This is a genomic window from Pseudomonas sp. CCC4.1, assembly GCF_035019225.1.
Lineage (GTDB): Bacteria > Pseudomonadota > Gammaproteobacteria > Pseudomonadales > Pseudomonadaceae > Aquipseudomonas > Aquipseudomonas bubulae.
Genome location: NZ_JASJWL010000004.1, coordinates 57,672 through 114,875, shown reverse-complemented (window position 1 = coordinate 114,875; position 57,204 = coordinate 57,672). Strand labels below are relative to the sequence as shown.

51 protein-coding genes and 1 pseudogene (2 of these 52 running past the window's edge) are annotated in these 57,204 nt (G+C 58.3%); 36 read left to right on the top strand and 16 right to left on the bottom strand.

The genetic code is table 11. The annotated features are described in order from the left end of the window. From trmD to QN377_RS03170, 3 genes are all read left to right on the top strand, one after another. Positions 1-628, top strand: the 3' portion of a protein-coding gene (trmD, locus tag QN377_RS03180; RefSeq protein WP_003440270.1) for a tRNA (guanosine(37)-N1)-methyltransferase TrmD. It extends 125 nt beyond the left edge of the window; the window shows 628 of its 753 coding nt (coding positions 126-753); its start codon lies beyond the left edge, outside the window; the stop codon is at positions 626-628. A 45-nt stretch (positions 629-673) separates the two neighbouring features. Next, positions 674-1,024 carry a 50S ribosomal protein L19 gene (rplS, locus tag QN377_RS03175; protein WP_003440273.1) on the top strand — a complete coding sequence of 117 codons (351 nt, stop codon included), beginning with the start codon at positions 674-676 and terminating at the stop codon, positions 1,022-1,024. A gap of 97 nt (positions 1,025-1,121) precedes the next feature. After that, entirely contained in the window at positions 1,122-1,535 is a 414-nt protein-coding gene (locus tag QN377_RS03170; RefSeq protein WP_095001252.1) for an acyl-CoA thioesterase, read from the top strand. A gap of 6 nt (positions 1,536-1,541) precedes the next feature. Here QN377_RS03170 and QN377_RS03165 read toward each other — a convergent pair whose 3' ends face one another. Next, positions 1,542-3,338 (bottom strand): cation:proton antiporter, encoded by a 1,797-nt coding sequence (locus tag QN377_RS03165; RefSeq protein WP_095001253.1) that lies wholly within the window; start codon positions 3,336-3,338, stop codon positions 1,542-1,544. Between the two features lie 120 nt (positions 3,339-3,458). Between QN377_RS03165 and xerD the strand changes: the two genes are divergently transcribed. The 6 genes from xerD (at position 3,459) to QN377_RS03135 (ending at position 10,933) form a co-directional block, all read left to right on the top strand. Continuing rightward, on the top strand, positions 3,459-4,355 hold the full coding sequence (gene xerD, locus QN377_RS03160; RefSeq protein ID WP_322212447.1) for a site-specific tyrosine recombinase XerD: 897 nt from the start codon (positions 3,459-3,461) through the stop codon (positions 4,353-4,355). 122 nt (positions 4,356-4,477) lie between these two features. Continuing rightward, a complete protein-coding gene (locus QN377_RS03155) occupies positions 4,478-5,209 on the top strand; it encodes a DsbC family protein (RefSeq protein ID WP_095001255.1) in 732 nt (243 codons plus the stop codon). A gap of 136 nt (positions 5,210-5,345) precedes the next feature. Continuing rightward, positions 5,346-6,650, top strand: a complete 1,305-nt coding sequence (locus QN377_RS03150) for a homoserine dehydrogenase (protein WP_095018199.1) — start codon at positions 5,346-5,348, stop codon at positions 6,648-6,650. 105 nt (positions 6,651-6,755) lie between these two features. After that, the gene (thrC, locus tag QN377_RS03145) at positions 6,756-8,165 is read left to right on the top strand and encodes a threonine synthase (RefSeq protein WP_095001256.1); all 1,410 of its coding nucleotides are present in this window, start codon (positions 6,756-6,758) and stop codon (positions 8,163-8,165) included. A 120-nt stretch (positions 8,166-8,285) separates the two neighbouring features. Next, positions 8,286-10,382 carry a transporter substrate-binding domain-containing protein gene (locus QN377_RS03140; RefSeq protein ID WP_095001257.1) on the top strand — a complete coding sequence of 699 codons (2,097 nt, stop codon included), beginning with the start codon at positions 8,286-8,288 and terminating at the stop codon, positions 10,380-10,382. A gap of 131 nt (positions 10,383-10,513) precedes the next feature. After that, positions 10,514-10,933, top strand: coding sequence for a response regulator (locus tag QN377_RS03135; protein WP_095001258.1), 420 nt, complete (start codon positions 10,514-10,516; stop codon positions 10,931-10,933). A 164-nt stretch (positions 10,934-11,097) separates the two neighbouring features. Here QN377_RS03135 and QN377_RS03130 read toward each other — a convergent pair whose 3' ends face one another. Together QN377_RS03130 and QN377_RS03125 are read right to left on the bottom strand one after the other, a co-directional pair. Beyond that, positions 11,098-11,910 carry a TIGR02285 family protein gene (locus QN377_RS03130; protein ID WP_095018198.1) on the bottom strand — a complete coding sequence of 271 codons (813 nt, stop codon included), beginning with the start codon at positions 11,908-11,910 and terminating at the stop codon, positions 11,098-11,100. Between the two features lie 43 nt (positions 11,911-11,953). Beyond that, positions 11,954-13,153: a CaiB/BaiF CoA transferase family protein gene (locus tag QN377_RS03125; protein WP_095018197.1), complete on the bottom strand. Its 1,200-nt coding sequence runs from the start codon at positions 13,151-13,153 to the stop codon at positions 11,954-11,956. Between the two features lie 134 nt (positions 13,154-13,287). Between QN377_RS03125 and QN377_RS03120 the strand changes: the two genes are divergently transcribed. From QN377_RS03120 to QN377_RS03065, 12 genes are all read left to right on the top strand, one after another. Continuing rightward, positions 13,288-13,830: a YaeQ family protein gene (locus tag QN377_RS03120; protein WP_016781928.1), complete on the top strand. Its 543-nt coding sequence runs from the start codon at positions 13,288-13,290 to the stop codon at positions 13,828-13,830. Between the two features lie 41 nt (positions 13,831-13,871). Continuing rightward, positions 13,872-15,581: a single-stranded-DNA-specific exonuclease RecJ gene (recJ, locus tag QN377_RS03115; protein ID WP_095018196.1), complete on the top strand. Its 1,710-nt coding sequence runs from the start codon at positions 13,872-13,874 to the stop codon at positions 15,579-15,581. 205 nt (positions 15,582-15,786) lie between these two features. After that, positions 15,787-16,893 carry an NADH:flavin oxidoreductase/NADH oxidase gene (locus QN377_RS03110; RefSeq protein ID WP_095018195.1) on the top strand — a complete coding sequence of 369 codons (1,107 nt, stop codon included), beginning with the start codon at positions 15,787-15,789 and terminating at the stop codon, positions 16,891-16,893. 78 nt (positions 16,894-16,971) lie between these two features. Further along, the gene (locus QN377_RS03105) at positions 16,972-17,679 is read left to right on the top strand and encodes a tellurite resistance TerB family protein (protein ID WP_138738573.1); all 708 of its coding nucleotides are present in this window, start codon (positions 16,972-16,974) and stop codon (positions 17,677-17,679) included. A gap of 191 nt (positions 17,680-17,870) precedes the next feature. Further along, positions 17,871-19,547 carry an acid phosphatase gene (locus tag QN377_RS03100; protein ID WP_095020556.1) on the top strand — a complete coding sequence of 559 codons (1,677 nt, stop codon included), beginning with the start codon at positions 17,871-17,873 and terminating at the stop codon, positions 19,545-19,547. 140 nt (positions 19,548-19,687) lie between these two features. Continuing rightward, positions 19,688-21,310: a methyl-accepting chemotaxis protein gene (locus tag QN377_RS03095; protein WP_095001265.1), complete on the top strand. Its 1,623-nt coding sequence runs from the start codon at positions 19,688-19,690 to the stop codon at positions 21,308-21,310. Then, on the top strand, positions 21,310-21,825 hold the full coding sequence (locus QN377_RS03090) for a chemotaxis protein CheW (protein WP_095020557.1): 516 nt from the start codon (positions 21,310-21,312) through the stop codon (positions 21,823-21,825). The genes QN377_RS03095 and QN377_RS03090 overlap by 1 nt, the downstream gene beginning before the upstream one ends. Continuing rightward, positions 21,822-23,096 carry a CheR family methyltransferase gene (locus tag QN377_RS03085; RefSeq protein WP_095018191.1) on the top strand — a complete coding sequence of 425 codons (1,275 nt, stop codon included), beginning with the start codon at positions 21,822-21,824 and terminating at the stop codon, positions 23,094-23,096. Before QN377_RS03090 ends, QN377_RS03085 begins: the two co-directional genes overlap by 4 nt. After that, complete coding sequence (locus QN377_RS03080) at positions 23,093-23,779, top strand: chemotaxis protein CheW (RefSeq protein WP_095001268.1); 687 nt, start codon at positions 23,093-23,095, stop codon at positions 23,777-23,779. The genes QN377_RS03085 and QN377_RS03080 overlap by 4 nt, the downstream gene beginning before the upstream one ends. After that, entirely contained in the window at positions 23,776-26,085 is a 2,310-nt protein-coding gene (locus QN377_RS03075) for a hybrid sensor histidine kinase/response regulator (RefSeq protein ID WP_095018190.1), read from the top strand. The genes QN377_RS03080 and QN377_RS03075 overlap by 4 nt, the downstream gene beginning before the upstream one ends. Next, positions 26,082-27,092, top strand: coding sequence for a chemotaxis response regulator protein-glutamate methylesterase (locus tag QN377_RS03070; RefSeq protein WP_095001270.1), 1,011 nt, complete (start codon positions 26,082-26,084; stop codon positions 27,090-27,092). The genes QN377_RS03075 and QN377_RS03070 overlap by 4 nt, the downstream gene beginning before the upstream one ends. A 52-nt stretch (positions 27,093-27,144) precedes the next feature. Then, positions 27,145-28,146 (top strand): diguanylate cyclase, encoded by a 1,002-nt coding sequence (locus QN377_RS03065; RefSeq protein WP_095001271.1) that lies wholly within the window; start codon positions 27,145-27,147, stop codon positions 28,144-28,146. A 144-nt stretch (positions 28,147-28,290) separates the two neighbouring features. On the opposite strand, the gene QN377_RS03060 is transcribed toward QN377_RS03065, so the two are convergent. Genes QN377_RS03060 through QN377_RS03035 form a run of 6 tightly spaced genes read right to left on the bottom strand, consistent with a single transcriptional unit; the run spans position 28,291 to position 34,101 of the window. Then, a complete protein-coding gene (locus QN377_RS03060) occupies positions 28,291-28,917 on the bottom strand; it encodes a riboflavin synthase subunit alpha (protein ID WP_095018188.1) in 627 nt (208 codons plus the stop codon). Next, positions 28,917-29,705: a class I SAM-dependent methyltransferase gene (locus QN377_RS03055; protein WP_322212455.1), complete on the bottom strand. Its 789-nt coding sequence runs from the start codon at positions 29,703-29,705 to the stop codon at positions 28,917-28,919. The genes QN377_RS03060 and QN377_RS03055 overlap by 1 nt, the downstream gene beginning before the upstream one ends. Positions 29,706-29,721: 16 nt before the next feature. Further along, positions 29,722-30,594, bottom strand: coding sequence for a 3-keto-5-aminohexanoate cleavage protein (locus tag QN377_RS03050; protein ID WP_095001395.1), 873 nt, complete (start codon positions 30,592-30,594; stop codon positions 29,722-29,724). 5 nt (positions 30,595-30,599) lie between these two features. Next, positions 30,600-31,244: a GTP cyclohydrolase II RibA gene (ribA, locus tag QN377_RS03045; protein WP_232527636.1), complete on the bottom strand. Its 645-nt coding sequence runs from the start codon at positions 31,242-31,244 to the stop codon at positions 30,600-30,602. Between the two features lie 14 nt (positions 31,245-31,258). Continuing rightward, on the bottom strand, positions 31,259-32,656 hold the full coding sequence (locus tag QN377_RS03040; RefSeq protein ID WP_322212459.1) for an MFS transporter: 1,398 nt from the start codon (positions 32,654-32,656) through the stop codon (positions 31,259-31,261). Then, on the bottom strand, positions 32,653-34,101 hold the full coding sequence (locus QN377_RS03035) for a gamma-glutamyltransferase (protein WP_322212460.1): 1,449 nt from the start codon (positions 34,099-34,101) through the stop codon (positions 32,653-32,655). The genes QN377_RS03040 and QN377_RS03035 overlap by 4 nt, the downstream gene beginning before the upstream one ends. 422 nt (positions 34,102-34,523) lie before the next feature. On the opposite strand from QN377_RS03035, the gene prfB reads away from it, so the two are divergent. From prfB to QN377_RS03000, 7 genes are all read left to right on the top strand, one after another. Next, positions 34,524-35,619 (top strand): peptide chain release factor 2 gene (gene prfB / locus QN377_RS03030; protein ID WP_322212461.1). Its coding sequence is split into 2 segments (ribosomal slippage): positions 34,524-34,595 and positions 34,597-35,619, totalling 1,095 coding nucleotides; the frame shifts between segments, so codons are not numbered across the junction. A 112-nt stretch (positions 35,620-35,731) separates the two neighbouring features. Further along, on the top strand, positions 35,732-37,234 hold the full coding sequence (gene lysS, locus QN377_RS03025) for a lysine--tRNA ligase (RefSeq protein ID WP_322212462.1): 1,503 nt from the start codon (positions 35,732-35,734) through the stop codon (positions 37,232-37,234). 170 nt (positions 37,235-37,404) lie between these two features. After that, complete coding sequence (locus tag QN377_RS03020) at positions 37,405-38,109, top strand: TetR/AcrR family transcriptional regulator (RefSeq protein WP_095001278.1); 705 nt, start codon at positions 37,405-37,407, stop codon at positions 38,107-38,109. A 12-nt stretch (positions 38,110-38,121) separates the two neighbouring features. Then, the gene (locus QN377_RS03015; protein ID WP_095001279.1) at positions 38,122-38,670 is read left to right on the top strand and encodes a hypothetical protein; all 549 of its coding nucleotides are present in this window, start codon (positions 38,122-38,124) and stop codon (positions 38,668-38,670) included. 25 nt (positions 38,671-38,695) lie between these two features. Next, positions 38,696-39,973, top strand: coding sequence for a flavohemoglobin expression-modulating QEGLA motif protein (locus QN377_RS03010; protein WP_095001280.1), 1,278 nt, complete (start codon positions 38,696-38,698; stop codon positions 39,971-39,973). Positions 39,974-40,090: 117 nt separating this feature from the next. Further along, positions 40,091-41,002: an alpha/beta hydrolase gene (locus QN377_RS03005; RefSeq protein ID WP_095024890.1), complete on the top strand. Its 912-nt coding sequence runs from the start codon at positions 40,091-40,093 to the stop codon at positions 41,000-41,002. Then, on the top strand, positions 40,999-41,325 hold the full coding sequence (locus tag QN377_RS03000; protein WP_029611547.1) for a hypothetical protein: 327 nt from the start codon (positions 40,999-41,001) through the stop codon (positions 41,323-41,325). The genes QN377_RS03005 and QN377_RS03000 overlap by 4 nt, the downstream gene beginning before the upstream one ends. A 160-nt stretch (positions 41,326-41,485) precedes the next feature. Here the strand turns inward: QN377_RS03000 and QN377_RS02995 are convergent, their stop codons facing one another. Both QN377_RS02995 and QN377_RS02990 read right to left on the bottom strand, forming a co-directional pair. After that, the gene (locus QN377_RS02995) at positions 41,486-42,265 is read right to left on the bottom strand and encodes an OmpA family protein (protein ID WP_095001282.1); all 780 of its coding nucleotides are present in this window, start codon (positions 42,263-42,265) and stop codon (positions 41,486-41,488) included. Positions 42,266-42,331: 66 nt separating this feature from the next. Continuing rightward, complete coding sequence (locus QN377_RS02990) at positions 42,332-42,745, bottom strand: DUF4398 domain-containing protein (protein WP_019822131.1); 414 nt, start codon at positions 42,743-42,745, stop codon at positions 42,332-42,334. Positions 42,746-43,015: 270 nt separating this feature from the next. Between QN377_RS02990 and ppc the strand changes: the two genes are divergently transcribed. From ppc to QN377_RS02965, 5 genes and pseudogenes are all read left to right on the top strand, one after another. Further along, the gene (gene ppc / locus QN377_RS02985) at positions 43,016-45,646 is read left to right on the top strand and encodes a phosphoenolpyruvate carboxylase (RefSeq protein WP_095018183.1); all 2,631 of its coding nucleotides are present in this window, start codon (positions 43,016-43,018) and stop codon (positions 45,644-45,646) included. 286 nt (positions 45,647-45,932) lie between these two features. Beyond that, complete coding sequence (gene adk / locus QN377_RS02980) at positions 45,933-46,580, top strand: adenylate kinase (protein WP_095001284.1); 648 nt, start codon at positions 45,933-45,935, stop codon at positions 46,578-46,580. Positions 46,581-46,675: 95 nt separating this feature from the next. After that, entirely contained in the window at positions 46,676-47,359 is a 684-nt protein-coding gene (gene tsaB / locus QN377_RS02975; protein WP_322212470.1) for a tRNA (adenosine(37)-N6)-threonylcarbamoyltransferase complex dimerization subunit type 1 TsaB, read from the top strand. Positions 47,360-47,475: 116 nt separating this feature from the next. Beyond that, complete coding sequence (locus tag QN377_RS02970; RefSeq protein ID WP_095018181.1) at positions 47,476-47,763, top strand: hypothetical protein; 288 nt, start codon at positions 47,476-47,478, stop codon at positions 47,761-47,763. Between the two features lie 4 nt (positions 47,764-47,767). Further along, positions 47,768-48,630 (top strand): annotated as a pseudogene (locus tag QN377_RS02965) (DUF72 domain-containing protein). Here the strand turns inward: QN377_RS02965 and QN377_RS02960 are convergent. Continuing rightward, the gene (locus QN377_RS02960) at positions 48,627-49,247 is read right to left on the bottom strand and encodes an energy transducer TonB (RefSeq protein WP_095026623.1); all 621 of its coding nucleotides are present in this window, start codon (positions 49,245-49,247) and stop codon (positions 48,627-48,629) included. The pseudogene QN377_RS02965 and the gene QN377_RS02960 overlap by 4 nt on opposite strands. A gap of 93 nt (positions 49,248-49,340) precedes the next feature. On the opposite strand from QN377_RS02960, the gene QN377_RS02955 reads away from it, so the two are divergent. Then, the gene (locus QN377_RS02955; RefSeq protein ID WP_095001289.1) at positions 49,341-50,123 is read left to right on the top strand and encodes a class I SAM-dependent methyltransferase; all 783 of its coding nucleotides are present in this window, start codon (positions 49,341-49,343) and stop codon (positions 50,121-50,123) included. A 118-nt stretch (positions 50,124-50,241) separates the two neighbouring features. Here the strand turns inward: QN377_RS02955 and QN377_RS02950 are convergent, their stop codons facing one another. Beyond that, complete coding sequence (locus tag QN377_RS02950; RefSeq protein ID WP_095001290.1) at positions 50,242-50,883, bottom strand: TetR/AcrR family transcriptional regulator; 642 nt, start codon at positions 50,881-50,883, stop codon at positions 50,242-50,244. Positions 50,884-50,972: 89 nt separating this feature from the next. On the opposite strand from QN377_RS02950, the gene QN377_RS02945 reads away from it, so the two are divergent. Both QN377_RS02945 and QN377_RS02940 read left to right on the top strand, forming a co-directional pair. Beyond that, positions 50,973-52,073: an efflux RND transporter periplasmic adaptor subunit gene (locus QN377_RS02945; RefSeq protein ID WP_322212473.1), complete on the top strand. Its 1,101-nt coding sequence runs from the start codon at positions 50,973-50,975 to the stop codon at positions 52,071-52,073. 5 nt (positions 52,074-52,078) lie between these two features. Next, entirely contained in the window at positions 52,079-55,144 is a 3,066-nt protein-coding gene (locus QN377_RS02940; RefSeq protein WP_095001292.1) for an efflux RND transporter permease subunit, read from the top strand. Positions 55,145-55,307: 163 nt separating this feature from the next. On the opposite strand, the gene QN377_RS02935 is transcribed toward QN377_RS02940, so the two are convergent. The 3 genes from QN377_RS02935 to plsB form a co-directional block, all read right to left on the bottom strand. Then, on the bottom strand, positions 55,308-55,706 hold the full coding sequence (locus QN377_RS02935; protein ID WP_095001293.1) for a YbaY family lipoprotein: 399 nt from the start codon (positions 55,704-55,706) through the stop codon (positions 55,308-55,310). A gap of 124 nt (positions 55,707-55,830) precedes the next feature. Continuing rightward, positions 55,831-56,007 carry a hypothetical protein gene (locus QN377_RS02930; RefSeq protein WP_153328079.1) on the bottom strand — a complete coding sequence of 59 codons (177 nt, stop codon included), beginning with the start codon at positions 56,005-56,007 and terminating at the stop codon, positions 55,831-55,833. A gap of 123 nt (positions 56,008-56,130) precedes the next feature. After that, positions 56,131-57,204, bottom strand: partial view of a glycerol-3-phosphate 1-O-acyltransferase PlsB gene (gene plsB, locus QN377_RS02925; protein WP_095001294.1) — the 3' end only. Its footprint extends 1,425 nt past the window's final position; the window shows 1,074 of its 2,499 coding nt (coding positions 1,426-2,499); its start codon lies off the right edge, out of view — the gene reads right to left on this strand; its stop codon occupies positions 56,131-56,133.

Sequence of the window (57,204 nt, the reverse complement as noted above, 5' to 3'; positions counted from 1 at the left end):
AGACTACACAACGGATCGGCATCACACTGTGGATGATCGCCCATTTGGCGGTGGTCCGGGCATGGTGATGAAGATCAAGCCTCTGGAAGATGCACTGGTTCAGGCCAGAGAAGCAGCCGGAGAGGCGGCGAAGGTGATTTACCTGTCGCCCCAAGGCCGTCAACTGAATCAGTCGGCGGTACGCGAGCTGGCGAATGAGGAAGCATTAATCCTTATTGCAGGTCGTTATGAAGGCATTGACGAGCGTTTTATAGACGCTTATGTCGATGAAGAGTGGTCAATTGGTGACTATGTACTCTCTGGTGGCGAGCTGCCGGCGATGGTTCTGATTGATGCGGTTACACGACTGCTGCCTGGAGCTTTAGGGCATGCGGACTCCGCGGAGGAAGATTCCTTCACGGATGGTCTGCTGGATTGCCCGCACTACACCCGACCGGAGGTGTATGCGGATCAGCGTGTTCCCGACGTATTGCTTAGTGGCAATCATGCACACATCCGGCGTTGGCGTTTACAGCAGTCCCTTGGGCGGACCTTTGAACGACGCGCCGATCTTCTGGAAAGCCGCTCGCTTTCTGGAGAAGAGAAGAAGCTGCTCGAGGAATACATCCGCGAGCGGGACGATAGTTAACAACGTATCGATGGTAGATCAGTTGATCTACCTTAGGAGCACAGCATGACTAACAAAATCATCCTTGCACTCGAAGCAGAGCAGATGACTAAAGAGATCCCTCCTTTTGCCCCGGGCGACACCATTGTCGTTCAGGTGAAAGTGAAGGAAGGCGATCGTTCGCGTCTGCAAGCTTTCGAAGGTGTAGTGATTGCCAAGCGTAACCGTGGCGTGAACAGTGCTTTCACTGTTCGTAAAATCTCCAACGGTGTTGGCGTAGAGCGTACTTTCCAGACCTACAGCCCGCAAATCGACAGCATGGCTGTTAAGCGTCGCGGTGACGTGCGTAAAGCCAAGCTGTACTACCTGCGCGACCTGTCGGGTAAAGCAGCTCGCATCAAGGAAAAACTGGCTTAAGTCCAGCTTCCCGATGCAGAAAAAAGCAGCCTTCGGGCTGCTTTTTTGTTGCCTGAGATTTGTCAGACCTTTGTCCAGTTGTAGGTAGTAAGAAAGCATGACTTCGCGTGAGCAAGAGATTCAACGCCGTACCGACCTCTCCGTTACCCGTATTACCAAAGCGGTATTCCCCTCTACCACCAATCACCACAACACCCTGTTTGGCGGCACCGCGCTGGCGTGGATGGACGAAGTTTCGTTTATTGCCGCAACGCGTTTTTGTCGTCTGCCGTTGGTGACTGTGTCCACGGACCGTATTGATTTCAACCATCCGATCGCGGCTGGCTCCATCGTTGAGCTGGTGGGGCGTGTGGTTAAAGTTGGCAACACCAGCCTCAAGGTTGAGGTCGAGGTGTATGTCGAAAGCATGAGCTGCGATGGTCGCGAACTGGCGATCCAGGGCTTGTTCAGCTTTGTCGCCATCGATGATGACAAGCGCCCGGTACCGGTGTTGCCAGGGTTTGCCTCGTAACAGCTGCTACGGGTGCCTGATCAACGCCAGCAGCGTCCACCCGGAGCCTGGTTTCAATTCACTGTCAGGTGTCACTACATGCACCCAGCCAGTGTTGTCGCGGGCGAAGAGCAGGGTGACGCGCTTGCCATGCAGGGCCAGGTAGTCCGCCCAGGTGAAGTTGTCGGTCAGTGTGGTGCTGTACAGCTCGGCTCCCTGGCTCAACTCACTGGCGAGCTGGCCGTAGGTCAGCGCCGGGTTGCCCAGGGCTTGACCGCGGTACTCGTGGCTGGCGCGATGCTTGTCAGTGCGACGAATTTCCTGGCCATTGGTCAGTGTAAACAAGCGCTGTAGCCCGAACTCGTGATGAAAGCGTGCCGCTGCCAGGGTATTCAACTCGCCAGAGGGTGACAGTGCGAGCAAATGCCCCAGCCCCACCAGATCCAGGTGACTCTCGGCATGCTCTGAAGCCGGATTGCCAAAGTAAGTGGGCAAGTTGTCCATGCGCGCGGCGCGAATGTGTTCCCAGTTGGAATCGGTTAGCAGTACGCGGCTGCCCAGTTGCTGCAATGCCTTGCCAATAACCCGGGCCGGGCCATTGGCGCCAACGATCAAAAAGCCGCTGGGGGCCGGCTCCGCCACTTTGAGCAGGCGGGCCAGGGGCCGTGCCGTCGCGCTTTGCAGCACCACCGTACCGATGATCACTGCAAAGGTCAGGGGCACCAGTAGCAGCGCGCCGTCATGGCCTGCTTCGTCCAGGCGGATCGCAAAAATTGCTGAAACGGCTGCCGCGACGATCCCGCGTGGGGCGATCCAGGCGAGCAAGGCGCGTTCGCGCCAGTTCAGTTTTGAGCCAAAGGTCGAAATCACCACGTTCAGCGGCCGGGCGATAAATTGAATAATCAGCAGCAACACCAGCACCACAGGCCCCAGGCCGATCATGGCGTTCAAGTCCAGGCGCGCCGCCAGCAGGATAAACAGCCCCGAGATCAGGAAGATGCTCAGGTTTTCCTTGAAGTGCAGGATGTTGCGTACATCCACCCCCTTCATATTGGCCATCCACATGCCCATCAAGGTGACCGCCAGCAGTCCGGACTCATGCATCACCGTATTGGCGCCAATAAATACGCCCAGCACTGCTGCCAGCGTGGCCAGGCTGTGCAGGTACTCCGGCAGCCATTGGCGGCGTACGATCTGCCCCATGATCCAGCCACCTACAATGCCGAACAAGCTGCCGCATACAATCACCCCGGCAAAGGTCAGCAGGCTGTGGCTCAGGCCCTCGCCCGTGGCGCTGGCGATGATAAAGCTGTAGACCACCACCGCCAGCAGCGCGCCAATCGGGTCGATGACAATGCCTTCCCAGCGCAGGATATTGGCAATCGATGCCTTGGGCCGTACTACGCGCAGCATCGGCACAATCACCGTAGGCCCGGTGACCAGTGTCAGCGTGCCGAACAGCAAGGCCAGAAGCCAGTCAAAGCCCAGTAGCCAATGGGTCGCCAGGGTGATCACGGCCCAGGTCGAGAGCGCACCGATAGTTACCAGCCGATGGACCACAGTGCCGATTTCGCGCCACTCGGACAAATGCAGGGTCAGGCTGCCTTCAAACAGAATCAGCGCCACCGCCAGTGAGACCAGCGGCATCAGCAGCGGGCCGAACAATTCTTGCGGGTCCAGCCAGCCCAATACCGGGCCGACCAGGATCCCGCTCAACAGCAGAAACAGGATGGCCGGCAGCTTCAGTCGCCAGGCCAGCCACTGTGAGCCCAGGGCAGCGATGCCGATGCCGCCGAAAGACAGCAAAATCTGTTGTTCGGTCATAAGGTCATCCTGTGAAAACTTGGGGTTTATGGCATCCGCCAGCCATGAAAGACTAGCGCTCACTTTTGCAGTTCACTTTATATTTGTGCGCAGCCTCCGGCCTGTGCGTTTCGAGAGCCAATGCCCGCTATAGACGACCCACTTATCGACCGTTTTCTGGATGCCCTGTGGCTGGAAAAAGGCCTGTCGGACAACACCCGCGGTGCTTATCGCAGTGACCTGGCCTTATTCAATGGCTGGTTGCAGGAGCGCGGTATCGGTGTGGCCAGCGCCGGGCGCGAGTTGATCCTCGATCATCTCGCCTGGCGCCTGGAGCAGGGCTACAAGCCTCGCTCGACTGCGCGCTTGCTCTCAGGTTTGCGTGGCTTCTATCGTTATTTGCTGCGAGAAAACCTGATTGCCGTCGACCCTACCTTGCAGGTCGATATGCCCCAGTTGGGCAGGCCATTACCCAAGTCCCTGTCAGAGGCAGACGTAGAAGCGCTGCTCGCCGCCCCTGATCTGAGTGAGGCCATCGGCCAGCGTGATCGGGCCATGCTTGAAGTACTGTATGCCTGTGGCCTGCGCGTAACCGAATTGATCAGCCTGACTCTGGAGCAGGTCAACCTGCGCCAGGGCGTTTTGCGCGTGATGGGCAAGGGCAGCAAGGAACGCCTGGTGCCGATGGGGGAGGAGGCCATCGTCCGGGTCGAGCGCTACATGCGCGATGCCCGGCATGAGCTGCTGGGCGGTCGCCCCAGTGATGTGCTATTTCCCAGTCAGCGCGGTGAACAGATGACCCGCCAGACCTTCTGGCATCGCATCAAGCATCAGGCCAGGGTGGCCGGGATCGACAAGTCGCTGTCGCCACATACCTTGCGCCATGCCTTCGCCACCCATTTGCTCAATCACGGCGCCGATTTGCGTGTGGTGCAAATGCTGCTGGGGCACAGCGACCTCTCGACGACGCAGATTTACACCCATGTTGCCCGTGCCCGACTGCAGGACCTGCATGCCCTCCATCACCCGCGTGGCTAGTCGGAGTCGGTCATGCAGGCCATCTGTGGTAGGCTTTGCCGGTTTAGAAAGCGCGCCGCCCAAACCCGTTGTTTCAGGACGGGTATCGGGGTTGGCAGCTTTGCCCGTCTTCAGGAGTTCCCATGCGTGTGATCCAGATTTTCGCCGCCGCAGCCATTGCGTTGGTCAGCACCTTCTCGTTCGCCGATACCGGCGCCGAACAAGCAATCCGCAAGAGCCTCGAAACCCTGCAACTGGATGTGCCGGTCGAGAGCATCAGTGCCAGTCCCATGGCCGGCCTGTATGAAGTCAAGCTCAAGGGCAGCCGCGTGCTGTATGCCAGTGCCGATGGCCAGTTCATCGTTCAGGGCTACATGTTCCAGCTCAAGGACGGCAAGCCGGTGAACCTGACCGAGCAGGCCGAACGTGTTGGCGTGGCCAAGTTGATTAATGGCATTCCGGTGGCAGAGACCGTCGTTTACCCTGCCATCGGCGAAACCAAGTCGCATATCACGGTATTTACCGACACCACTTGCCCGTACTGCCACAAATTGCATGCCGAAGTCCCGCAACTGAACAAGATGGGGATTGAAGTGCGCTATGTTGCGTTCCCGCGTCAGGGCCTCGGCTCACCGGGTGACCAGCAGCTGCAGGCAGTGTGGTGTTCCAAGGACAAAAAAACGGCGATGGACAAGATGACTGATGGTAAAACCGTCGAGGCGCCAAAATGCGCCAATCCGGTTGCCAAGCAGTTCGCCATGGGCCAGTCCATCGGCGTCAATGGCACGCCAGCCATCGTTTTGGCTGACGGTCAGGTGATTCCGGGTTATCAGCCTGCTGCGCAGGTTGGCAAGCTGGCACTCAGTGTTAAATAATCCAGTGTCGTCACGATAAGCCTGTGACGATCATGGCGGGGCAGTTCAGTTGCCCGGCCATTAATAGAGAACCGTGGCAATCCACGGTTGTTTTTCACGGCCGACCTTGAGTCGGCTGTTTTATGGGGAGTTCAGCGTGAATCCGGTCAAAGTAGGTATCTGTGGGCTCGGGACCGTCGGTGGCGGCACCTTCAACGTACTAAAGCGTAACGCCGAGGAGATTGCCCGCCGTGCCGGGCGTGGTATCCAGGTTGCGCAAATTGCAATGCGTACGCCAAACCCTCAGTGCGACATTACCGGTACCCCCATTACCAACGATGTATTCGCTGTTGCGACCAACCCTGAAATCGACATTGTTATCGAGCTGATTGGTGGTTACACCATCGCCCGTGAACTGGTGCTCAAGGCCATCGAAAACGGCAAGCATGTCGTGACCGCGAACAAGGCGCTGATTGCCGTTCACGGTAATGAAATCTTCGCCAAAGCCCAGGAAAAGGGCGTGATCGTGGCGTTCGAAGCGGCCGTTGCAGGCGGTATCCCGGTGATCAAGGCGATCCGTGAAGGTCTCTCGGCCAATCGTATCAACTGGGTGGCGGGCATCATCAACGGTACCGGTAACTTCATCCTCACCGAAATGCGCGAAAAAGGCCGTACGTTCGAAGACGTGCTGGCTGAAGCACAAGCGCTGGGTTATGCCGAGGCAGACCCGACGTTTGACGTTGAAGGTATCGATGCGGCGCACAAACTGACCATTCTGGCGTCGATTGCTTTCGGTATCCCGTTGCAGTTCGACAAGGCCTACACCGAAGGCATCACCAAGCTGACAACCGCTGATGTGAGTTACGCAGAGGCGCTGGGTTATCGCATCAAGCATCTGGGTGTTGCACGCAGCACGGCCAACGGCATCGAGTTGCGGGTTCACCCGACGCTGATTCCGGCTGACCGCCTGATCGCCAACGTCAACGGTGTAATGAACGCAGTCATGGTCAACGGTGACGCTGCCGGTTCGACCCTGTTCTATGGTGCTGGCGCCGGTATGGAACCAACGGCTTCGTCCGTGGTTGCCGACCTGGTAGACGTGGTGCGTGCCATGACCAGCGACCCGGAAAACCGCGTACCGCACCTGGCCTTCCAGCCGGATCTGCTCTCCGACCATCCGATCCTGCCGATCGAAGCGTGCGAAAGCGCCTACTACCTGCGCATCCAGGCCAAAGATCACCCGGGCGTATTGGCCCAGGTGGCGAGCATCTTGTCCGAGCGCGGCATCAATATCGAATCGATCATGCAGAAAGAAGTCGAAGAGCATGACGGCCTGGTGCCAATGATCCTGTTGACCCATCGGGTAATTGAACAGCACATCAACGATGCCATTGCCGCGCTTGAAGCATTGCAGGGCGTTGTGGGTCCGGTCGTTCGCATCCGCGTTGAGCATCTTAATTAATTAAGAGCGGCAAGCGGCAGCGGCAAGCGGCAAGCAAGAGCACATCGGCTTTTACTTGTTGCCTGGCGCTAAACCGCTTGGCGCTCAAACCGAAGGTTTGAACCCATGCGCTATATCAGTACCCGTGGCCAGGCACCGGCCCTGAATTTTGAAGATGTGTTGCTGGCCGGTCTGGCCAGTGATGGCGGTTTGTATGTACCGGAAAACCTGCCGCGCTTTACCCAGGAAGAAATCGCTTCCTGGGCCGGTTTGCCTTACCACGAACTGGCCTTTCGGGTTATGCGCCCGTTCGTGACCGGCAGCATTCCGGACGCAGACTTCAAAAAGATTCTCGAAGAAACCTACGGCGCGTTTTCCCACGCAGCTGTAGCGCCACTGCGTCAGCTAAATGGCAATGAATGGGTACTTGAGCTGTTCCACGGTCCGACCCTGGCGTTCAAGGACTTTGCCCTGCAACTGCTCGGCCGCTTGCTCGACTACGTGCTGGCCAAGCGTGGCGAGCGTGTGGTGATTGTCGGCGCGACTTCCGGGGATACCGGTTCGGCGGCGATCGAAGGCTGCAAGCATTGCGAAAACGTCGACATCTTTATCCTGCACCCCAACAACCGGGTATCGGAAGTCCAGCGTCGGCAGATGACCACGCTGTTCGGTGACAACATTCATAACATCGCCATCGAAGGCAACTTCGATGACTGCCAGGAAATGGTCAAGGCCAGCTTCGCCGACCAGGGTTTCCTCAAGGGTACACGCCTGGTCGCCGTAAACTCGATCAACTGGGCGCGGATCATGGCCCAGATCGTTTACTACTTCCATGCCTCCCTGCAACTGGGCGGGCCACACCGTTCCGTGTCGTTCTCGGTGCCTACCGGCAACTTCGGCGACATCTTTGCGGGCTACCTGGCACGCAACATGGGCCTGCCGATCAACCAGCTGATCGTTGCCACCAACCGCAACGACATCCTGCACCGCTTCATGAGCGGCAATCAGTACGCCAAGGACACCTTGCACGCGACTCTGTCGCCGTCGATGGACATCATGGTGTCGTCGAACTTCGAGCGCTTGCTATTCGACCTTCATGGTCGCAATGGCGCAGCCGTTGCCGGTCTGATGGATACCTTCAAGCAAACCGGCAATTTCAGCGTTGATGAAGATCGCTGGACCGAAGCGCGTCGTCTGTTTGATTCGCTGGCGGTTGATGATGAGCAAACCTGCGAAACCATCGCTCAGGTATTTGTCGAAAGCGGCGAAGTGCTCGATCCGCACACCGCTATCGGTGTGCGTGCGGCCCGTGAATGCCGTCGCAGTCTGGATATCCCGATGGTCATTCTGGGCACGGCACATCCGGTCAAGTTCCCTGAAGCGGTTGAAAAAGCCGGCATAGGAAAAGCGCTCGAACTGCCGTCTCACCTTTCTGACTTGTTTGAGCGAGAGGAGCGTTACACCGTACTGGCTAATGACCTCAAGGCTGTCCAGGGCTTTGTCAGCCAGCATGGCAACCGTGGCAAGCCGCTTTAACGGCATTCGTCTTACGTAATTTGAAGCCCGTCATCTGACGGGCTTTTTTATTGGTGCATGGCAAACTTGCCAGGTCTTCGCCCCTTCTGTGCTGGCGAATACCCGGTCAAGGATGCTGTCATGTCACGTATTCACCAGACATTTGAATCATGGATGCGCATAGTGCTGGGCATGGCCTTGTTGAGCCTGGCCCTGCCGGTGATGGGCGCTTCCGGAACGCCTTTCAGGCTCGCAACACGCTTTGTGGATATCCAGCCTCTGCAACTGGATGCCCCGGAGCGGCAATGGCTGGCCAATCATGGAACGCTACGGGTTGGTATCGCCATCGGTGATTACGAACCGGTCGACATCACCGACGACCGCAATAACTATCAGGGCATCAGCGCAGATTACCTGAGCATCGTTCGAGACACGTTGGGCGTGCCTGTTGAAGTCCTGGGCTACAGGCGTCGTGATCAGGCCGTTGCAGAGCTGCTGGCCGGCAATATCGATATTCTGGCCAGCGCCAGCGGGTTTGAGCGAGGGATTGAAGGTGTAGCTTTTTCCCGGGAGTACATGACTGATCGACTGGTTATCGTTTGTCGCTCATGTGAGGAAGAGCCGGTCAAAAACTGGGTCGGGAAAAAAATCGGTTTTATGGAGGGCTACGTCGATATTCATACCGCCCAGGCGTTTTACCCTGACAGTGAAATCACCACCATCAGTGACCTGCATAATGCAATGGACGCGCTGGTTGAGGGGGATATCGACGGGTTTATCGGCAATGAACTTATCGTGCAGTCATTCAAAAGTGTCCGGCCTCATTCGGGGGTGCGCATTATCGGTGATAGCGCCTTGCCATCCTCCGGTTTTGCATTTGCTACACGCCTCTCTGACCCCGAACTTGGGTTGCTGATCAACCGCGCGCTGGGCAGTCTTGATGACAATACATCGCGCATGGTGCTTTCACGCTGGATCATCGGGCTTGAAGGGCACGCTGTTCAATCGCATATCAACCTGCTGCCTGGCGAGCTTGAGTGGATCCAGCGCAATCCGGTTGTAGCCCTGGCGACCCAGCAGTTCCCCTTGTACGCATTCAAGACCGGGGACGGTCGTTGGGTAGGGCTGAGTGTGGATATTCTGGCGCGAATTTCTCGCATGACCGGGCTGCAGTTTGTACATAAAGAAGCGTTTTCAACGGTACAAATCCTCGACATGCTCAAAAGTGGCGAGGCACTGATGAACTCAAGCCTCTCCAGAAGTCGTGAGCGCAAAGCTTTTTTGAACTTCACCTATTCCTACGGTGGGGCACCCTGGGTGTTTGTTGTGCGAGTCAATGATTCCCGGCTGGGTTCATTGGACGAACTGGCCGGCAAGGTTCTGGCGCTTCCAGCCAGGCATGCCCTCGAAGACTTGATTCGACGTGAATACCCCGCAATCACCCTGCATCTGGTTGATACCTACGCCCAGGCACGTCACGCGGTCGCCAATGGCGAGGCAGATGCGACGATACAAACAGAGACACAGGCTCATCTTTACCCACCGGGGCGCCTCAAGGTCGGACGCAGTGTTGACGGGCAATGGGCTGCCGCCAGCTTTTCGGTCCCTGTTCTATACCCGGAGCTTTTCAGCATCATGAACAAGGCGTTGGAAGCCATGCCCATGGCCGAGATTCGGGCGCTGAGAACCAAGTGGCTGGGGGGGGTGGGCAAACCGCTGATCATCGAGAGTGGCCTGTATCACTCAGCCCGTCTTTATTGGGCGATAGCGGTCTTGATTGCGGCCGGGCTTATGTTGTTTGTGTACAACTGGTTTCTGCGCAGGCAACTGATTATTGCGCGTCAATCCGAGAAAACCCTGAATGAGCAGTTGGGGCTCAGTCACCGCTTTCTGGATGGCATTCCCAGCCCGATTTTCGTGGTTGGCCTGGAGGGAGAGCTGATTACCTGCAATCAAAGCTATGAGCAGCGTTTATCTGTCCAGTTGGGACGGATTCGCGGGTTGAAGGTGACTGATGTTGATTTGTTTTCGAAGGAGCTGGCCGAGAAGCTCCAGCGGGAAATAATGCGCATGATTCAAAGCCGCAAACCCTGTTACCAAAAACGTTGGGTGGAGTTTAAGTCCGGAGGCATGGAAATCTATCAGTGGGTTGTTCCGTTTTATTCAGAGACTGGGCGTCTGGAGGGGCTGGTAGGAGGATGGTTCGACAAATCTGAAGCTAAAAAGTGGGATCAGTAAGCTGGTTTGATCCAGTAAATGAAAGGCGTTGTGGATTCCTATGGTATTTACAGATATGTCCTATGTGTATTGAGTGTTGAGCCCACTAAGGTTTACCTCCTCTGTAGCGCTAGGTTTATGCCTGAAGGCCCATGATGCGATCTTTGAAAGTATTGATTCTTGAAGACAACCCGTTTCAATTAATGGTGTTGCATCAGATGTTGAACGCCTTCCGCATTTTTGACGTGTTGACGGCCGAAAGCGTTGATTGCGCCCGCGAGTCCTTGCTCAGGCGCGGTGCCATAGACGTGGCCATTTGTGATTTGTATATGGAAGGGGCGTCAGGGCAGGAGCTGATCAGCGAGTTGGCCCTTGAACGCAAAGCTGCAGCGTTGATTATTTTGAGTGCTGCTGCACCTCCGGTGGTCGAGAGGGCGGCCAGAGTGGCCCGCAGTCAAGGTCTCAGGGTGCTGGGGTGTCTGTCAAAACCCGTGACCATAGGGGCGCTGGGGCAATTGTTGGGTGCCTTCGAGCTACAGCAGATAAGTGCTGATGGCGCGAATGCAGATTAATTGCCAGTAACGGGGGAACTTCCAGCAGGTTTGGTTTGTCAGATTTTTCATCAGCAGGAGCAAGTTTATTGCTCCGATACTTGTAGCCTGTTGAGCGGGTTATCATGACCCTGTTAAACCCCGAGCAGCCTCCCCACTGCTCGGGGTTTTTTTATGCGTACGTGTCATTGCTCATCCAGGTAAGACAGGGATGGCGAGCCCAATGTGGTGAGTATCGAATTGACCCTGCGAATGACCTCACGTCCTTGCGCAGTGTCCGAGCAGCCAACGTAAATCGACTGATATTCCGGGGCGCCCTGGATCGGATAAAACAGCAGTTCGTCGGATGACAAACCTTGCTGACTGGCCTTGGCCTGGATTTCTGGCCAGTAGCCCAATAGCGTCGGCATACGGCCTGCATGTTGCATTTGCAGCAGGCTGCCCAACGGATCGTTACCGTAATGCATGACAATCTGGCCTGGCGGGCTCAGCTTCAGCTGGCTATCAATCAATACTCCGTAGCTGCGTTTGGCAATGATTCCAAGCTTGAGGGTTTGCGCCTTGAGCAGCCCCGGCAGGTCTACCTTGTCGTCATGGACAAAGGGTTCGATCAAATGCTGATTCTCACGCAGTATGGCCATGCCATTGCTGTGCATGATCGCAACGGGCTCGGAGTAAACGATCGAGAGGGCGCGGGCGGGATTCCAGATCAGCGCCGGATCGCAGGTCAGCGAGGGTTCTTCAAGCATCTGCAGGGCCCGAGCCCGGTTAACCCGCATTATCACGTGCTGGTATTGCGGCATGCCTGCGATCAGGGCTGGCATCACCTGGTCGACTATCCCCTTACCTTTTTGCGGGCCATGAAACACCGTTAACGGTGGCAGGTCGCGCAACAACCAGATGAGTGTGGGTGCTGCCTGACTGCCAGGGGCCCAGGCCAGAAACAATGCGGTGATCAGGCCTGCCCAAAGTCTTCGCAAGGTCGAACGCTGGGTCATGCTGCTGATCTCCTTGGGTGGCCACTAAAAATGGGCAACACGCCTAGATGGCGCCCGCTTGCTTGAGGTTGGCGATTGCTGCAGCGTCGTAACCCAGGCTGTTCAACACCTCGATGTTATGTGCACCCAGTTCGGGGCCTACCCAATCTGCCGTGCCCGGAGTATCGGAGAGCCTTGGCACGATACCGGGCATCTTGAAGTCTTTACCGTCAGGCAGTTTGGCCTGCAGGAACATTTCACGGGCCAGAAACTGTGGATCGCTGAACATGTCTTCTGCCGAGAAAATACGGCTGGCAGGCACCTGCGCTGCGCCCAGTTGTTCAAGTACCGTGGCCAGCGGCAGCGAGCCGACCCAGCGGTCAATCACGCCATACAGTTCGTCACGGCGTGCGTCACGACCATCGTTGTGTGCAAGCTCCGGGTCGTTGGCCAGATCGTCGCGCCCGATAATCTGCATAAAGCGCTTGAAAATGGCGTCGCCATTGGCGCCGATCTGTACGTGCTTGCCGTCCAGGCTGGTATGGATGGAAGAGGGCGTAATTCCCGGCATGATATTGCCGGTACGTTCACGGATGAAACCGAACACATCGAACTCGGGCACCATGCTTTCCATCATGGCAAAAATCGCTTCGTAGAGCGCCACGTCTACCACCTGGCCCTGGCCGCCGTTGACCTCGCGATGACGCAAAGCCATAAGGGCACCGATCACACCCCACAGCGCGGCAATCGAGTCGCCAATCGAGATGCCTGTGCGCACTGGCGGACGATCTTCGAAACCGGTGATATAACGCAGCCCGCCCATGGATTCGCCGACCGCACCAAACCCCGGCTGATCTTTCATCGGGCCGGTCTGGCCAAAGCCGGACAGGCGCACCATCACCAGCTTGGGGTTCAGTGCATGCAGCACATCCCAACCCAGTCCGAGTTTCTCCAGAACCCCGGGGCGAAAGTTTTCGATCAGAATATCGGCGTCTGTCAGCAGCTCCTTGAGAATGCTCAGACCGTCGGGGTGTTTTAGATTCAGGGTCAGGGATTTTTTGTTGCGCGCCTGGACGAACCACCATAGCGATGTGCCTTCATACAGCTTGCGCCATTTTCGCAGCGGGTCGCCGCCGTCAGGAGATTCGACCTTGATCACCTGGGCGCCAAACTCGGCGCAAATGCGCGATGCAAATGGCCCGGCGATCAGGGTACCCAATTCAACAACTTTAAGGCCTGAAAGGGGTTTGGTGGCGAGCGGCATGTGGAATCCTTGTCCAAGGGCGAGCGAGTACAGCCTTTTAACATAGCTGGCGGCTGGCAAGAAGCTGGCCGATTCGTTCAATCACGGTGTATCGGTTAGACTTGTCGCCTTTCTCCGTATCAAGAAGCCCGTTCATGGCACAGCCGTCCACGACCTACAAGTTTGAACTCAACCTTACCGATCTCGATCGCGGGGTCTATGAAAGCGTCAAGCAGACCATCGCCCGCCACCCTTCGGAGACCGAAGAACGCATGACTGTGCGCCTTCTGGCCTACGCTTTTTGGTACAACGAGCAGCTGTCTTTTGGTCGAGGCCTGTCAGATGTAGACGAACCGGCCCTGTGGGAAAAAAGCCTGGATGACCGTGTTCTGCACTGGATCGAAGTCGGACAGCCCGATGCCGACCGTCTGACCTGGTGCTCGCGCCGTACCGAGCGCACCAGCCTGCTGGCCTATGGCAGCTTGCGTGTGTGGGAAGGCAAGGTGATTCCTGCAATCAAGAACCTGAAGAACGTCAATATCGCAGCCGTTCCGCAAGAGATTCTTGAGGTGCTGGCCAAAGATATGCCACGGGTTATCAAGTGGGACGTGATGATCAGCGAAGGCACGATTTTCGTGACCGACGATCGCGGCCAGCACGAAGTGCAACTGCAGTGGCTGCAAGGCGAACGCGGCTAAGTTCCAACCCTTTTTTACGCTTAGAGACTCTTCACCTGCTTATGCGCATCGAACCTCGTCCACTGCCTGAAACCCTACCTTTTCTGGGCGAAATGCCAACCCTGCTGACCCGTCTTTACGCTGCTCGGGGTGTGCAGTCGCAAGCAGAACTGGACAAGAGCCTGGCGCGGCTGATTCCGTATCAGCAGCTCAAGGGCATCGATGCTGCGGTGGACTTGCTGGTGGTCGCGCTTGAGCAGCGCCAGCGCATCCTGATCGTCGGCGACTTTGACGCCGACGGCGCCACAGCCAGCACCGTGGGCATGCTGGGTCTGCGCCTGCTGGGGGCGGCCCATGTCGATTACCTGGTGCCTAACCGCTTCGAATATGGCTACGGCTTGACCCCGGAAATCGTCGAAGTTGCGCTGACCCGTACGCCGCAGCTGTTGATCACGGTCGATAACGGAATTTCCAGTATCGAAGGTGTGGCCGCAGCCAAAAAAGCTGGTTTGAGCGTGCTGGTTACCGACCACCACTTGCCGGGCAGTGAATTGCCGGCCGCGGATGCCATCGTCAACCCCAACCAGCCCGGCTGCGAGTTCCCGAGCAAGGCGCTGGCGGGGGTAGGGGTGATCTTCTATGTGCTGATCGCTTTGCGGGCGCGCTTGAACAGCCTGGGCTGGTACCAGAACAGCAAGGCGCCGAATATTGCCGAATTGCTGGATCTGGTGGCGCTGGGCAGCGTCGCGGACGTGGTGCCGCTGGATGCGAACAACCGCATCCTGGTACACCAGGGGCTTGAGCGCATCCGTGCCGGGCGTGCCCGGCCCGGGCTCAAGGCTATTCTGGAAGTGGCCAAGCGTGACCATTCGAAAATTACCTCCACCGACCTGGGTTTTATCCTCGGGCCGCGCCTGAATGCCGCCGGGCGCCTGGACGACATGAGCCTGGGTATCGAATGCCTGCTCACCGATGACGCCAATGCCGCACGGGAAATGGCTGCGCAACTGGACGAAATGAACCAGGACCGTAAATCCATCGAGCAGGGCATGCAACGTGAAGCGCTGGCCCAGCTCAAGGATCTGACCATCGACAGCATGCCGTTTGGCCTGTGCCTGTTCGACCCCGAGTGGCACCAGGGAGTGATCGGAATTCTGGCTTCGCGGCTCAAGGAGCGTTACTTCCGCCCGACTTTTGCCTTTGCCGATGCCGGGGATGGCATGCTCAAGGGCTCCGGCCGATCGGTGCCGGGCTTTCATATTCGTGATGCACTGAGTGTGGTGGCTGCACAGCATCCGGACTTGATCAGCAAATACGGTGGCCATGCCATGGCGGCTGGCCTGACTTTGCCTGAGGCTAACTTCCCGCTGTTCTGTGAGGCCTTTGATGCTGAAGTGCGGCGTCAATTGCGTGAAGAAGACCTGACCGGGCGCATGCTGTCTGACGGCAGCCTGGCAGTGGAAGAGTTTCACCTGGAGCTGGCGCGTGCCCTGCGCAATGCCGGGCCATGGGGGCAGCACTTTCCCGAACCGCTGTTCCACGGGGTATTCCAGTTGGTGGAGCAACGCATCGTGGGGGAGCGGCATTTGAAAGTCGTGCTCAAGACCGAATGCGGCAGCGTAAAGCTCGACGGCATTGCTTTCGGGATCGACCGCGAAGTGTGGCCGAACCCGACCATTCGCTGGGTGGAACTGGCCTACAAGCTTGACCTCAACGAATTTCGCGGCAACGAAACCGTACAGTTGATGATTGCCCATATCGAGCCGCGCTAATCCGCCAATCCCCTGTGGGAGCGGGCTTGCTCGCGATGCTTTCACCGCGGTTGGCCTGACAGGCCGCGGTGCCCGTATCGCGAGCAAGCCCGCTCCCACCAAAACCACCACGTCCCGTTGCGATATGAACTCCCCCTCATCCAGTGTTGTCGACTAGGCTCTTCAGAAGTACTTGGAGCCTGCCCACTGGAATTAGAGGTGACCCATGAGTCTGCTGCTCGAACCCTATACCCTGCGCCAACTGACCCTTCTTAACCGCATTGCGGTCTCGCCAATGTGCCAGTACTCCAGCGTCGATGGGCTGGCAAATGACTGGCACCTGGTCCACCTGGGCAGCCGTGCCGTTGGCGGCGCCGGGCTGATTTTTACCGAAGCCACTGCCGTCACCCCCGAAGGCCGTATCACTGCCCAGGATCTGGGCCTGTGGAACGACGAGCAGATTGAACCCCTGCAACGCATCACCCGCTTTATTCGCTCCCAGGGCGCTGTAGCCGGCATCCAGCTGGCCCATGCCGGGCGTAAGGCCAGCACCCACCGCCCCTGGTTGGGCAAGCATGGCAGCGTCAAGGTGGAGGAGGGCGGCTGGGTGCCTGTCGGGCCGTCCCCCATTGCCTTCGACCCACAGCACACTGCGCCAGTGCAACTGGACGAGATCCAGATCAATGAGGTTATCCAGGCGTTCGTGGCTGCCGCCAAGCGAGCGCTGGAGGCTGGCTTCTCGGTGGTTGAAGTACATGCTGCTCATGGTTACTTGTTGCATCAATTTCTTTCACCGTTGAGCAACCAGCGACGTGACCAATACGGCGGTTCGTTCGAGAATCGCATCCGTCTGGTGTTGGAAGTCACCGAGGCCGTGCGCGGTGTATGGCCGCAGGAGCTACCGCTGTTTGTGCGGGTCTCGGCCACCGACTGGGTGGAAGACGGCTGGAACCCTGACGAAACCGTCGAACTGGCACGACGCCTCAAGGCATTGGGCGTGGACCTGATCGACGTGTCTTCGGGCGGTACCGCAGCCAATGCCGAGATTCCGGTGGGGCCTGGCTACCAGACCCGTTTTGCCGAGCGCGTGCGCAAGGAGGCCTGCATTGCCACCGGTACGGTGGGCATGATCACCGAACCGGCCCAGGCCGAGCATATTTTGCGTACCGGGCAGGCCAACCTGATCCTGCTGGCGCGTGAACTGTTGCGTGACCCGTATTGGCCGTTGCATGCAGACGATGACCTGGGCGGTAAAAAGGCCATCTGGCCAGCCCAGTACCAGCGCGCGACCCATCGCGACCAACCGATTCATGAGTCCGACCTGCGCGACTGATAGCCAGTGCTCTTTACGATAAACCTGCCTGCGGGCGGGTTTTCTGGCGCCCCCTGACCCTGTTAAGAGAGGATGCTTATGAGTTTGCTCGACCAACTGCTTAAATCCGGCCAACAGATGCTGGCGAAAAAAACCGGCGCCCAAGGCAGCGCCTCCCGTGACGATAAAGGCGGCCTGGGTGACCTGCTCGGGTCTGGTGGCCTGGGCGGCCTGCTTTCCGGCGCGGGTGGCGGCGCTCTGGCAGCCAGTGCTCTGGGGCTGCTGCTGGGCAACAAGAGTGCGCGCAAGTACGGTGGTCAGGCACTGACCTATGGCGGCCTTGCCGCCCTGGGCGTTCTGGCCTACAAGGCCTACGGCAACTGGCAGGCCAATCAGGGCACGGCACCGCAGACCGAGCCGCAAACCATTGACCGTGTTCCGGCGCCGCAAGTGGAGCAACACAGCCAGGCGATCCTCAAGGCCCTGGTGGCTGCTGCCAAGGCTGATGGTCATGTGGATGAGCGTGAGCGCCAACTGATCGATGGCGAGTTGAACAAACTCAATGGCGACCCTGCATTGCGCCAATGGCTGCAAGCTGAACTGAACAAGCCGCTGGACCCGGCAGAGGTTGCCAGAGCTGGCAGCACCCCGGAAATCGCGGCCGAAATGTATATCGCCAGCCTGATTCTGGTGGATGAAGAACATTTCATGGAGCGCGCCTATCTGGAAGAGCTGGCCAAACAGCTCAAGCTCGACCCGGGGCTCAAGATCGAGCTGGAAGCCCAGGTCAAGCAGGCGCAGGGCTAACGCACTCTGTGGGCGCGAGCCTGCATCACGATGCAGGCGCCGCAACATGCTTGTTTTAGACGCTCCGAGCCGCAACGGCCCGGGGCGTTTTTTTATGCTTCGTGGCTTCGATCCACTGCAACTTCCCCGTCATAATCCCCTGTTATCCTGCCCGCCAGAAATAATTTGTTACGTGTAATCAGGAAGCCGCAATGAGCGACAAGAAAGACCAGGACACCCAATGCCCGGCCGACAGCAGCCGCCGTCGCTTCCTCGCCGGTGCTGCCGCACTGGGCGTTGGCGCGGCCACCTTGAGCGCTTGCGGCAGCAGTCAGCATGAACCCCCCGTCAGGCCGCAACCGCTGACCCCGGCCGAGCTGGACAAAAAGCTCCACGAACAGGTCAAGACCATCGTGGTGATCTATGCCGAGAACCGCAGCTTCAACAACCTGTTTGCAAATTTCCCCGGTGTCGAGAAGCCGTTGTCGGCCCTCAAACCCGCCGACTACCAGCAACGCGACCGTGATGGCAGCCTGCTACAGACCCTGCCACCGATATGGGGCGGGCTGCTGCAAGTGGGACCGCAGACGGTAGATGGCGTGACCTATGCGCCGGGTGAGCAGTTTCAGGAGAACCTGCCCAACGCCCCCTTCGCGCTGAAAGGGCCGAATCAGCAAGATCTGCCGTTGAATCTGGTGACCCGCGACCTGTGGCATGTGTTCTATCAGAACCAGATGCAGATCAACGATGGCAAGAACGACCAGTTCGTGGCCTGGGGGGATTCCGGCGGCTTGCCCATGGGCTACTACGCCCAGTCGCAGTATTCGCTGCGTCTGTGGGACGTAGCCCGTGAATTCGTACTGTGCGACAACTTCTTCCAGGGGGCTTTTGGCGGTTCGTTCCTTAACCACCAATACCTGATCAGCGCAGCGGTGCCGTTCTATCCGAACGCGAATACCTCTGTTGCCGAGGCGCAGATTGCTGTTTTGCAGGGCGATGACCCTGCCGGTACACGCTTGAAGCCTCTGGACAAATCCCCGGCCAGCGCCATGACCGGCGCCGCGCAGTTCGGTCCCAGCGCTCTCACGCCGGACGGTTTTGCAGTCAACACCATGGCGCCGCCTTACTGGCCGACCTGGATCCGCGATCCCGAGCGTCCCGACTATGCCAAGCCCGACCTGCCAAGCGTACTGGTGCCACAAAGCCATGAGCATATCGGCGACAAATTGAGCAAAAAGAACATTGACTGGGCCTGGTACGCGGGGGCCTGGCAGGCCACGCTGGAGCAGTTCAAGGGCTCGGACGGGATCCCCAAGATCCCCAACTTCCAGTACCACCACCAGCCATTCAACTACTTTGTTCAACAAGGCCCGCAGAACCCGCAGGAGCGCAGCAAGCGCCTGCGCGACGCAGGCCTGGGCGATGAGTCCGGCAGCAACCGCTTTCTGGCTGACGCCGAGGCTGGCAGCCTGCCAGCCGTGAGTTTCTACAAGCCTCAGGGCAACCTCAACCTGCACGCTGGCTATGCCGATGTGGCTGCTGGTGACCGGCACCTTGACCGTGTGCTCAAGGTGCTGCGCAACAGCCCGCAATGGCAAAACATGGTGATCGTGCTTACCGTGGACGAAAACGGTGGCTGGTGGGATCACGTTGCACCGCCCAAAGGTGATCGCTGGGGGCCGGGTACAAGGATTCCGGCTCTGGTGGTATCACCTTTCGCACGCAAGGGGACGGTGGATCACACGGTGTATGACACCGCTTCGATTCTGCGCCTGATTAGCCGGGTGCATCAGCTGGAAGTGCTGGATGGCCTCAAGCAACGTGACGATGCCATGAAGGCGCGGGGGCAAGCGCCCATGGGCGACCTGACCAATGCATTGATGTTCTGACAACAGCCCTCCCACAGGTTTGAAGTTTTGCATGTAGGAATTTTTGTCTATTGCTGTGAGATCTGTCTCAACGCCTGTACGAATCATTGCTTACCCTCGGCTATACTCACCTTCATTTGAATGGCACCCGAGGATCGACTGTGAAGAACTGGACGTTACGCCAACGCATCTTGGCGAGCTTTGCTGTAATCATCGCCATTATGCTGCTGATGGTTGTTGCGTCTTACTCGCGCCTGCTGTCGATCGAAACCAGTGAAGAAAAGGTGCAAACCGACTCGATTCCCGGGGTCTATTACAGTTCGATGATTCGTAGCGCCTGGGTCGACAGCTATGTCCTGACCCTGGAGCTGGTGGGCTCGCTTAATCAGCGTGACCTGACCAACGAAGACCGCAAGTTGTACGCCAGCTACGAAGACCGCTTGAACAAAGAACTGGATAACTATCGCGGCACTATTTTTGAAGGTGAAGACAGGGCCCACTTCGACGACTTCGAGCGTCTGCATGGAGAGTACGGCGTGGTGTTGGCGAAAATTCTTGATCTCTATCAGAACAAGGATTACGCCCAGGCCCACAAGGTGCTTAGTGAGCAACTGGCTCCAGCCTGGATGGAAGGCCGCAAGTTGCTCAATAGCATCATTGAAGGCAACAGCGAGTCGGCCAAGCTCGCCACTGACAATATTGGTCACGCCGTATTGACTGCCAAGATCAGCATGATCATTTCCCTGGTTATTGCCGTACTTGCAGCAGCGCTGTGTGGCTTCCTGTTGCTGCGCGCAATCATGTCGCCGATGCAGCGTATCGTCACGATTCTGGAAGTGATGCGTTCCGGTGACCTGAGCTCGCGCTTGAATCTGGAGCGCAAGGACGAGTTTGGCGCGGTGGAAACCGGCTTCAACGACATGATGGCCGAGCTGACTACGTTGGTGTCCCAGGCCCAGCGCTCTTCGGTGCAGGTCACTACGTCGGTTACGGAAATAGCCGCTACCTCCAAGCAACAACAGGCCACAGCCACTGAAACCGCAGCCACCACTACGGAAATAGGTGCAACTTCCCGGGAAATTGCCGCCACGTCCCGTGATCTGGTGCGCACCATGACCGAAGTGACCTCGGCAGCCGACCAGGCTTCGATCCTGGCTGGTTCCGGGCAGCAGGGCCTGGCCCGCATGGAAGAAACCATGCACTCGGTGATGGGGGCTGCCGATCTGGTCAACGCCAAGCTGGCGATCCTCAACGAGAAGGCCGGTAACATCAACCAGGTGGTGGTGACCATCGTCAAGGTCGCCGACCAGACCAATTTGCTGTCGCTTAACGCGGCCATTGAAGCTGAAAAAGCCGGTGAATACGGCCGCGGTTTTGCTGTGGTTGCTACCGAAGTGCGCCGTTTGGCCGACCAGACTGCCGTGGCTACCTACGATATCGAGCAGATGGTGCGCGAGATTCAGTCGGCAGTGTCGGCGGGCGTGATGGGCATGGACAAGTTCTCTGAAGAAGTACGCCGCGGCATGTCCGAAGTGCAGCAAGTGGGCGAGCAGCTGTCGCAGATCATCCATCAGGTTCAGGCCCTGGCGCCGCGTGTACTGATGGTCAATGAAGGCATGCAGGCTCAGGCTACCGGTGCCGAGCAGATCAACCTTGCGCTGGTGCAATTGGGTGATGCCAGCAGCCAGACCGTCGAGTCCCTGCGTCAGGCCAGCTTCGCGATCGACGAATTGAGTCAGGTTGCCGTTGGGTTGCGCAGCGGCGTTTCGCGTTTCAAAGTCTGATGAGCGAGCTTTCAGCCAAAAAACCGGGCGCCAAGGTGTCGCAAAAACGCCTGTTTCTGGTGTTTTATATTGGTAACGAGCGCTATGCACTGGCCGCTGGCGATGTGGTCGAAGTGTTGCCGCGCTTGCCTCTCAAGCCCATAGCCCATGCCCCCGAGTGGGTAGCGGGGGTTTTTGCTCATCGTGATCGAATGGTTCCGGTGATCGATATCAGTGCCATGACCTTTGGCACCGCCGCCGTAGCCCGCACCAGCACCCGGCTGGTGCTGGTCAATTATCGCGGGCAATTGCTCGGCCTGCTGCTTGAACAGGCCAGTGACACTTTGCGCTGCGATCCGGCGGAGTTTCAGCCCTACGGTGTCGATAACCGCGATGCGCCTTACCTGGGACCGGTGCGTAAAGATGAGGCCGGGCTGTTGCAGTGGTTAAGTGTCGACGATCTGCTCAGCCCTGCGGTGTCTGCTCTGCTTTTTGCGCAGGGCGAAGATGACACCTGCGTCCAGGTGGCGCCATGAGTCTTGATCAGCGTTTTTTTGACTATTTGAAGCAGCGCATCGGCCTGGATGTGGCATCGGTCGGCCCGGCGATTATCGAACGTGCCGTACGCCAGCGCTGCATTGCATTGGGCATGGCTGATAACGATCGCTACTGGCAGCGCCTGCTCAGTTCCCAGGATGAACAGCAAGCCCTGATCGAATCGGTGATCGTGCCCGAGACCTGGTTCTTCCGTTACCCCGAATCCTTTGCCACCCTGGGCCGCCTGGCCAGGCAGCGCCTGGCGGAAATCGGCAGCCGACGCCCGTTGCGTATCCTGAGTCTGCCGTGTTCGACCGGCGAAGAGCCGTATTCGATTGCCATGGCACTGTTCGATGCCGGCTTTGCTGCACACCAATTCAAGGTCGACGCCCTGGATGTCAGTCCGCTTTCGGTGCAGCGTGCGCAAAACGCGCTGTATGGCAAAAACTCCTTTCGAGGTCAGCCAACAGATTTTCGTGAGCGCTACTTCTGTGTCGAGAGCGATGGTTATCAGTTGTCGGAGCGGGTCTGCGGGCAGGTCAGCTTCACCGCAGGCAATCTGCTGGATCCGATACTGCTCGCCAGCCACGAGCCTTATGACTTTGTGTTCTGCCGCAACCTGTTGATCTACTTTGATCTTAAAACCCAGCAGCAGGCCCTTGATGTGCTCAAGCGCCTGACCCGTGATGATGGTGTTTTATTTATAGGTCCGGCCGAAGGCAGCTTGCTCAACCGGCTGGGCATGCGTTCGATCGGTGCTCCGCAGTCGTTTGCCTTTTGCCACAATCATGAGCCATTGCCGGCAGCGCGCCCTGTGCTTGCCGAACTCAAGCCACTGGCACGACCAAAAGCGCCAGCGCCTGTGCCGACACCGGCCAGCCGGCCTTTTGCCCCGCGCGCGCAAGCCCCGATCGGGCAAAAATCGGCTTCGCCAGTGGATGGGCCGGGTCTGTTGCTTGAACAGATTGCCAGCCTGGCCAATGAAGGCAAAAGCCTTGAGGCGCGTGCGGTCTGCGAACAGTTCTTGCAGCGGCATGACCCGCAGGCCGAGGTGTTTTACTGGTTGGGCCTGCTCAGCGATGTGCAGGGCCAGACCTCAGAGGCCCAGGGCTTCTATCGCAAGGCGCTGTACCTGGAACCCCAGCATTCGGAAGCGCTGGCCCATCTGGCAGCGCTGTTGGCTTCACAAGGCGATGAAGCAGGCGCCCGGCGCTTGCACGAGCGCGCAGCCCGTAACGGGCGTTCCACTCAAAGTGAGCGTAAACAATGAGCGCTTTAGCAGCACAGAGCTTGATTCACTCCGAAGCGCAGGCCATTGATGACTGCTGGAACCGCATTGGCATCTACGGTGACAAAAGCTGCCCGTTGCTGCCCCAGCATATCCATTGCCGCAACTGCGACACGTATGCTGCTGCCGCGACCCGTTTGCTCGACCGCTATTCATTTGAGCAGCAAAGCCAGGAGCTTTATGCCCCGCAGGCCCATGAGCAAAAGGTTGCAACCTGCTCACTGGTGATTTTCCGCCTGAGTGAGGAGTGGCTGGGGCTGCCCACGCGTTGCCTGGATGAAGTGGCACCGATGCAAACCATTCACTCCCTGCCGCACCAGCGTTCCCGGGCCTTGCGCGGTGTGGCCAATGTGCGCGGTACTCTGGTGCCGTGCCTGTCGCTGGTTGAACTGCTGGGGCTTGACCCAGCCACGCCGGGAGCCTCATCGCAGCGGGTGATGCCGCGCATGCTGATTGTGGCCGCCCACGGTGGAGCCGTGGTGCTGCCGGTGGATGAGGTGGATGGCATTCATAATATTGCCGAGGGCGACATCAATGCTGCATCGCTCTCCGGCGAGCATGTCAGCGCCAAATACACCCGGGGTGTGCTGCAGTGGAAAACCCGCAGCCTGCGTTTACTGGATGAAGAGCAACTGTTGAGCGCAATCACCCGGAGCCTGACATGACCCCCGAGCAAATGCGCGACGCCTCGCTGCTTGAGCTGTTCAGCCTGGAGGCCGAGGCGCAAACCCAGGTGCTCAACGAAGGCCTGCTGGCGCTGGAACGCAACCCGACCCAGGCTGACCAGCTGGAAGCCTGCATGCGCGCGGCCCACTCGCTCAAGGGCGCAGCCCGGATTGTCGGGGTGGATGCCGGGGTCAGCGTGTCCCATGTCATGGAAGACTGCCTGGTCAGTGCCCAGGAAGGCCGTTTGTACCTGCAACGCGAACACATTGATGCCTTGTTGCAAGGTACCGACCTGCTGATGCGCATTGCCACCCCCGGCAACACTGTCACGCCTCACGACATCGACGCCTATGTGGCGCACATGAATGAGCTGCTGGATCCGTCTGCCCCCGGTGCGCGGGTGGCGCCGCCCGAATTTGACGTGTCGCAGCTGTTGTTGATGCCCTCGCCAGCTGTACCCGAATTTGCGCCAGAACCTGTGGTTGAGCGTCAGGTCGAGGTGCCAGCCGAGCCGGCAGCGGAGCCAGCACGTCGCCCCCAGCGTCTGACCGAAAGCGGCGAGCGGGTACTGCGGGTCACGGCCCAGCGCCTTAACAGCCTGCTCGATCTGTCGAGCAAATCCCTGGTGGAAACCCAGCGCCTCAAACCCTTTCTGGTGACATTGCAACGGCTTAAACGCATGCAAAGCACCAACTTGCGGGCCATGGACACGCTCAATGAACACCTCAAGGTCTCGGGCATCAGCCATGAAGCCGAGCAGGCACTGGTCGATGCCCGGCAGATGCTGGCCGAGTCCCAGCACCTGCTCAGCGAGCAGACCGCCGAACTTGACGAATTTTGCTGGCAGGCTGGCCAGCGTGCGCAATTGCTCTACGACACTGCACTGGCGTGTCGCATGCGGCCCTTCGCCGATGTGCTGGTCGGGCAGGAGCGCATGGTGCGTGATTTGGGTCGCGCCCTGGGCAAGCAGATCCGCCTGGAAATCGAAGGCGAGAAAACCCAGGTTGACCGCGACGTGCTGGAAAAGCTCGAAGCACCCTTGATCCATTTATTGCGCAATGCCGTCGACCACGGTATTGAAACCCCGGAACAGCGCTTGCTGGCGGGCAAACCGGCCGAAGGCCTGATCCGCCTGCGCATCTCCCATCAGGCCGGTCTGCTGGTGCTGGAATTGAGCGATGACGGTGCCGGTGTCGATCTGGACCGTTTGCGTCGCACCATCGTCGAGCGTCAGTTGTCCACCGAGGAGACGGTGGCGCAACTGAGCGAAGAAGAGCTGCTGACCTTTCTGTTTTTACCCGGTTTCAGTCTGCGCGACACCGTCACCGAAGTATCGGGGCGCGGTGTGGGGCTGGATGCCGTACAGCATATGGTGCGCCTGTTGCGCGGTGCCATTGTGCTGGAGCACACCCCCCAGCATGGCAGCCGCTTCCATCTTGAAGTGCCGTTGACTCTGTCGGTGGTGCGCAGCCTGGTGGTTGAAGTGGCCGACGAAGCCTATGCCTTCCCGCTGGCCCATATCGAGCGCATGCGCGACCTGGAGCCCGACGACATCGTGCAGCTCGAAGGCCGTCAGCACTTCTGGCATGAAGGCCGCCATGTGGGGCTGGTTGCCGCCAGCCAATTGTTGCAGCGCCCTGCCAGCCAGAGCGATGACGAAACCCTCAAGGTGGTGGTGATTCGCGAACGCGACGCGGTCTATGGCGTGGCCGTTGAGCGCTTTATCGGTGAGCGCACCCTGGTGGTCCTGCCCCTTGATCCGCGTCTGGGCAAGGTCCAGGACATTTCCGCCGGGGCCTTGCTGGATGATGGTTCACCGGTGCTGATCGTAGATGTCGAAGACATGCTGCGTTCGGTAGACAAACTGCTTAATACCGGGCGTCTTGAGCGTATCGACCGGCGTAACCGGCACACCGCCGAATTGACCCGCAAACGTATTCTGGTGGTGGATGACTCATTGACGGTGCGCGAACTGCAACGCAAGTTGCTGATCAACCGTGGTTATGAAGTGGCTGTGGCGGTTGACGGCATGGACGGCTGGAACGCGCTGCGTGCCGAACATTTCGATTTGTTGATTACCGACATCGATATGCCGCGCATGGATGGCATCGAACTGGTTACCCTGTTGCGTCGCGATAACCGATTGCAATCAATGCCGGTGATGGTGGTGTCGTACAAAGATCGTGAAGAAGACCGTCGGCGCGGCCTGGATGCAGGCGCCGACTATTATCTAGCCAAAGCGAGTTTCCATGACGATGCCCTGCTCGACGCAGTGGTTGAACTCATTGGTGGAGCCCAGACATGAGAATCGCCATCGTCAACGATATGCCCCTGGCGGTTGAGGCCTTGCGCCGGGCGCTGGCGTTCGAACCCGCGCACCATGTGATCTGGGTTGCCGGTGATGGTCAGGAGGCGGTGCGCCTGTGCGCCGAGAACACCCCGGACCTGATTCTGATGGACTTGATCATGCCGGTCATGGACGGCGTCGAGGCCACGCGCCGGATCATGGCTGAAAGCCCTTGTGCGATTGTGATTGTCACCATCGACCGCGAGCAGAATGTGCACCGTGTTTTTGAGGCCATGGGCTTTGGTGCGCTGGATGTGGTGGATACCCCCGTGCTGGGCGGCAGCAACCCCAGAGAGGCGGCGGCGCCTTTGCTGCGCAAGATACTCAATGTTGGCTGGTTGATGGGGCAGAGTGAGAAACGGGTCAAGCCGGTAGTGACCCATGCTCGTGTACCGGGTGTGCGGGCAGGGCTGGTGGCCATCGGTTCGTCGGCAGGTGGTCCGGCTGCACTTGAAACCCTGCTTAAAGGTCTGCCGAGAAACTTTGAGGCAGCTATCGTACTGGTTCAGCACGTTGATCAGGTGTTTGCTGCAGGTATGGCCGAGTGGCTGAGCACTTCGTGCGGACTTGATGTGCGCCTGGCCCGCGACGGGGAGACGCCGCAGGTGGGCACTGTGCTGCTGGCGGGCACCAATCACCATATCAGGCTATTGAAAAATGGCACGCTGGCTTACACCGCCGAGCCGGTCAATGAGATTTATCGGCCATCGATCGATGTTTTTTTTGAAAGTGTTGCCCGCTACTGGAATGGTGAAGCGGTGGGAGTGCTGTTGACCGGCATGGGGCGTGACGGGGCTCAAGGTCTTAAACTCATGCGCCAGCAGGGGTTTCTCACCATTGCCCAGGATCAGCAGAGCAGCTCGGTGTACGGAATGCCCAAAGCGGCAGCGGCCATCGATGCCGCAGTCGAGATTCGCCCATTGGACAAGATTGCGCCACGCTTGCTGGAGAAATTTGCCAAATGACTGGTAGAACCCGGCAAGAGTGGCTTGAAGGCAGTAATTCAGGTGAACGCGCATGAGCGACTTGCAGTTGGACGACGTTAAAACTGATGAAAACGCGGCCATGGTGTTGCTGGTAGACGATCAGGCAATGATCGGCGAAGCCGTGCGCCGAGGGTTGGCCCTTGAACAGAACATTGATTTTCACTTCTGTGCCGACCCGCACCAGGCCATTGCCCAGGCTATCCGCATCAAGCCGACGGTGATTTTGCAGGATCTGGTGATGCCGGGCCTGGACGGCTTGAGCCTGGTGCGCGAATACCGCAACCACCCGGCGACGCAAAATATCCCGATTATCGTGTTGTCCACCAAAGAGGACCCGTTGATCAAAAGCGCGGCGTTCTCGGCCGGGGCCAATGATTACCTGGTGAAGCTGCCGGACAACATCGAACTGGTGGCGCGTATCCGCTATCACTCGCGCTCCTACATGACGCTGTTGCAGCGTGATGCTGCCTACCGTGCGCTACGGGTCAGCCAACAGCAATTGCTGGACACCAATCTGGTGCTGCAACGGCTGATGAACTCCGATGGCCTGACCGGGCTGTCCAACCGCCGCCACTTTGATGAATACCTTGAGCTGGAATGGCGTCGCGCCATGCGTGAGCAGAACCAATTGTCGTTGTTGATGATCGATGTTGATTACTTCAAATCATACAACGACTCATTTGGCCATCTGGACGGCGATGAAGCGTTGCGCAAGGTGGCGGCGGGCATCCGTGATGCCAGCAGCCGGCCATCTGACTTGCCGGCCCGTTATGGCGGTGAGGAATTTGCCATTGTACTGCCCAACACTTCCCAGGGCGGCGCGCGGCTGGTGGCAGAAAAACTGCGCATGGCGGTTGAAGCGATGAAAATCCCGCATATTTCGCCGACAGCAGGCTCCAGCCTGACCATCAGTATTGGCCTGTCGACCATGACCCCGCAGCAGGGTAGCAACTGCCGTGAGCTGATTTCGGCGGCGGACAAGGGGCTTTACCTGGCCAAGAAGAATGGGCGTAATCAGGTGGGTATTGAGTGATTGCTCTCAAGACCTTGTCGCTTGCATCGCAGGCAAGCCAGCTTCCACAGGTATTGTGTCGTTCACACAGCCGGAGTGCTTACAGCACTGTCGTGGGAGCGAGCCTGCGCGCGATGGCATCAACGATGACTGCTTTGCCGCACGCTACAGGTTTCCCGGGAGCAGGCGGGCCAGGGTAGTCCTAAGGGTATCCACCAGGGTGCGGGTGGTCTGGTCGATTTCGATATTGACCCGGTCGCCCACCCGCAAGCTGCTCAAATTGGTCAGGGCGAGTGTTTGCGCAATCAGGTTGACCGTCACCCAGTGCCGCTCTTCATCCAGGCTATCGATGGTGAGGCTGCAGCCATGCATACCGACAAAACCCTTTTTGAACAGGTAGGCAAAGGTCGACGCATCCAGCTGGAGTTGCGCAGTCACCGTTTCGCCCAGTGGCTGCCACGACACGACCTGCGCGGTACTTTCAACATGGCCGTACAGTGCGTGCCCGCCATTCTCATCGCCAGTTCGATGTGAGCGTTCAATATTGACCTGCTCATCGATACTCAAGTGTTTGAGTGTCGTGATTTCGGCCGTTCGGTGAGAAATATCAAACGTCGCGGTGCCTGCAGAGTAGGCAACGACGGTCAGGCAGGTGCCGTTGACCGACACGCTGGCACCGATATCAACGTTTTCGAATAGAGAGGCTTTCTGGGCCAGGACGATACGTTTGTGCCCAGCCTGCGTGTGCACCGACAGCACCCGGGCAGTGCCTTGAACAATTCCGGTATACATCAGGCAGCCCTCCTTTTAAGCAGCATCAAGCCAGTGGAATACGCGGTTTTGTATTCTGCGGCGCAATAGTGCTCATAGAGTTTTTGATAGTAAGCGGCGATTGCCAGGTCGCGGACGCTTTCTTCGAACTGGCCATAGACCACGGAGCCGCTACCCAGGTGCCAATCCCTGAAATCTTCAAACGTCTTGAAGTGCACGGGTTCCTCGATACGGTGCGAGCGAATGATCTCGAAACCGTGAAGTGCCGTGACAAGGGAGTGCCTGTTGAACCTGAAATCATCGAATACCACGGGCTCGGCAATACAGGGGTATTGCTGGCGGATAGCGGTCAGCACCCGCTCCTGGATCGATCGCTCACCTTGTACATAATCGAAGTCGAACGCACAGGATAAATATAAGTAACCGCCCGGTTTCAAAGCCCTGAATAATTTATCGATAACGGTTTGTTCGTTGGGAATAAACCAATGCAGGCAGGCGGCACAGACGGCTGCGTCAAACGCTGGCCAGTGTTCGAGGGAACAGTCCAGGAAGTCGCTGACCATAAATCTGATATTGGGTGCTGCATGAGTGCGGTTGGCGTACGCAATCATGTCAGCGGAAATATCAATGCCCACGTACTGCTCAATCTTTTCTTTGTCCGTGAAGAGCAGGGTATTACCGGTTCCGCACCCGACATCCAGCAATGTGCCTTGGGGGGGCGCGAACGACAGCAATAGTTTCAAACAGCGTCTCTGCAGGTTTTTGGAGGTGCGTTGATAATTTTCGGGAGTAAACCAGACATTCTCCATTTTCTGTTTCCTCGTATCAGTCAACGATAGGGGGCAAGCCATAGCGACCTTGTCCAGGTTGCAGTCCTAGTTGTTCCCTGACCTGCCTGGGGGTGGCGGGTGTCAACTCCTGCAGGTTGGCAATGGCGGTGATGCGCTCGAGCAGGCTGCGATTACTCGCCAGGGTGGTGCGTTTATGGTCGAGCCAGATATTGTCTTCAAGGCCGATGCGGATGCCGTGACCAGAGGCGAGAGCCAGGGTATTGCTGCGCAGTTGATAGCTACCCAGCCCGGCGAAAGAACTGACGACATTGCCCGGCAGTGAGCTGGTAATGGCTGCCATGTGCGCAAAACTGGGCTGTGCGCCAAAAATATTGCCCAGCAAAATATTGGCGTAGACAGTGGGCGGCATTAACGATTTTTTGATCAGGCAATGCAGGTAGTTCGACATGCCGCTATCAAATATCTCAACCTCGGGCGAGATGCCTTTTAGCGCCATTTGTTCGGCGAGGTAGTTGATTGTCGCCGGGGCATTAATGCTGGGCTGCGTGGAAAAGTTCATGGACGACAAGGTCAATGAACCCATATCGGGTTTTGCGTCACCGTCCAATGACAGGGGCAGCGCTCTGAGAGTTGGATCGGAAATGTTTCGACCACTGAGTGAGGCGCATAAAATCAGTTGTTTATTATATTTTCTGATGCCTTCGAAGAGAGTGGCAAATGTGTTGAGGTCGCAGGTCGGTTCGCCGGTTTTTTGATCCCTGGCGTGCAGGTGCGCAATGGACGCACCCAGTTCGGCGGCCATCAATACATCGTCGATAATTTCTGAGGTGCTGATGGGTGTGTGGGGGTTCATCTGCTTTGTCGGTAGCATGCCTGTAGGTGAAAAATTCAGAATGTAAGTGCTCATTGCGATCACCATTTTTTGTTTTTCAAGTTGATCGTATGGTGTTTTTTATTGATTTTGCTGCGCAGGTAGTCCTCGTTTTCGACGGTCAGGAAAACCCCGGAGGGCAGGGTGGTATTGATGGTGATATCGCAATTTTCCAGGGCCAGGATTTTTGCCGGGTTGTTGGTAATCAGGTCGATGTGATGAATATGCAGGGCCTTGAGCATGGCCCCCGCACTTTCAAACTCTCTCAAGTCATCGGCGTACCCGAGCATCTCGTTGGCAGTGAAGGTATCAATGCCCTGGTTTTGCAGCAGGTAGGCATCGAACTTGGAGTACAGGCCAATACCGCGCCCTTCCTGACGCAGATAGATCAATACGCCACCCCCTCGCGCGGCTATTTGCGACAGGGCTTCTTTGAGCTGGGCGCCGCAATCGCAACGCTTTGAGCCGAATACATCGCCTGTCAGGCACTCGGAATGAACCCGGGTGAGTACGGGAGTGGTTTGACAGTCACCAATCAATAGCGCGAAGTGTTCTTTATCGACACCTTCAAAGGACACAAATCGGGTGAGTTGAGGAACGCCCTCTATCGGAATTTCAACGGTGGTTTTCAACGTCAATGCTTTCATCTTCAGCTCCTTGCGTAACACCACATGAGTACGGGACATACCCAGGTTTTCCGTTAATCGGACTTGAAGTGCATGGGGTCGATATGGCTCCTGTTTGAGTTGGGCAGGCGCAGTGCGCCCAGCACGGTAAGAAGTGACGCAAGCGTCACGGTGGACATGCCGATCGTGAAGAACGGCAGGTGTTCGGGAATAAAGAAAGCACTCAGAAGGGCAGGTAGTGCCTGGCCGATCAGGGCGTTGTGTTGCATCACCGAACTGATCAGGATATTGGCGTGATGCATGCGGTGCTGTTGCACATTGCGCAGTGCGGTGGATGAGTAGCCGAGAAATTGAAATGAGCGTGCGCAACCGTGTAGAAAACACATCAACCACAGTGCCGGTAGTTGGCTGAGCAGTGGCGGGAAAAGAAACAGGCCCAACGTGACGGATGTCGTCAGTGCCGAATAGATGAAATAGCGTTTCAGGCAGCGGCAGCCCGTTAATAGCCGGACTGCCAGTGGTTTTGAAACAAGGTTGCCGGCGAAAATAAACAACAGGCAGTGGCCCATCGAAACGGGCGAATAATTCGAGTTTTTCATGAGGTGAATAATCAGCAGCGTTGGAAATGCATAAATGCTGATACGGAACAAACTGCCGGAGAAAATGTTGAACTTGAACGCTGGATCATTGAGCAAGGACAAATCAAACAATTGCGCCTTCGCGTGCTGGTGCAGCCTAGTGCACAGCCGTTTGCTGCCATAGAGCATTGCACCTGCGGCCAGAACGCTGCAGAAGAGCCAGTTATTCGAAGCCGCCATAAACATCATGAACAAGGCCGATGAGGACAGTGCCCATAGTGCGTAGGCATGTTTATCAAGCTGTAAACGCGGGGTTTCAGGGGCAGGCAGTGAGTACAGGGTGATGCGGCAGGCAATAATCAATCCTGCGGCAAAGAGTCCGATAGAGGCAAAAATCAGTCGCCAGTTGCCGATGTTTAACAGCAGGTTGGCCATATAGGGGGCAACCATCGGGGCGACGAGCGCAGGCGCAATCAGCCAGGCCATGGTTTTGGGAATGGCAATCTTCGGGGTGTTGGCCAGGATCAAGGCTCGTCCGGCAGGTACCACCAACGCACTGCCAAAGCCCTGGACAAGGCGGGCGATGCACAGCAGGTAAATATTCTGGCTGATGGCGCAGGCCAGGGAGGCGAGGCAAAAAATCGCCAGGCCGCACAGGAATTGTTGGGCAAGCGCGAAACGGTTGAACAAATGCCCGCTCAGGGGCAGGAACAAGACCAGGGCCAGTAGATAGGTGGCCAGTGACAGTGTCACGCCGCTGATGCTGGCGCCCAGGTCGTTGGCCATGGGGATGATGGCCATCAGCATGATGGTTGCATCCAGTACTTCCAGAAAGAAAGCACTGGCGACAGTCAGTATGGCTGCATGGCCTGAACCGCAAACGTGAGCCTTCATACCGCCAGCGCCACACCGCTGCCACGAGGGTCTGCAGCGGCGAAAACCTGACCGGTCAGGGTGTTGATGCCAGCCAGCTGTACCACCCCGAATTTATCGGATAGCCCGTGAGTACAGGTAAATATCGGGTTCGTTTGTGCGGATTCGCTTAAATAGGTAATGCCGTTTGTCTTCGGGTGCCGGCCCAGATTGGCAAAGCGCGGGCTCGACAGGGCGGTTTGAACCGGGCATTGCTCAGCGATAATTTTGTAGATGACGTACGCCAGTGTCTGGGACTGCACAGGCCCCCCGGATGTACCAATGATAAATTCCAGGTGATCGGTGGTGACACGCACGCAGTTGGTGGTGTGTTTGGCGGCTGTGTTGCCCTTGAAGGTCGAACCCAGATGGGGGCCATTGAATGAGAATGCCCGGTTGCTCAGGATAATGCCTGTGTCATCGATCTCGAACAGTGACCCCAGGGGGGTAAAGATGGAGTTGGTTATGCCGGTCAGGGTCCCGTCGGCCTCGGCACATGCCATAAAGATGGTGTGGGAGGGTTTGGACAATTGAGGCACAGGTTCGGGGTTGTCGAATTTGAGCTGTTGATAGATCAGGGCGGCCTGTTGGCTCAGGCTGTCATCGCTGTGCGTCTCTGAAGAAAGCGGCGATGCCACCCAGCTGTCGATCAGCCCGGCTGCCGTACAGAGCTGTGCCGGTGTGAGCAAGGCCGTGTCTTCGGCACTCCACTGGTAGACTTTCAAGAGCAGGAACAGCTCTTTCCATGGACTGTTACTGCCATGCGCCGTGACATTGGCGTGCATGAAAGTGGTTTTTTTTACTTCTGAGGGGTTAGGGGTAAAGTCGGAAAAATCTTCAGGTGTATACAAATGCGGGTCACAGGTCGACAGCGCGTCAAATACCTGCGCCGCCAACTGCCCCCTGTACATGGATGCAAAACCTTCACGCGCCAAAGCGGCCAGGGTTTGACGGTAGAAGGGCGCTGGATCTTGCTGTTGAATAAAGTATTTGTTCCATTGTGAAAATCGTGTCTGTCTGAGTGAGTCTTTAGTGCTGTTATCAAACGCCTGAATCAAACTGCTGGACGCCACCACGCCATGTTTCAAGTCATTGTCGTGCAGGTGTTTAAATACGCCGTTCAAGTCGATGTCATGTAGGCGTGTATAACGATCATAAGCTGAAGGGCAGCCATAGATCATGGTGCTGTAAATCCCTCTGCGAGGAATTGATACAAGGCCTTTATGCAAGTAGTTGTCGTGATGCTGGTGAAAACCTGTTCTGCCCGTTCCGTTGAAGATGGCCAGGTTATGGGGGGTTGATTGCATGATAATTGCGTCGCCTCCCAGGCCGCATAAGTGCGGGAGGTTATACGTCAGTGACACGGCTGCACTTAATAAGGCATGCGGGGTCGCCCCTGATGTTAGATAGGCCTGCATGGCCATCATCGAGGACTTGAAGTGGGGGGTCGCTATACCGAATGAGTGACCGTTCGCTAAGTTCGACATGGGGCTGCCATTTAATTATTGGTTGTTCGGGTATGGCGTGTGGGTATCAGGTAGTCAGGTGTTGTAAGTGTGTTGTAGGTATAGCGGTGCAGGTTTTTAAGTGCAATTATTTGGCGTGTAGTACTTTTCTCTCAAATTGGGTAATTATTCCTATGTAGTATTCAAACTTGTCGTACGGCTGAGATGGCCTCGTCTTTCAGATGTAATTCTGTGCCCATAATCGTGTGCGACGTATCGCTCATCGAAGAAGGCTTGCGACCTGTTGTCACTGGCCACATAACCCCGCCAGGCGGGCTGCTGATACGCTCGGTTTACGGTATACTCCCCGGCTTTGTAAAAATCGCCTGAGAGTGCCGCCAGCCATGGAAATCAACCCGATCCTTAACAGCATCAAGGACCTGTCAGAGCGCTCCGAAACCATTCGGGGGTATCTTTGACTACGATCAAAAGCATGAGCGTCTGACCGAAGTCAATCGCGAGCTTGAAGATCCGAGTGTCTGGAACAACCCTGCATACGCCCAGGAACTGGGGCGCGAGCGCTCCCTGCTGGCGCAGATCGTTGAAACCCTCGATGAGATGCACACAGGCCTGGCCGATGCCAAAGACCTGCTGGTGATGGCCGCCGAGGAAGAAGACCAGGGCGCCGTCGATGACGTGGCTGCTGAAGTTGAACGCCTGCGCGAAGCTCTTGAAAAACTCGAATTCCGCCGCATGTTCAGTGGTGAGATGGATGCCAACAACGCGTACCTGGACATCCAGGCTGGCTCCGGTGGCACCGAAGCGCAAGACTGGGCCAATATCCTGCTGCGGATGTATTTGCGTTGGGCCGACAAGCGCGGCTTCGATGCCACCATCATGGAACTGTCCGCCGGTGAAGTTGCCGGTATCAAGGGTGCAACCGTTCATATCAAAGGCGAATACGCATTTGGTTGGTTGCGCACCGAGATTGGCGTCCATCGTCTGGTACGCAAAAGCCCGTACGATTCGGGCAACCGCCGTCATACCTCGTTTTCGGCTGTATTCGTTTCGCCGGAAATCGATGACAACATCGAAATCGACATCAACCCCTCTGACCTGCGGATCGATACCTATCGCTCCTCCGGAGCGGGTGGTCAGCACGTAAACACCACTGACTCGGCCGTACGTATCACTCACGTGCCGACCAATACCGTGGTGAGCTGCCAGAACGAACGTTCCCAGCATGCGAACAAAGACACCGCGATGAAAATGCTGCGGGCGCGTCTTTACGAGCAGGAAATCCAGAAGCGCAATGCCGCTTCCCAGGCCCTGGAAGACACCAAGTCGGACATCGGCTGGGGTCATCAGATCCGCTCGTACGTTCTCGACGCCTCGCGGATCAAGGATTTGCGTACCAATATCGAGCGCAGCGACTGCGACAAGGTGCTCGACGGCGATATCGACGAATACCTGATAGCCAGCCTGAAACAAGGGCTGTAAGTCGGCAACAAAACGTGTGCGAAGCCAGTGCGATGCCCAGAGGGCGCGCCAAAGCCCGCTTCCCCCTGCCGCAAGGCGGGGGCAACAGAACTGTGATGGAATTTTTAAAGACATGAGCGACCAACAACTCGACCCGCAAGACCTGCAACAGGAAGAAAATGCCCTGATCGCCCTGCGCAAGGAAAAGCTTGCTGCCGTGCGTGCCAAGGGCAATGCCTTCCCGAATGACTTCCGCCGTGACAGCCTCTGCGCTGACCTGCAGAAGAAGTATGCGCAAGCGTCCAAGGAAGAGCTGGCCGAAGCCGCCATTCCGGTGAAGGTTGCCGGTCGCATCATGCTTAACCGTGGCTCGTTCATGGTGATCCAGGACATGTCCGGTCGCATCCAGGTCTACGTCAACCGCAAGACCCTGCCGGAAGAAACCCTGGCCGAAGTAAAAACCTGGGACCTGGGCGACATCATTGCCGCTGAAGGCACCCTGGCCCGCTCCGGCAAAGGTGACCTGTACGTTGAAATGACCAGCGTGCGCCTGCTGACCAAATCCCTGCGTCCGCTGCCGGACAAGCACCACGGTCTGACCGACACCGAGCAGCGCTATCGCCAGCGTTACGTTGACTTGATCGTTAACGAAGACGTGCGTCACACCTTCCGTGTACGTTCGCAAGTGATTGCCCACATTCGCAGCTTCCTGATGGCACGCGACTTCCTGGAAGTCGAAACGCCGATGCTGCAAACCATCCCGGGTGGCGCTGCGGCCAAGCCGTTTGAAACCCACCACAATGCCCTGGACATGGACATGTATCTGCGCATCGCGCCGGAACTGTTCCTCAAGCGTCTGGTGGTGGGTGGTTTCGAGAAAGTGTTCGAGATCAACCGCAACTTCCGTAACGAAGGCGTGTCGACCCGTCACAACCCTGAATTCACCATGTTGGAGTTCTACCAGGCTTACGCCGACTACGAAGGCAACATGGACCTGACCGAAGAGCTGTTCCGTGAACTGGCGCAGCTGGTTCTGGGCACTACAGACGTACCGTACGGTGACAAGGTGTTCCACTTTGGCGAACCGTTTGTGCGACTGTCGGTATTCGACTCGATCCTCAAGTACAACCCCGAGCTGACCGCTGACGACCTCAACGACATCGACAAGGCTCGCGCCATCGCCAAGAAAGCCGGCGCCAAGGTGCTGGGCTTCGAAGGTCTGGGCAAGCTGCAAGTGATGATTTTCGAAGAGTTGGTCGAGCACAAGCTGGAGCAACCGCACTTCATTACCCAGTACCCGTTCGAAGTGTCGCCGCTGGCCCGTCGCAACGACGAGAACCCGAACGTTACTGACCGTTTTGAGCTGTTCATCGGTGGCCGTGAAATCGCCAACGCCTACTCCGAGCTTAATGACGCAGAAGACCAGGCAGAGCGCTTCATGGCACAGGTAGCCGACAAGGACGCCGGTGACGACGAAGCCATGCACTACGATGCCGACTTCGTCCGCGCCCTGGAATACGGCATGCCGCCGACTGCCGGTGAAGGTATCGGTATCGACCGTCTGGTGATGTTGTTGACCAACTCACCGTCGATTCGCGACGTGATCCTGTTCCCGCATATGCGCCCGCAAGCGTAACGATGCAGAATAAGAAGCCGCCGTTAAAGGCGGCTTTTTATTGCCTGGCATGCAGCCAGCAGAATAATCAGGAGAGTTTGTGGGAGCGAGCCTGCTCGCTAAGGTGGCTTTCGCGAGCAGGCTCGCTCCCACAGTTTCGGTAACGCCGCTCAATTCAGAAGGAATCTGTGATGCCTCCTCAAGGCGCAGCAAATGTTGCGGTGGCGCTTGCCCAAAGTGTCGAATACCAGGGTCGCAAGGCCAGCCGGCATGGCAGCGAGCAGCGCCGCCAGTTGATTCTCGATGCTGCCATGCGCATCGTCATACGCGACGGCGTGCGGGGCGTGCGCCATCGGGCGGTGGCCGCCGAAGCGGGGGTGCCGTTGTCGGCAACCACGTATTACTTCAAGGATATCGATGACCTGATCAACGACACCTTCGCCCAGTATGTGGAGCGCAGTGCGGCCTTTATGGCCAAGCTGTGGCAGGGCACCGAAGGCAAGTTGCGGGAAATGATGGCCCAGGGCGATGGCAGCCACCGGGCGCGGGGGCTGCTGGCCGATGATATTGCACGGATGACCGCCGATTACCTTCAGCGCCAACTGCTCACCCGCCGCGACCAGTTGATGGCCGAGCAAGCTTTTCATCAGGCCGCATTGATCAACCCGCGGCTGGCGGTGCTGGTACGTGCCCATCAGCAGATTTTCCTGCAGGGTGCCGGGCAGATCTTCGAAGTGCTAGGCTCCACACAACCTCAGCAGGATGCCAAAGTCTTGACGGCGATTATCGGTCGGATGGAATATCAGGCCCTACTTGATGGCGCGCAGCCCGAGGCGGATGACGACCGTCTGGCTATTCTTACGCGTTACATGCACTTGGTGTTGGCCGCTCTATAGAAGGATGCAGGCATGAAAGTTTGGCGCGTGATGCTTATGGCATTGTCGTTTTTGATGTTGAACGGTTGTCTCGTGACCTTCAGCCAGGCCCCGATCGAGGCGCAGCCGGCACCCAAACAGCTGCTGGGCAAATGGATCAGCAAGGATGCCTGGGGCCAGGCACGCAATCTCGATATCAGTGCCATCGACAAAACACGCTACCAGGCCGTCGTTTACCCCAAGGGCGAACCCAAGGCCCGTGAGCGCTATGTCTTTATCGTCGCCCGCCACGGCAGCCGCTGGTATGCCTCGGCCGCGATACCGGCCAAACTGGGCGGCAACCATACCCTCAGCGGATTTGAGCTGACCGATAACGGCGAACTGGTGATCTACGATCTTGACCTGGATCAGATCAAACAGGCCATTGGCCAGTCCGCGTTGAACGGTGAGCCGGTGGAAACCGCTGAAGGGACGGGTACCCTGATCAAAAGCCCGTCGGCTGAAGTCTTTGCCTATCTGGATGACCCGGCCAATTCCGACGTATTTGTCGAAGCGGCCCGCTATAAACGTGTGGCCAAATAACGCTGTTAACTGAAGGAAGCTGCCGGTGGACGACTACCAGCGCACGATACGCACCTTGTCTGACCGCATCGTGCTGGCACAGACACCGATCCGCGTGCTGGATGCGGTGAAGTGGGATGACAGCATCCGCCAGGGCTTTTTAAAGGCCAAAGGCAAGGCCATGCCTGCAGTTGATCGCGACTATTACCTGGGCCGGCCACTGGCTTTTGATTCGGCGGCGGTGAAGTCCGAGTTCCAGAACATCGAGCGGGATATCACCCGCCAGTTGGGGCAATTCAACCCGGTCGGGCAGATCATGCGGCGCATGTGCAAGGAATACCGCATGGTGGTGCGCATGCTCGAAGCCCGTGGCACCGAGGATTTCGGGCTTATTTCCCAGGAGCTGTATGGCGCAGCTTCCGATGCGTTTCATGCTGGCGATCCGACCCTGGCTGACCTGGGCCTGATGATGTCCGATTACCTGGACAACATCGACGGGCGCGGGGCGCTCAAGGACGAAGCCAAGATCCTGACCGCCAAGGATGCCGTGAATCTGCTGCAAAGCCGCCTGAACAAGGTGTTTGGCGAGGCTGAAGAAACCATCCGCGTGTTCGAGTCCGACGGTATCGTGGCAGATGCGGCGGCGGGTGCCGACTACATCAAGATCCGTACCGATGCGATGTTCAACGAACGCGACGTGCGCGCCCTCGAAGTCCACGAAGGGCTGGTGCATGTGGGCACCACGCTCAATGGCCTGAACCAGCCGATCTGCACCTTCCTGTCCAAGGGGCCGCCTTCTTCCACCGTGACCCAGGAAGGCCTGGCAATCCTGATGGAAATCATCACCTTTGCCTCCTACCCCAGTCGCCTGCGCAAACTGACCAACCGAACCCGCGCCATCCATATGGTGGAGGAGGGCGCAGATTTCATGCAGGTGTACGAGTTTTTCCGCGAGCAAGGCTTCGAGATGCCAGAAAGTTATGGCAACGCGAGTCGGGTTTTCCGTGGGTCGGTGCCAAATGGACTGCCATTCACCAAAGACTTGTCCTACCTCAAGGGCTTCATCATGGTTTACAACTACATTCAGCTGGCCGTACGTAAAGGCAAGCTGGAACAAGTGCCGCTGCTGTTCTGTGGCAAGACCACCCTGGAGGACATGCGAACCCTGCGTCAGTTGGTGGATGAAGGCCTGGTGGTAGCGCCCAAGTACCTGCCGGACCAGTTCCGCGACATGAACGCGCTCTCGGCCTGGATGTGCTTCAGCAACTTCCTCAACCATTTGAGCCTTGACCGTATCGAAGCGGATTACTCCAACATTTTGTGAACCCTGTGGGAGCGGGCTTGCTCGCGATACAGGCGCTGCGGCGTTTCAGTTGAACCGCGTCGATGCCATCGCGAGCAAGCCCGCTCCCACACTCACTCGTTCAGGCGAATCGTTCTGATGAAAATCCTGGCTGCACTCTGCCTGCTGTTGACCCTCAGCGGATGCAGTTCCCTGTTGTTCTACCCTGAGCCCGGCCAGCCGGTTACTCCGAAGGCCGCTGGCCTGGATTATAGCGATGTCACCCTGACTGCCGCCGATGGCACGCGCCTGCACGGTTGGTGGCTACCGGCCAAGAAAGGCGTGCCGCTCAAGGGCACGGTGCTGCATCTGCACGGCAATGGCGGCAACCTGGCTTACCATCTCGGCGCCACTGCCTGGTTGCCGGAGCAGGGTTATCAAGTGCTGATGCTCGACTATCGCGGTTACGGCCTGTCCCAAGGAGAGCCCGGGCTGCCGGCGGTGTATCAGGACATCGATGCCGCTTTTGACTGGTTGCAGCATGAGCCGCAAGCCCGGGGCCTGCCGCTGATTGTGCTGGGGCAAAGCCTGGGCGGCGCCATGGGCATCCACTACCTGAGCGAGCACCCGCAGCAGCGCGCGCGAGTCAAGGCGGTGGTGCTCGATGGCGTGCCGGCCAGTTACCGCGAAGTGGGGCAGTTTGCCCTGAGTACGTCCTGGCTGACCTGGCCGCTGCAGGTGCCGCTGTCCTGGCTGGTACCGGATGCCGACAGTGCTCTTTACGCGATACCGAACATGGGCGACACGCCGATGCTGATCTTCCACAGCCTCGATGATCCCATCGTGCCGCTTTCCAATGGCCTGCGCCTGTACCAGGCTGCGCCACCGCCCAAGGTGCTGCAACTGACCCGTGGCGGCCATGTACAGACGTTTGCCGACCCGACCTGGCGTCAGGTAATGCTGCGTTACCTGGATGACCCGCAACATTTCAATGGCGTGCGGCGCCTGGGCGAAATTGCCAATTACCCCGCGTCACCGAACACCGAACTTGAATCCGAGAGCCAACAATGAGTGAAGAACGCAACGCCATCCCCCTGATCATCACCGGTATCTGCAGCATCATCGGCACCGTGGGCGCCCTGTGGTACTACGGTTACCTGCATTTTGCCAAGCCCGAGGACGCCTTGCTGCTCAGCGACTTCACCATGCTCAAGACTATCCCGGGGGAGGACTATAAGGTTTCGCTCACGCCGGCCAACCAGGTGGCACAGTGCATCGACGGCATCATCGTCTTGTTCGATACCGAGCAAAAAGGCCTGACCGGTGTGCTGGTCAACAACAAGAAACAGGCCGTACGTTGCCTGGGCCAGGAAACGCCGAAGCTGGAGCAGTAACGTTCTGTTGTGGGAGCGGGCTTGCTCGCGATTGAATCGCCTCGGTATGCCTGACTAACCGCGCTGTCTGCATCGCGAGCAAGCCCGCTCCCACAGTTGTGGATATATTTGCGCAAAAAAAAAGCCCCGCCTGATTACTCAGGCGGGGCTTTTTCATGTCTTACTTCATGGTTGAACGCGGAGCAACCGGCTGGTTGTCGTTGGAGATGGTCACTTCAACGCGGCGGTTCTGGGCGCGGCCAGAATCGGTGCTGTTGCTGGCCACCGGGTATTCCTTGCCATAGCCCTGCGCCACGATGCGGGTAGGGTCTACGCCTTTGCGCACCAGTGCATTACGCACCGACTCGGCACGGCGCTCGGACAGGGTCTGGTTGAAAGCCGCCGAACCGACACTGTCGGTGTAACCCTCGACAATCACCTTGCGGTCCGGGTTCTGCAGCAGGTATTCGGCCAGGGTGTTGATATTGCGCATGCCGTTGGGTTGCAGCTCGGATTTGCCGAACTGGAACAGCACATCACCAAAGGTCACCAGTGTGCCGCGTTCGGTTTGCTTGGCGTTCATGCCTTTGAGTTGCTGGATCTGCGCATCACGGGCATCGAGCAAGGCCTGGTTGCGCGCCGCACCGGCGTTTTTCAGATTGTTTTCAGCGGTTCGCAACGCGATGGTCTGCTTGGCCACTTCCACACGCTGGTTGGTCAGGTAAGCCAGCTGGTCAACCTTGGACTCGTCTTCCTTGTTCAGGTAAGCCTTTTCAGCCTTGTCCAGCCATTCGCTGGCGTCCTTGGTTTCGAGCGCTGCAACCTTGGTCGCTTCAGGGTTGGTTTGCAGGGCCGAGAAGTTGGTCTTGGCGTTTTCCAGGTTGACGTTGGGCTGGTGCGAGCACGCCGCCAGGCCAACGCTCAGGGCCAACAGGGCAGGGATCATTACTGTATTGCGCATGATATGTCGTCCTTTCTATCGATTAGGAATGCTGTGTCGTCAGATGCAGTCAAAAAAGGGCAGCGTTTACTGAACGCTGCGCATGCCTTCCTGACGCAATTGCTGAACGGCATTCTGAGCATCCTGAACAGCCTTCTCGGCTTTAGCTGCCTGGGCCTTGCGCTCTGCTACGCGAGCATCCCACTCAGCCTGTTCGGACAGGCGGCGGGCCTCGTCATATTTTTTGTCATGCATGGCCAGCTCGGCCTGCTTGAGCTTGTCCTGGGCTGACTTCATTTCCACCGGTGCATATTCAGTGGCACCTGCGCTCACGGCGTTGTTCACCGCCGATTGCGTCACGGCGTACTGCTCTGAAGGTGGATTGCCAGCACAACCGGCCAGAACGAAGCTGGTGCCGATTGCCAGCGCAGCCAGTTTTAGCCCGCGCAGGCGAGGTGAGGTGGTTTTGACAGTGCGGGTCATCATGGTCTTCAACTCCATTGGGAAGCTCCTTAAAAAAGCAAATTCCATCACGACTGGCGACGTCACCCGGAGTGTTGGAACACGAGTTCCAGCGGTGATGGTTAATGGCTGTGACCGAAGCGTTTTTTGAATAGTTCAATAAAAGATGGCATTTGGCCTAAAAGATTTTCTGACCGATTGGTCAGCGCATTTTTTTAAATCTGTGCTTCCCATGGCTTGCCTCCAACTGCCTTTGCAACGCACTCTTGGGGCACGAGCTGTCCCCGGATCCTGCTGGAGAAACTGCTGATGACCGATATTGATGCACGCTTGCGCGATGATGTTCACCTGCTGGGTGAGCTGTTGGGTAATACGATTCGTGACCAATACGGCGAAGCTTTTCTCGCCAAGATCGAGCGCATTCGCCAGGGGGCCAAAGCCGACCGGCGCGGCACCACCGGCGAGGAGTTAAGCGCCATTCTGGACGCCCTGGGCGATGACGAAGTGCTGCCCGTTGCGCGAGCCTTCAACCAGTTTTTGAACCTGGCCAATATTGCCGAGCAGTACGAACTGATCCACCGCCGTGAAGAAGGCCAGCCCCAGCCGTTTGAGGCGCTGGTGTTGCCGCAACTGCTTGCGCGCCTGCTCGCCGAAGGCCATGACCCCGAGTCGCTGGCGCGCCAGGTCAGCCGTCTTGAAATTGAACTGGTACTCACCGCACACCCCACTGAAGTGACTCGCCGCACCCTGATCCAGAAGTACGATGCCATAGCCGAGCAACTGGCGGCCCAGGACCATCGTGACCTGACCCTCGCGGAAAAATCCGAGATTCATCAGCGCTTGCAGCGGTTGATCGCCGAGGCCTGGCACACCGAAGAAATCCGTCGCACCCGACCTACCCCTGTGGATGAGGCCAAGTGGGGTTTTGCGGTGATCGAGCATTCGTTATGGCACGCCGTGCCGCATATGCTGCGTAAGGCTGACAAAGCTCTGCATGCCGCGACCGGCCTGCATTTGCCGCTTGAGGCCGCACCGGTCCGCTTTGCTTCCTGGATGGGCGGCGACCGTGATGGCAATCCCAATGTCACGGCCAGCGTTACCCGTGAAGTACTGCTGCTGGCGCGCTGGATGGCGGCGGACCTGTACCTGCGCGATATCGACAAACTGGCGGCCGATCTGTCGATGCAACAGGCCTCGGCGCAACTGCTGGCCGCCGCAGGCGACAGCGCCGAGCCGTATCGCGCCGTACTCAAACAATTGCGTGAACGCCTGCGGGCCACCCGCAATTGGGCGCATACAGCCTTGCACAGCACCCAGGCCGCGCCGCCTGAAGTGCTGCAGGACAATCGCGAACTGCTGGCGCCGTTGCAGCTGTGTTATCAGTCCCTGCATGCCTGTGGCATGGGCGTAATTGCCGATGGCCCGCTGCTCGATTTCCTGCGTCGGGCTGTAACCTTCGGCCTGTTCCTGGTGCGCCTCGATGTGCGCCAGGATGCTGCACGCCATGCCTCGGCCATGACTGAAATCACCGATTACCTGGGCCTGGGCCGCTATGAGGACTGGGACGAAGATGCGCGTCTTAGCTTTCTGATGCGCGAATTGAACAACCGTCGGCCGCTGTTGCCCGGATATTTCAAGCCGGGTGCCGACACCGCCGAAGTGCTGGCGACCTGCCGCGAAGTCGCTGCCGCACCGGGCGCCTCGCTGGGCTCCTACGTGATCTCGATGGCCGGTGCTGCCTCGGATGTACTGGCGGTGCAACTGTTGCTCAAGGAGGCTGGGCTGGAGCGGCCGATGCGGGTTGTACCGCTGTTCGAAACCCTCGCCGACCTCGACAATGCGGGGCCGGTGATCGAGCGCCTGCTGCTGTTGCCGGGTTATCGCGCGCACCTGCAGGGCCCGCAGGAAGTGATGATCGGCTATTCCGACTCGGCCAAGGATGCGGGCACCACCGCGGCCGCCTGGGCGCAGTACCGGGCGCAGGAAGCCCTGGTCAATATCTGCCGTGAGCAAGGCGTCGAGCTGCTGTTGTTTCATGGTCGCGGCGGTACCGTGGGGCGCGGCGGTGGCCCGGCTCACGCGGCCATCCTGTCGCAGCCGCCGGGCTCGGTGGCGGGGCGTTTCCGCACCACTGAACAGGGCGAAATGATTCGCTTCAAATTCGGCCTGCCGGACATTGCCGAGCAAAATCTCAACCTGTACCTGGCCGCCGTGCTGGAGGCCACTTTGCTGCCACCGCCCCTGCCGGAGCCGGGCTGGCGGGTACTGATGGATGAGCTGGCGGCAGACGGGGTCGCTGCCTACCGTGGCGTAGTGCGGGATAATCCGCAGTTCGTCGAGTACTTTCGCCAGTCCACCCCGGAGCAGGAGCTGGGCCGCTTGCCTCTGGGCAGTCGGCCGGCCAAGCGCCGGGCAGGGGGCATTGAAAGCCTGCGGGCCATCCCGTGGATTTTTGGCTGGACCCAGACCCGCCTGATGTTGCCCGCCTGGCTGGGTTGGGAAACTGCATTGCGTCGTGCACTGGAGCGCGGTGAAGGTGATCAACTGGCACAAATGCGTGAGCAGTGGCCCTTCTTTCGCACCCGTATCGACATGCTGGAAATGGTCCTGGCCAAGGCCGATGCCGATATCGCCCGGCTTTACGACGAGCGCCTGGTGACCCCGGAACTGCTGCCATTGGGTGCGCACTTACGCGACTTATTGTCGCAGGCGTGCGCAGTGGTGCTGGGCTTGACCGGGCAGGCGCAGTTGATGGCACATAGCCCGGAGACGCTCGAGTTCATCCGTTTGCGCAACACTTACCTTGATCCTCTTCATCTATTGCAGGCCGAGCTGCTGGCACGCTCGCGTCGCCAGCAAGCGGCGCAGGACAGCCCTCTGGAACAAGCGTTGCTGGTGACTGTGGCCGGGATCGCGGCCGGCTTGCGCAACACCGGCTAAGGCAAAACAGCGGCAAATGTCGCGCCAGAGCGGGCGGGGACACGGCAGACTGGATGCCGATCGCTGCGCGGGCGCGACACTTTATTGTGGGGTTGCGACCTGTGACACCCGGCCGCACAGGCCCGTTTGGCTGTAATTTTTCCTACTTTGGGCGGCTTGTGTGGGCCGGGCCTGCTGTGTATCTTGATCAGCCCTTGGCCGTTTTGATGGCCATAACCCGATTTTGAGACTGGCCCAAAGAGGCGAGTTTGTTGTCATTTAAATAAAAAATTTGAGGAGCACATCGATGCGCGTAATTCTGCTGGGAGCTCCCGGGGCCGGTAAAGGTACTCAGGCAAAGTTCATCACTGAAAAATTTGGCATCCCGCAAATCTCCACCGGCGACATGTTGCGTGCAGCCGTAAAAGCCGGCACCGAGCTGGGCCTGATCGCCAAAGGCGTGATGGACAGCGGCGGCCTGGTTTCCGACGACCTGATCATCAATCTGGTCAAAGAGCGCATTGCTCAGCCGGATTGCGTAAACGGTTTCCTGTTCGACGGTTTCCCGCGCACCATTCCGCAAGCTGAAGCGCTGGTTAAAGCCGGTGTCGAGCTGGATCACGTGCTGGAAATCGCCGTTGAAGACGAAGAGATCGTCCAGCGTATTGCTGGCCGTCGTGTACACGAAGCCTCGGGCCGTGTGTACCACACCGTCTACAACCCGCCAAAGGTTGAAGGCAAGGACGATGTGACCGGCGAAGATCTGGTACAGCGCAAGGACGACACCGAAGAAACCGTTCGTCACCGCCTGTCTGTTTACCATTCGCAAACCAAGCCGCTGGTGGACTTCTACCAGAAGCTGGCCGCTGCTCAGGGCAAGCCCAAGTACAGCCACGTTGAAGGCGTTGGCTCGGTAGAATCGATCACGGCCAAGGTGCTTGAAGCACTGAGCTGATAAGTCGATTTTGCGTCATGACAACAGCCCGCTTGCGGGCTGTTGTTGTTTATACTGCTGCACTTTTTTCAATTCTGATTCTGACGGGAACACCGATGACCACCTTGCTGGCCCTGGATACCGCGACTGAAGCTTGCTCAGTTGCCTTGTTGCACGATGGCAAGGTTACTAGCCACTACGAGGTGATCCCGCGCCTGCATGCGCAAAAGCTGTTACCGATGATCAAGGCGCTGCTGGCCGCGGCCGGTGTCGAGCTGTCGGCGGTTGAGGCCATTGCCTTCGGTCGCGGGCCTGGTGCCTTTACCGGTGTGCGTATTGCCATTGGCGTGGTTCAGGGCCTGGCCTTTGCACTGGAGCGCCCGGTGTTGCCGATCTCCAACCTGGCGGTCCTGGCCCAGCGTGCTCACCGTGAGCACGGCGCAACCCAGGTGGTGTCGGCGATCGATGCACGCATGGACGAGGTGTATTGGGGCTGCTACCGCGAAGAAGCGAGTGAGATGCGCCTGCAAGGCGCTGAAGCGGTATTGGCGCCTGAGGCTGCGGCCTTGCCCGATGGTGCTACAGGCGACTGGTATGGCGCGGGCACTGGCTGGGGCTATGCCGAGCGCTTGAACGTCAAGCCGTATGCAATGGACGCAGGCATGTTGCCCCACGCCGAAGACCTGCTGACCCTGGCCCGCTTTGCCTGGGCCCGCGGCGAAGCCATCCGTGCCGATGACGCCCAGCCTGTGTACCTGCGCGACAAGGTAGCGGCTACAAAAGCCGAACGTGGCGTTTGATCCACTTTTGTAGCAGCTGCCGAGCGGAGCGAGGCTGCTGCTACAAAATGGCCGGCCCATTTGCTTAGTCTGCCCTGCGCCGCTAAATTGTATCTATCGTTACAGAGCATGCAGCCATGCGCATTGACAGCTTTTCTCCCCGGTCATACCCCATCAAGCGCAAGCCGCGTAATGGTCAGGCGGTGGTTGATGAGTCGGTTGAAGACACTGAGGCTGCGCCCGAAAACACCCCCCGCACATCCTCCGGCGCCGAGCGCATCAGCCAGTTGCCGGTGCGCTCGCAAGACATGATCTTCCAGCGCGCCATGAGCAAAAGCGCGGCCAGTGCCCTTGCCAGCTACCTGACCACCGCAGGCTTCGTCGACTGGGAACAGGAAGTGCTGGGCCTGGATCTTTACATCTGAGTACATGACTGACCTTCCTTACTACCTCGGTTGTCCGTCCTGGAGTGAAAACGCCTGGCGCGAAGGGCTGTATCCGCAAAACGCCCGCCCGGCGGATTTTCTGAGCCTGTATGCGCAGGTGTTCAATGCGGTCGAGGGCAACACCACGTTTTACGCCAGGCCTGCACCGACCACGGTGGTCCGATGGGCACAAAGCCTGCCTGAACACTTTCGGCTGACGGCCAAGTTCCCTCGGGATATCAGTCACGGCGGTGATTTGCGCGAGCAATTGCATGCAGCCGAAGACTTCCTGCAACTGTTGCAGCCCTTGGGAGCGCGTGTAGCGCCATTTTGGCTACAACTCCCGGCAAGCTTCGGGCCACAGCGCCTGGCGGAGCTGGTGAGCTTTGTGGACGCCTTGCAGAGGCCGTTGGCCGTTGAGGTGCGGCATCCGGAGTTCTTCGCCAAGGGCGATGCCGAGCGCCTGCTCAATCGTCTGCTGATGGATCGAGGGGTTGAGCGTATCTGCCTTGATTCGCGGGCACTGTTCAGTTGTGATTCGGGCGACCCTGCCGTGCTTCACGCACAATCGAAAAAGCCCAGGGTGCCCCCACGTCCGGCGGCTTTCACGCAATGTCCGCAGGTGCGTTTTATTGGCCGTCCGGAGCTTGAGGCCAACGATCCTTACCTGGTGCCCTGGGTTGAAAAAGTCGCGGGCTGGATCGAGGAAGGGCGCACGCCCTATGTTTTTTTGCACACGCCGGACAATCACCGTGCTCCGGAACTGGCACGGCGTTTTCATCTTCAACTGAGTGAAAGGTTACCTGGGTTGCCGGCATTGCCCGAGCTGCATCCCCCCAGAGTCGCGAACAACTAGACCTGCTTTAAGCCGCCAGGCGCAAGTTGTTGACCACCAGCGGGCGTGCCCAGCCCAGATCGAAATCCATGGCCCGTTGTTGCTCGATCAGGGTCATGGCATCGAAGGGCTCGGCAGGCGGCGGCAGCAAGTCAGACTCAAACTCGGCAATGGGCAGATGCAACGCGCGAGGTTCAGGCGCAGGGCCCGGTTCAGGCAGCGGATGGCCCTGAGCCATGACTACTGGGCGCACCCACGTAGTGTTGAAATCCTGCTGGTGTTGTTGCTCGACAATGACCTCAGGCGGGTAGGGCACGCCGGGCGGTGGCAGCAGGTCCAGTTCAAATTCGGCAATGGGCAAAAACAGGGCTTCAGGCGGGCGCAGTTCAGTGTCCTGAACGTCGCAGTGGCGCTGGGTCACGATAGTGCCCAAAACCTCACTGCCGCCACGGGGCTCGGCATTTTCATTTTTGGCTGTCGGCGCTGTATCAACCGTCGCATAGTCTTCAGTACCGGACTGCTCGGCCAATGCCTGGGCGTAGAAGTCCTTCCACAGGTGGTTGACGCTTCCTGTGATCTGGGAATTGTGTCGGCCAAAGTCACCAATGGGCGCAATAAAGCCGATAGATGCGGATTGAATGTCTGACATAACTCTCGGTTGGCGCTCAGCTCTGGCAAAATGCCGGATATTTCATTTATCGGCAGTCTTTGCCGATCATTAAATTTTTGAGCGTGTTTTTAGATGATTGAGCAAACAGCGGGCTGTCGTATCAAAGTCGAGGCACTGGACGAGGCTTATCAGGCCCTGGCCGAGCAATGGGCCGAGCGTCTGGGTTTGTCGTTGGACGAACCGGACGCCGAGTTCGCCTTGCAATTGAGCGCCCAGGGTTTGCAGCTGCAGCAGTTGGGCGCAGATGCGCCGGGCCCGGTGCGGGTCGACTTTGTCGAAGGTGGCGCGGCCCATCGACGTTTGTTTGGCGGCGGCACGGGGCAGATGATCGCCAAGGCCGTGGGCATCCAGCAGGGTGTGCGCCCGCGGGTGCTGGATGCCACGGCGGGCCTGGGCAAGGATGCATTTGTGCTGGCGAGCCTGGGCTGTGAAATGAGCCTGATCGAGCGCCAGCCGCTGATCGGTGCCTTGCTCGAAGACGGGCTGGCCCGTGGTCTGGATGACTTTGAGGTGGCGCCGATCGTGTCGCGTATGCACTTGCTCAAGGGCAATTCGATCGAAGTGATGCGCAATTGGCAAGGCGAACCGCCGCAGGTGATTTACCTGGACCCGATGTTCCCCCATCGCGAAAAAACCGCCCTGGTGAAAAAGGAAATGCGCTTGTTCCGACCATTGGTGGGTGATGACAACGATGCCCCGGCGTTGCTGGAAGCTGCGCTGGCGTTGGCCAGCCACCGGGTGGTGGTCAAGCGCCCGCGCAAGGCACCGTGCATTGCCGGGCCCAAGCCGAGCCATGCGCTGGATGGTAAGTCGAGCCGTTACGATATTTATCCGAAAAAAGCGTTGAAACCTTAAAAACCCCTCTCCCGGAGGGAGAGGGGACTAAAGGTAAAAGCAAATCTGCGTAACACCACAGATCAGCCCCCTCTCCCTCCGGGAGAGGGTTGGGGTGAGGGTAAAAGGCGCCGCGGTCTCACGACAATGGCTGATACGCCCGCATAAATATCCCCACCACTTCCTGCACATGGGCCTCGCTTTCCTCGGGCCCCGGCGGCTCACCGCCGGCAAACAGCAGGCGGAAGTTCGGCGCGCCCTTGAGCATGCAGAAGAAGTGCTCCGCCGCATAATGGGGGTTGTCGATCTGCAGCGCGCCACTTTGATCCATCTTGCGCAGTAGCCCCTCCATCTCGTGCACCACGCGCTCCGGCCCGGCCTCCAGAAAGATCTGCGACAGCTTGGGGTCCTGGCTGCCCAGAGCAACCATCAGGCGATGCAGGTTTAGCGACTCTTCGCTGTTGATCAGCACCTGAAAACCACGGGCAATGTTCAGCAATACATCCTTGATCGGCTTGCCTGCAGGTAATTCAAAGAACAGTACCGGCAACTGTTCGGTGCATTTGGACATGATGGCCGAGGAAAACAGGGTCTCCTTGTCGGTGAAGTGACTGTAGACCGTCAGTTTTGACACGCCTGCCAGACCCGCAACCGCATCCATGCTGGTGTTGGCATAGCCCTTGGTCAAAAACAGGGTTTTGGCGGCGTCGAGGATCGACTGGCGTTTTGCCAGGTCCTTGGGGCGCCCGAGGGCATTGGGGGGTAAAGGATTGTCAGACATATCCGTTTATTACTGGACTGGTGAGTTTAGTATTAATAACATGCTGCCAGTATAAATATTCCAAGCCCCATTAGCGAAAGGTCATCACCATGTTGCGCCATGCCTTGCCCCGCGCTGTGCCTGTGTGTCTGCTGTTTTTATTGTCTGGGTGTGGGCAGCAGGAGCCCGCAAAAATCAGCATCAGCCCGGCGATGGTGGTGCAACCGCAGCCTTCGGCACTGGCCAGCCAAAGTTACCCCGGCGAAGTGCGGGCACGCTTTGACCCGCAGTTGGCGTTTCGCATTGGCGGCAAAGTTACCAAGCGTCTGGTGGACGAGGGGGAGCGGGTCAAGGCTAATCAGCCGCTGGCCGAGCTGGACCCGCAGGACGTGCGCCTGCAACTGGACGCCACCCGCGCCCAGGTCGCCGCCGGGCAGGCCAACCTGAACCTGGTGCGTGCCGAGCGCGACCGCTACAAGACCCTGCTGGACCGGCAGATGGTCAGCCGTTCGCAGTTCGATAACGCCGAAAACCTCTACCGCTCAGGCGAAGCCAGGCTGCAACAGCTCAAGGCCGAGCAGGACGTGGCCAGCAATCAGGCGAGTTATGCGGTGTTGCGTGCGCCGCAAGACGGTGTGATTGCCCAGCGTCAGGTCGAAGTGGGGCAGGTGGTCAATGCCGGGCAAACGGTGTTTACCCTGGCTGCCGACGGCGAGCGTGAGGTGTTGATCAGCTTGCCGGAACAGGATTTTGGCCGTTTCAAGATAGGCATTCCGGTAGCGGTCGAGTTGTGGTCGCAGCCTGGCCAGCGCTTCAGCGGTCGCATCCGCGAACTGTCGCCTTCAGCTGATTCTAAATCGCGCACCTTTGCTGCCCGTATCGCTTTCACCGCTGGCAAAGTGCCTGCCGAACTGGGACAAAGTGCCCGGGTGTTTATTCAGAGTGAAGGTGTCAGCTCGCTGTCGGTGCCGTTGTCGGCCCTGACGGCGGAAAATGGTGCGTCCTATGTGTGGCGGGTGGGCCAGGGCAACAAGTTGGAGCAGGTGCCCGTGCGTGTGGGGCCGTTTGGCGAAAGCAGCGTGCCGGTGCTCGAAGGCCTTACGGCCGATGACTGGATTGTCGCCGCCGGTGTGCATGTGTTGCATCCCGGCCAGGAGGTGCGGCCGATTGATCGCTCCAACCGGGCGATCAATGTCGCGGCCAAGGAGTAGTCGCCATGGGTTTTAACCTTTCCGCATGGGCGTTGCGAAATCGTCAGATCGTCCTGTTTCTGATGCTGTTGCTGGCAATCGTTGGCGGTCTTTCTTACACCAAATTAGGGCAAAGCGAAGACCCGCCGTTTACCTTCAAGGCGATGGTAATCCGCACCCTGTGGCCGGGCGCCACGGCTGAAGAAGTCTCGCGTCAGGTCACCGAGCGAATCGAGAAGAAACTGATGGAAACCGGCGAGTACGAGCGCATTGTCTCGTTCTCGCGCCCGGGTGAATCGCAAGTGACCTTTATGGCCCGCGATTCGATGCATTCCGACCAGATCCCCGAGCTGTGGTATCAGGTACGCAAAAAGATCAGTGATATCCGCTACACCTTGCCACCGGATGTTCAGGGGCCGTTCTTCAACGATGAATTTGGCACGACCTTTGGCAATATCTACAGCCTGAGCGGCGAAGGTTACGACTACGCGGTACTCAAGGACTACGCTGACCGTATCCAGATCCAGCTACAGCGGGTCAAGGATGTGGGCAAGGTCGAGTTGCTGGGCCTGCAGGACGAAAAAATCTGGATCGAACTGTCCAACCTCAAGCTCGCGACCCTGGGTTTGCCGCTGGCTGCCGTGCAAAAAGCCCTTGAAGAGCAAAACGCAGTATCGACGGCGGGCTTCTTCGAAACCCCGACCGAGCGCGTGCAATTGCGTGTGAGCGGTAACTTCAAGACGGTCGAAGAGATCGAGCGCTTCCCCATTCGCGTAGGCGAGCGCACCTTGCGCATCAGCGACGTGGCGGATGTGCGTCGCGGTTTTAATGATCCTCCGGCACCGCGCATGCGCTTTATGGGCCAGGACGCGATTGGCCTGGCCGTGGCGATGAAGGACGGTGGCGATATTCTGGTGCTGGGCAAGGCACTGGACACCGAGTTTGAGCGGATCCAGAAAAACCTTCCGGCGGGGATGCAACTGGGCAAAGTGTCAGACCAGCCTGCGGCGGTGAAAACCAGCGTTGGTGAGTTTGTGCAGGTGCTGGTCGAAGCACTGGTCATCGTTTTGCTGGTGAGTTTTTTCTCCCTGGGTGTGCGTACCGGCATGGTGGTGGCGCTGACCATTCCGCTGGTGCTGGCCATGACTTTTGCCGCCATGCATTACTTTGGCATCGGCCTGCACAAGATCTCGCTGGGCGCGTTGGTGCTGGCGCTGGGCCTGCTGGTCGACGACGCGATCATCGCCGTGGAAATGATGGCGATCAAAATGGAGCAGGGCTACGACCGGCTCAAGGCCGCCAGCTTTGCCTGGACCAGCACCGCGTTCCCGATGCTCACCGGTACGCTGATAACGGCTGCGGGCTTTTTGCCGATTGCCATGGCGCAGTCGAGCACCGGCGAATACACCCGCTCGATTTTCCAGGTGGTGACCATTGCCCTGCTGGCGTCGTGGGTGGCTGCGGTGGTGTTTGTGCCGTATTTGGGCGCGCTGTTGTTACCGGACCTGGCGAAGATTCATGCGGCCAAACACGGCACAGGGGCTGGCGTGCCTGACCCCTATGCAACGCCATTTTACCAGCGCGTACGTCGGTTGGTGGAGTGGTGTGTGACCCGGCGCAAAACCGTGATTGCCCTGACCGCGTTGGTGTTTATAGGCTCGGTGGTGCTGTTCAAGTTTGTTCCGCAGCAGTTCTTCCCGGCGTCCAGCCGACTGGAGCTGATGGTCGATATGAAGCTGGCCGAGGGTGCTTCGTTGAGCAACACCACCGACCAGGTCAAGCAGCTCGAGGCACTGCTCAAGGATCACCCGGGCATCGAGAACTATGTGGCTTACGCAGGCACCGGTTCGCCCCGCTATTACCTGCCACTGGATCAGCAACTGCCCGCGGCGAGCTTTGCCCAGTTTGTGGTGTTGGCCAAGACCATCGAGGACCGGGAAAGCCTGCGCACCTGGTTGATCGACACGCTCAATGAACAGTTCCCGACGATACGCTCGCGGGTGACGCGTCTGGAAAACGGCCCGCCTGTGGGCTATCCGGTGCAGTTTCGGGTGACCGGCGAGCATATCGAAGAGGTACGGGCGCTGGCGCGCAAGGTCGCAGCCCAGGTGCGGGGCAACCCCCATGTGGTTAACGTGCACCTGGACTGGGAAGAGCCGAGCAAGGTGGTCAACCTCAATATCGATCAGGACCGGGCGCGTGCCCTGGGGGTGAGTACGGCCAACCTGTCACGCTTCTTGCAAAGTACCTTGCTGGGCTCGACGGTCAGCCAGTACCGCGAAGATAACGAGTTGATCGAAATTCTGCTGCGCGGCACAGCCCAGGAACGTACCGAACTGGCGCTGCTGCCGAGCCTGGCGGTACCGACCGATAATGGCCAGAGCGTTGCCCTGTCGCAGATTGCGACCCTGGAGTACGGCTTTGAAGAAGGCATTATCTGGCACCGCAATCGTCTGCCGACCGTGACGGTGCGGGCGGATATTTACGGCAAGGAACAACCGGCGACCCTGGTGCAGCAGATTCTGCCGACCCTGGAAGGTGTGCGTGCCGAGCTGCCGGATGGCTATCTGCTGGAGGTGGGTGGCACGGTGGAAGACTCCACCCGCGGCCAGGACTCGGTGAAGGCCGGCGTACCTCTGTTTATCGTGGTAGTGCTGACGTTGCTGATGGTGCAGTTGCGCAGTTTCTCGCGCATGGTGATGGTATTCCTGACGGCGCCTTTGGGTTTGATCGGGGTGACATTGTTCCTGTTGTTGTTTGGCAAACCGTTCGGTTTTGTGGCGATGCTGGGCACCATTGCGTTGTCGGGGATGATCATGCGCAACTCGGTGATCCTGGTGGACCAGATCGAGCAGGACAAGGCGGCGGGGCTGGACCCGTGGCGGGCGGTGATTGAAGCGACGGTACGGCGGTTCCGGCCGATTGTGCTGACCGCGCTGGCGGCGGTACTGGCGATGATTCCACTGTCACGCAGCGTGTTCTTCGGGCCGATGGCGGTGGCCATTATGGGCGGGTTGATCGTGGCGACTGTGCTGACGTTGCTGTTCTTGCCTGCGTTGTATGCGGCTTGGTTCAAGGTGAAGAAGGTCTAGGAGCCAAAGCCCCTCTCCCTAACCCTCTCCCGGAGGGAGAGGGGACCGACCGCGTTGATGCGGGATTCAACTCAATGCTTTCAGACTGCCGAGATTCTTGAAAATCCCCCAATCGGCTCCCTCTCCCTCCGGGAGAGGGTTGGAGTGAGGGCGAGCCTGCGGATTAGCGAATCTGATCCACGCGCACACGGATCGGCTGCTGGGTCTTGGCCGTCAGGTCGACACTGTTGCGCTCGGTGTTGATAAACAGCAACTGGCCGTTCTCTTCAATCCGCGCGCTGATTGCGTAGGTGTGGCCGGGTTTGATTTGCGCCGGGTCATAGGTCAGGTGGAAAGGCAGTGGCACCTGGCCTTTTACCGGGCCGCTCTGTTTGGCCAGTGTTACCGCTGGCGCGTCGGCCAGAGACACATCCTGCAGGCTCACTTCCAGTGTAGCGGTAGGTGGCAGGGCGATACGTTGCAGGTAGAACACTTCACCGTCGAGGGACGCTTGCGGGGTCGAGGTCATGGAACTACAGGCTCCCAGCAGGGCGGTCAGGCTCAGTAAAAGTAACTTTTTCATAGGGCAGACTCCGTTTCTTTTCCTGTGTAAGACATTTCACACTGGAGAATGGAAGGGATTCTAGCAATGAACTTGCCTTTGAAGCGGCAAACCTGTGCCTGACAACCGCTGCTGTTTCAGTGGGTTATTCAGTCAGAGGTTCATCCTGGGATTCGTCAGGGGGGTTGTTGTGGCTGGCGGGTTGGATGCCGTTGCCACCGTGGACGCTGCCATCGGGATTCTGAACATGCCAGGGCGTGCCAGCATTGCCCCTGGTTTCAGGAGAGGGGTGTTCGGAGGGGGTTTTGTTGTCTTGGGTCATTTCCAGACTTCCTTATCGTTGGTTTGCTTTGGATGTGTGCCGAAATTTTCGGCACACATCCAAGGCTAGTCGCGGATTGGAAGGCTGAAACCGGTCGAGACGTTTCAACTCAACTTTGCAGGATTATCCCACGCTCTCGGAAATATCCGCGGCATCTTCACTGCGGTGCAGTGCCACCTGGCGAATGGACAGGCGGATTTCCGCAGGCAACACGCGCTTGGCGGCCCCTTCAGCCAGTTCACCGAGCAGTTCGTGGTAGCTCAGCTTGCCATTGGTGTCGCGGCGCAACACGTCCTCTTCAAGCAAGGTCTGGATAAAGTGCCGGAACAGGCTCTTGTCGAAGAATTCCGGGGCGTTGAGCCCATGCAGAATCGACAGGCGCTGGGCCATCATGGTGCACAGGTCTTCCAGTTCTTCGGCGCTCAGGGTGTTCTGGCCGCTGTTGAGCAGCAGGGATATGGCCATGTAAAAGCGCTGCAGGGTTTGCGCAATGCTTTTGGACAGCAGCGTCAGCAATACAAAGTGTCGCGAGCTTGGCGCAGGGCGCAGGTACACGTCTTTTTCGAACCGTAGCAACCCTTGCTCGACAAAGGCTTCAAGCCATTGATCGACCACTCCGTCGAGTTCTTGCTCGGACCAGCGGATAAACAGTTCCGATTGCAGGTACGGATACAGCGCATGGGTGTAGCGCAGGATCTGTTCGCGGCTCATGCGCGAAGTGCTCTGGAAGAAGCTGGCGAGTAAAGATGGCAAGGCAAAGATATGCATCACGTTGTTGCGGTAATAAGTCATCAGTACCGCGTTCTGCTCATCCAGATAGAGGATCTTGCCCAGCGCATCGCTTTGCTCGGCCAGCAGATTCATGTCTTTGACATGCTTGATCAGCGCCGGGCCATCGCCTTCGGGCAAGGTGGTGTACGGCGAGTAAGGCACACGGCGCAGCAGGGCCAGATAGAGGTCCAGTACCCGGGCCATGGCTTGCTCATCCAGGGCCAGGCGGGTAGTGGACAGCAAGGCCAGTGCCACCAGGTTTACCGGGTTGATGGCCGCCGCTTCATTCAGATGCCGGGCAACCTTTTCTCCCAGGCGGTTGGTGGTCTGGCTCAGCCATTCAGGGCGGTAGGACGGTGCAAGCTCCTGCTGACGCCAGCCCGGCTGCTCCTGCTCAAGAAACTCGGCCAGCTTGATCGGCTCGCC

What these genes read in the sequence shown, in the direction of transcription:
- ppc (WP_095018183.1), top strand. Translation starts at nt 43,016, where the DNA reads ATGACCGATATTGATGCACGCTTGCGCGATGATGTTCACCTGCTGGGT.
- QN377_RS03080 (WP_095001268.1), top strand. Translation starts at nt 23,093, where the DNA reads ATGAGCGCTTTAGCAGCACAGAGCTTGATTCACTCCGAAGCGCAGGCC.
- adk (WP_095001284.1), top strand. Translation starts at nt 45,933, where the DNA reads ATGCGCGTAATTCTGCTGGGAGCTCCCGGGGCCGGTAAAGGTACTCAG.
- QN377_RS03110 (WP_095018195.1), top strand. Translation starts at nt 15,787, where the DNA reads ATGAGTCTGCTGCTCGAACCCTATACCCTGCGCCAACTGACCCTTCTT.
- QN377_RS02930 (WP_153328079.1), bottom strand. Translation starts at nt 56,007, where the DNA reads ATGACCCAAGACAACAAAACCCCCTCCGAACACCCCTCTCCTGAAACC.
- QN377_RS03020 (WP_095001278.1), top strand. Translation starts at nt 37,405, where the DNA reads ATGCCTCCTCAAGGCGCAGCAAATGTTGCGGTGGCGCTTGCCCAAAGT.
- QN377_RS03085 (WP_095018191.1), top strand. Translation starts at nt 21,822, where the DNA reads ATGAGTCTTGATCAGCGTTTTTTTGACTATTTGAAGCAGCGCATCGGC.
- QN377_RS03100 (WP_095020556.1), top strand. Translation starts at nt 17,871, where the DNA reads ATGAGCGACAAGAAAGACCAGGACACCCAATGCCCGGCCGACAGCAGC.
- QN377_RS02990 (WP_019822131.1), bottom strand. Translation starts at nt 42,745, where the DNA reads ATGGAGTTGAAGACCATGATGACCCGCACTGTCAAAACCACCTCACCT.
- QN377_RS02945 (WP_322212473.1), top strand. Translation starts at nt 50,973, where the DNA reads ATGTTGCGCCATGCCTTGCCCCGCGCTGTGCCTGTGTGTCTGCTGTTT.
- rplS (WP_003440273.1), top strand. Translation starts at nt 674, where the DNA reads ATGACTAACAAAATCATCCTTGCACTCGAAGCAGAGCAGATGACTAAA.
- QN377_RS02995 (WP_095001282.1), bottom strand. Translation starts at nt 42,265, where the DNA reads ATGCGCAATACAGTAATGATCCCTGCCCTGTTGGCCCTGAGCGTTGGC.
- QN377_RS03135 (WP_095001258.1), top strand. Translation starts at nt 10,514, where the DNA reads ATGATGCGATCTTTGAAAGTATTGATTCTTGAAGACAACCCGTTTCAA.
- QN377_RS03055 (WP_322212455.1), bottom strand. Translation starts at nt 29,705, where the DNA reads ATGGAGAATGTCTGGTTTACTCCCGAAAATTATCAACGCACCTCCAAA.
- QN377_RS02950 (WP_095001290.1), bottom strand. Translation starts at nt 50,883, where the DNA reads ATGTCTGACAATCCTTTACCCCCCAATGCCCTCGGGCGCCCCAAGGAC.
- QN377_RS02955 (WP_095001289.1), top strand. Translation starts at nt 49,341, where the DNA reads ATGATTGAGCAAACAGCGGGCTGTCGTATCAAAGTCGAGGCACTGGAC.
- QN377_RS03105 (WP_138738573.1), top strand. Translation starts at nt 16,972, where the DNA reads ATGAGTTTGCTCGACCAACTGCTTAAATCCGGCCAACAGATGCTGGCG.
- QN377_RS03170 (WP_095001252.1), top strand. Translation starts at nt 1,122, where the DNA reads ATGACTTCGCGTGAGCAAGAGATTCAACGCCGTACCGACCTCTCCGTT.
- QN377_RS03130 (WP_095018198.1), bottom strand. Translation starts at nt 11,910, where the DNA reads ATGACCCAGCGTTCGACCTTGCGAAGACTTTGGGCAGGCCTGATCACC.
- QN377_RS03140 (WP_095001257.1), top strand. Translation starts at nt 8,286, where the DNA reads ATGTCACGTATTCACCAGACATTTGAATCATGGATGCGCATAGTGCTG.
- QN377_RS03000 (WP_029611547.1), top strand. Translation starts at nt 40,999, where the DNA reads ATGAGTGAAGAACGCAACGCCATCCCCCTGATCATCACCGGTATCTGC.
- QN377_RS03120 (WP_016781928.1), top strand. Translation starts at nt 13,288, where the DNA reads ATGGCACAGCCGTCCACGACCTACAAGTTTGAACTCAACCTTACCGAT.
- QN377_RS03065 (WP_095001271.1), top strand. Translation starts at nt 27,145, where the DNA reads ATGAGCGACTTGCAGTTGGACGACGTTAAAACTGATGAAAACGCGGCC.
- QN377_RS03125 (WP_095018197.1), bottom strand. Translation starts at nt 13,153, where the DNA reads ATGCCGCTCGCCACCAAACCCCTTTCAGGCCTTAAAGTTGTTGAATTG.
- QN377_RS03040 (WP_322212459.1), bottom strand. Translation starts at nt 32,656, where the DNA reads ATGAAGGCTCACGTTTGCGGTTCAGGCCATGCAGCCATACTGACTGTC.
- QN377_RS03015 (WP_095001279.1), top strand. Translation starts at nt 38,122, where the DNA reads ATGAAAGTTTGGCGCGTGATGCTTATGGCATTGTCGTTTTTGATGTTG.
- xerD (WP_322212447.1), top strand. Translation starts at nt 3,459, where the DNA reads ATGCCCGCTATAGACGACCCACTTATCGACCGTTTTCTGGATGCCCTG.
- QN377_RS03035 (WP_322212460.1), bottom strand. Translation starts at nt 34,101, where the DNA reads ATGATGGCCATGCAGGCCTATCTAACATCAGGGGCGACCCCGCATGCC.
- QN377_RS03005 (WP_095024890.1), top strand. Translation starts at nt 40,091, where the DNA reads ATGAAAATCCTGGCTGCACTCTGCCTGCTGTTGACCCTCAGCGGATGC.
- QN377_RS03070 (WP_095001270.1), top strand. Translation starts at nt 26,082, where the DNA reads ATGAGAATCGCCATCGTCAACGATATGCCCCTGGCGGTTGAGGCCTTG.
- lysS (WP_322212462.1), top strand. Translation starts at nt 35,732, where the DNA reads ATGAGCGACCAACAACTCGACCCGCAAGACCTGCAACAGGAAGAAAAT.
- QN377_RS03165 (WP_095001253.1), bottom strand. Translation starts at nt 3,338, where the DNA reads ATGACCGAACAACAGATTTTGCTGTCTTTCGGCGGCATCGGCATCGCT.
- QN377_RS03155 (WP_095001255.1), top strand. Translation starts at nt 4,478, where the DNA reads ATGCGTGTGATCCAGATTTTCGCCGCCGCAGCCATTGCGTTGGTCAGC.
- QN377_RS03050 (WP_095001395.1), bottom strand. Translation starts at nt 30,594, where the DNA reads ATGAGCACTTACATTCTGAATTTTTCACCTACAGGCATGCTACCGACA.
- QN377_RS02970 (WP_095018181.1), top strand. Translation starts at nt 47,476, where the DNA reads ATGCGCATTGACAGCTTTTCTCCCCGGTCATACCCCATCAAGCGCAAG.
- recJ (WP_095018196.1), top strand. Translation starts at nt 13,872, where the DNA reads ATGCGCATCGAACCTCGTCCACTGCCTGAAACCCTACCTTTTCTGGGC.
- QN377_RS03060 (WP_095018188.1), bottom strand. Translation starts at nt 28,917, where the DNA reads ATGTATACCGGAATTGTTCAAGGCACTGCCCGGGTGCTGTCGGTGCAC.
- QN377_RS03075 (WP_095018190.1), top strand. Translation starts at nt 23,776, where the DNA reads ATGACCCCCGAGCAAATGCGCGACGCCTCGCTGCTTGAGCTGTTCAGC.
- QN377_RS02960 (WP_095026623.1), bottom strand. Translation starts at nt 49,247, where the DNA reads ATGTCAGACATTCAATCCGCATCTATCGGCTTTATTGCGCCCATTGGT.
- tsaB (WP_322212470.1), top strand. Translation starts at nt 46,676, where the DNA reads ATGACCACCTTGCTGGCCCTGGATACCGCGACTGAAGCTTGCTCAGTT.
- QN377_RS02940 (WP_095001292.1), top strand. Translation starts at nt 52,079, where the DNA reads ATGGGTTTTAACCTTTCCGCATGGGCGTTGCGAAATCGTCAGATCGTC.
- QN377_RS02935 (WP_095001293.1), bottom strand. Translation starts at nt 55,706, where the DNA reads ATGAAAAAGTTACTTTTACTGAGCCTGACCGCCCTGCTGGGAGCCTGT.
- QN377_RS03090 (WP_095020557.1), top strand. Translation starts at nt 21,310, where the DNA reads ATGAGCGAGCTTTCAGCCAAAAAACCGGGCGCCAAGGTGTCGCAAAAA.
- ribA (WP_232527636.1), bottom strand. Translation starts at nt 31,244, where the DNA reads ATGTCCCGTACTCATGTGGTGTTACGCAAGGAGCTGAAGATGAAAGCA.
- thrC (WP_095001256.1), top strand. Translation starts at nt 6,756, where the DNA reads ATGCGCTATATCAGTACCCGTGGCCAGGCACCGGCCCTGAATTTTGAA.